Raw genomic sequence first — 57671 nt, 5'->3', positions numbered from 1 at the left:
ACCTCATAAAGACCGATATTTTACGGGCAAAATTATCGGTGAAATGGCATTACTAGGGGAAGAGCTATGGTTTAACCATAGCTCTTATTGTTTATAAAAAAATAAGCTAGATAAATCTAGCTTATTTTAAAGGATTTGTTTTGTTGAATATAATTGATTATATAAATGTTTAGTTTTTTAAATTACCAAATTTTATAAAATCTATTTCGTTAGAAATTGCTATGTTATATATATAAGAATTAGCAACTTCATTTATGAATTTTTCTTTCATTTGATCATCTAATTCAATATTGTTAAGTGTATTATGATAATTCATAACAAAATTTTTCATTTCTGGGCCATCATTAAGCTTATCATATTTATAATAATTTAATCTTGCTTCATCTACGTTATATAGAGTTTTCATGATTCCATACATTGTTCTTCCACCAAATAAATCAGCAAGATATCTAGTGTAAGCATGAGCAACTAAAAGTTCAGGAGAAGTTTCACCTAATTCATTTATTTTATCTACATAAGCTTTTGTAGAAGCTATAGGTTTAATAGTATTTAATCTTTCTCCTAAGAAGTATGATATGTCTTTATGTATTGCGCTAGCACGATAAATTTCAGGAATTACAAAGTTTTTAACAACTTTATTTTCTTTGTTTTTTTCTAAATTAGCTTCAAGTGCTTTATATACCTCGTAAAGATTATAAAGATATTCACCATAGCTTTCTGTAGAAGCCTTACCTTCTAATAATCTTTTTAAGAAACCTGTTTTTTCAGCTACAGTATGTAAATCGTTACTATTAGTTTTTATATCCATCATGAATGAATTCATAAATATCACCTCGTAAATTTTATTAAAGGCTCCTATAAGATATTAGGTAAAACTTAATAGGTTATAGCAACCTTCTTTATGCTTTTAATATACTCTTTAGGGGTAGTGGTATCAAATATATTGTTTTGCGAATTATGTTCATAAGATAATAATTTTTATAAAATTTAATAATAAAATATATATTTCTTTGAAATTTATACTAACAATTATTTAAAAATAATTGTTATTAACAAAAATGATATGATTTTAATAAAAAATATAAAGATTAAAATGATAATACTAAATTATTAAAGTATAAGTTTTTATAAAAAGTTTATTAAATGTAAATTAGGTTTAGTATAATATTTATAATAAATAAAATAGTAACAAATTTTTAAGTTTAGACTTTGTTTTAGGTAAATACTGATTTAAAACATAGTCAAGATTAAATAATATAAAAATTAAGAGTGTTAGGAGAGAGTCGGTATGAGAATACTTCACACTGCTGATTGGCATTTAGGAAAGAACTTAGAAGGATTAAGTCGTATGGATGAACAAGAACAATTTCTAGAGGACTTTGTCCATATAGTAAAAGATAATAATATAGATTTAGTTATTATAGCGGGAGATGTATATGATTCTAGTAATCCACCTGCTAGAGCAGAAAAAATGTTTTATGATACTTTAAAGAAAATTTCAGCTAATGGAGAAAGAATGACCTTAGTTATATCAGGAAATCATGATAATCCAGAGAGATTAGTTGCTGCAGGACCATTAGCTAGAGAACATGGAATTATAATGGTTGGTACTCCTAAAAGTGTAGTTGAAGTTGGTGAATACGGAAATAATAAAATTTTAAGTTCTGGGGAAGGTTTTATTGAATTTGATATAGCTGGAGAGAAAGCTGTAGTATTAACTGTTCCATATCCAAGCGAAAAAAGATTAAATGAAGTTTTATATGGAGCAATGGATGAAACTGAGGAAAGAGTAAAGAGCTATAGTGATAGAATAAGAACTTTATTTGACTCTCTTAAGGGAAATTTTAAGGAGGATACAATAAATTTAGTAGTATCCCACCTTTTTGCAACAGGAGCGGAAAATACTGGTTCAGAGAGGAATATAGAGCTTGGTGGAAGTTTCATAGTTGATAAGGAATGTTTTCCAAAGGAAGCTCAGTATGTGGCTTTAGGACATATACACAAGCCTATGGTTTTACCAGGAACTGATAAAAAAATAAGATATGCAGGCTCTCCACTTCAGTATAACAAGAAAGAAATAAGCTTTGAAAAAAAGTGTTTTGTTGTGGATGTTAAAGCTGGCGAAGATGCTAAAATAGATGAAATAAAGTTTAAAGTGTATAAGCCTATAGAGGTTTGGAAATGTAATAGTATTGATGAAGCTATTGAAAAATGTGAGGAGAATAAAGAGAGAGAATGTTGGGTTTACTTAGAAATAAAGACAGATAGATATATACGAGAAGACGAAATAAAAATTATGAAGAAGCTTAAGTCTGACATTATTGAGATAATTCCTAAAATAACATTAGATGAAGAGGAAGTAGATGAAATAAACTTCTCAGAAAAGTCTTTTGAGGAACTATTTACTGATTTTTATGAAAAAGAAAGAGGGGTCAAGCCTCAGAATGATTTATTAGAACTATTACTTAATATAGTTAAAGAGGAAGGGGATGAAGAGAGTGAAACCAATTAAGCTTCAGGTTAAGGGATTAAACAGTTTTATAGATAAGCAGGTTGTTGATTTTCAAAAGCTAACAGAGAGAGGGCTTTTTGGTATTTTTGGACCAACTGGAAGTGGTAAATCTACTATTTTAGATGGTATAACCCTTGCTTTATATGGCGATATTTCTAGAAAAAGTTCAAATTATATAAACACTAACTGTGATAGTGTTTATGTAAGTTATGAATTTCAAATAACAGGTAAAGAAATAAAAAGATATAGGGTAGATAGAGAGTTTAAAAGAGATAATAAAAGTGGAGGAATAAGAAATAAAAGTTCCAAAATAATAGATATAACAGGTGAAGAGGAAGAAGTCTTAGAGGACAAGGCAAAAGCTGTTACTTCTAAATGTGAGGAAATCATAGGATTAAAGCTAGATGACTTTATGAGAACTGTAGTTTTACCTCAAGGAAAGTTTAGTGAATTCCTTAAATTAGAGGGAAAAGAAAGAAGAAATATGCTTGAGAGATTATTTAATCTTAGAAAATATGGAGATGATCTTTCTAGCAAGCTTAGTTTAGAAATAAGAAAAGAAAAGGATAAGATGAATGTCTTAGAAGGACAACTAAAAGGATATGAAGGAATTAGTGAAGAAGCTTTAAAGGAAAAAGAAGAAGAAATAAATGAGATTAACTTAAGTATTAAAAGTAAAGAAGAATTACTAAATAAGATAAAAAAAGAATTTGAGGAGTTAGAAAAAGTTTGGAATACTCAAAAAGAACTTTATGATAAGAAAATTGAGGAAGAAAATTTAGTAAGTAGAAGTGATGAAATAAAAATTTCCAAAGAAAAAGTTGAGGTTGCAAATAAAGCTGAGAAGGTAATAGTATTTATAGATAATTTTGAAGAGATTCTAAAGGAAATAAGTAAAGGTGAATTAAAATTTAGTGAGTTAAATAAGAAATTAGAGGAACTTGCAAAATTAAGAGAAGAAAACAATTTGAAATTTGAAGAGGTATCTAAAAGGAAGGAAGAGAAGTTACCTAATTTAAGATTAAAAAAAGAAAAGTTATTAGAGAGTGAAAGAGAAAGAGGTATTCTTTTTCAAATAAAATCTGATGGAGTTAAGTTAAAAGAAGCTTGTAAGAAAATTTTTGATGAGAGAAATAAGTGTGATCTTAAATTAAATGATATAGAAGAAAATGAAAAGAGATTAAATCAAGAATTAAAAGCAAAAGAAGAAAGAAAAGAAGAGCTTTTTGTTGATGAAGAAGTTAAAAATAAAATAAATGGTGGACTATTTATTTTAAATTCTTATGAAAACTTATCTAAACAATTTAGAGAAGTAAAAAATGAAGAGAATGAATTAAAGAAATATATAAAAGAACTTACAGAAGAGAAAAAAAAGGCAGAGTATGATTTAAAGGAGAAACTAGAGGTTTTAAATAAGACAAGTGATGATTTAGATAAACTTTTAAAGGAATCTCCAGGAGATAGTAATTATATTTTGGAAAAACAAATAAGGCTTGGAGAATATAGAGAAAAACTTAATAAATATAGAGAAATGAAAAAGTCTCTAGAAGAGTCCTTAAAGATAAAAAATAATTTTGAAGATAAACTTAAAGAATTTGAAAATCAAAAATCATTATTAGAAAAGGAAGTAAAAGAACTTAGAGATTATATAAATAAGGTTGAGATTGAAGAATTAGCTCATAAACTTAGAGAAAGTTTAGTAGATGGAGAATGTTGTCCAGTGTGTGGATCAACACATCATGAACTTAATAATGTTGAAAAAATCAATCTAGGGTTATCAAATGAAAAAAGAACCTTATTAGAAAGTAAGGAAGAAGTACTAAAAGAACTTACTTTGGAATTCTCTAAAATAGAAGCTACTTTAGAATATGAAAATAAGAAAATTAATGAATTAAATAACACCATTAAAGAAATAGGAGAACTTAAAGAAGAAACCTTAAAAGAGTTAGAAGAAGAGTTTAATACTTTAAAAATAGAAGTAGATGATTTTAAGGTTAAGAAAGAAAGCTTAGAAAAAGATTTAGAAAAATTAAAAGAAGAAAAAAATAATTTAGAAAATATCTTTAATAAAGCAGAAGTTCTTTTATGTGAAAAAATAGTTAGAGAGAAGGAATTAGCTTCAAAGGTAAAAGAATTAGATAAGGAATTAAAGCTAAAAATTTCTGAATTAGATGTTATAAAAGATGAACTTAAAATTGAAGATATTAAGCTAGAAAATGAGTTAATATCTAAAAAAGATAAAGAAAAAAGTTTATTAGAGAAAGAGATTAAGAATATAAGAACTCAATTAGATGAATCAAATAAGCTAAAGGATGAATTAAGAGAAAAAAGAGATAAATTAAAAGATGATTATTTAGAGCAAAAATCCTTGTTAGATGGTAAGGTACAAGTTTATAGAGAAAAAGAAAGAATGATTAAAGAAGCTTTAAATGATTTAATTGATGACTCCATGTCTATTGAAAAAATAGATATTAAAGGCTTATTAAAGGGTGTACAGTTAGAAATTGAGGATATAGAAAAATCTTATTTAAGATTAAGTGAAGAAAAAGAAAAGTTAGAGAAATCATTTATTGATATGAGCCAAGAGGTAGCCGTTATCAAAGAAGGGTTGAACTCATTAAATCTAAGAAAAGAAAGTGAAGAGAAAAAAGTAAATAAATCTTTAGAAGAAGAAGGATTCAAAACAATATTAGAGGTTAAAGAAAGTATTTTATCTAAGGATGAAAAAGAAAAGTTAAAAGTGCTTATTGAAGACTACGATAAGAACTTAATTAAAGTAAGAGCAAATATAGAATTATTAATAAAAAAATTAGATGGAAAGAGTTTAACTGAAGAAGAGTGGATAAAAGTTCTTGAGGAAAAAAATAAGAATGAAAAAGAATTGAAAGAAGTACAAGAATTAAAAGTTAGACTTACTACTGAAATGGAATCCATAAAGAAAAAACTTGAGGAGCAGAAGGATATACTTGAAATTAAAGCTAAGCAAGAACATAAGCTAGCACTTTTAAGTGATTTAGAAAAATTATTTAAAGGAAAGAAATTTGTAGAGTTTATCGCAGCAAATCAGCTAAAGTATATATCAATAGAGGCATCTAAAAAGCTTAAGGATATAACTAATGGCGTTTATGGATTAGAGGTTGATGAAAATGGAAAATTCATAATAAGAGATTATAAAAATGGAGGAGCAGAAAGAGATTCCTCAACTCTATCAGGGGGAGAAACTTTCTTAGCTTCCTTAGCATTAGCATTATCACTTTCATCACAAATACAGTTAAAAGGAACAGCACCTTTAGAATTATTCTTCTTAGATGAGGGCTTTGGAACATTAGATGATAATCTTTTAGATGTGGTTATGAGTTCACTAGAAAGACTGCATAATGAAAGATTATCTGTAGGTATAATAAGCCACGTTGAATCCATAAAAAATAGAGTCCCAGTTAAGTTAATACTAACACCAGCAGAAGCAGGAATAGGTGGAAGTAAAGTTAAAATAGAAAGAAGTTAAAAGATAAAATTTATTGTTAATAATAAATATATAATTTTATATTATTTACTAATACACAGTTTAATATTGTTGGAAATTTATAATTTCTAACAATATTTTAATGTTAATGGAAACCACTTATTATAAAAGTATTTTCAAGTTAGTTTTAGTGGTTAAGTAAAAAATATTTTGGTAAGTTGGTAACAAAAAGATTTTTTAAAATATTTTTGTAAATTTTTTTTGTTTACGGTTGAAATCAATTTAATTAGAATATAAAATTTATTGTAAGATTGGTATTTAAACGTTTTAGATTAATTAAATTGAGGTTAGGAGAATGATATAAATGAAAATACTTATAATAAATTGCGGAAGTTCATCATTAAAATATAAATTAATTGATATGGTCAATGAAAAGGATATCATAAGCGGTATAGTTGAAAGAATAGGACTTGACCAAGCTAGGTTAGTTCAAAAAAATGAAATGGGCGAAAAATATATAGTAGAAAAAGAAATAAAAGATCATAAAGATGCTATAGATATAGTACTAAGTACTTTAACAGATTCAAAGGTCGGAGTTATTAAGTCTGTTGATGAAATTATGGCAGTAGGTCATAGAGTGGTTCATGGTGGAGAAAAATATTCTTCTTCAGTAATTGTAGATGAAGATGTTATAGAGTATTTAAATGAATGTAGCAAACTAGCACCACTACATAATCCAGCAAATATAATTGGAATAAGAGCATGTCAAAGTCTTATGCCAAATAAAAAAATGGTAGTTGTATTTGATACAGCCTTTCATGGAACATTACCAGAAAAAGCATATATCTATGCTATAGATTACAATTTATATAAAAAACATAAAATTAGAAAATATGGATTCCATGGAACTTCACATAAATATGTAGCTAATAAAGTTTCAGAAGCAATGGGAAAAGATATAAAAGATTTAAAAATAATCAGCTGTCACCTAGGAAATGGAGCTAGTATATCAGCAATTAAAGGTGGACAATGTATAGATACAACTATGGGATTTACTCCACTTGCAGGGATTCCAATGGGTACTAGATCAGGGAACATAGATCCATCAATAATCCCATTTTTAATCGAAGAGTGTGGATATATAATAGAAGAAGTTTCTGAATCTCTAAATAAAAAATCAGGAGTTCTAGGAATTTCAGGCGTTAGTTCAGATTTTAGAGATATAGAAAATGCAGCTTTAGAAGGAGATAAGAGAGCACAATTAGCACTAGATATATTCCACTATAGAATAAGAGCTGAAATAGGTTCATTTATAGTAAATATGGGTGGAGTAGATGTAATAGTATTTACTGCTGGTGTAGGTGAAAATTCTCCAGAAACTAGAGAAGAATGTTTGAAAAACTTAGAATTTTTAGGACTAGCTGTAGATAGAGAAAAAAATAAAGTTAGAGGAAAGCTTGCAGAAATATCAACTATTGATTCAAAAATTAAAGCCTATGTTGTTCCAACTAATGAGGAATTAATGATAGCTAAGGAAACTGTGGAGCTAATAAAGGAATAACTTCTATTGGTGAAAATAAAAAATTAATACAGAAGTTATGACTAATAAATTATTGCATATTAATTTAAAAGTGCATTATATATAAATATTTTAAAATGTCATATTGAGATTAAAAAGGTTTGTAAACTTGGGTAAGAGTTTACAAACCTTTTTTATATAATGAATCTCTATATTTTAAAGGGGTTTGATTAGTAAATTTTTTAAATACGGTACAATAGTAGCTTTGGTTACTGAATCCTACCTTATGTGCAATATCTAAAAGTGATAAATCAAAGTTTTTAAGTAATTCTTTACTTTTTTCAATTCTATAATTATTTAAAAAATTTATAAATGTTTGACCAGTTTCATTTTTAAATATACTACAGAAGTATCCCTTATTTATTTTGAATTCTGAGCAAAGAGAATCTATATTAAAATCTTTTGAATAGTTTTTTTCTATAAAATCTATAGCTCTACACACATAAGGAGAATATGAAACTGAGGAGTTAGCCTTAAGTTTTTCCTCTAAGATTATTTTTAACAAGGAATTATAGTACTTAAGACAATTTTTAGTCTTCAAAGGTATTTTATAGAGTTCTAAATCGTCATTAGAATTTTTTAAGTCTTCTTTTAGATATAAAGGTCCTATTATAAAGATTAAGTTTTTATCGATTAATTTATGATTAAATAATGAGTAAAAAGATATATTATTCTCAAATGTAATAAGTAAGGAGTCATTATGATTATGTTTTAAATAGGAACGATCAAATTTACTATTTAAATTTAGATCATTAAATATATAATCATAAAAAGATGAGTAGCCCACTTCAGAAATAATATTCATATTATTATCTACCACTCTTATTGGCACTTCACAGCAATTATAAAAATCTACAAGAGCTGATTTTATAAAAATCACAAAAAATCCTCCTTTTTAAAATTAATATATTAAAAAAAATCCTAATATAGAGAAAAACAATTATAAAAATCTATGATAATATAAGTATATTAACATTAATGATAATCATTTTCAATAGAAAAAGAAGATCAAAAGGGGGATTAACTTTGGGTAGAAAGAAAATTAACAAAATTTTAGGATATGCACTTGTAACATCTATGTTAGTTGGTGCAGGAGCGGATACAGTGTATGCAGCTACAAATATGAATGATAGAAATAATACTGCAATTGTTCAGTCAGAAGGACTTAGAGATGGAATATACGAAGCTAATAACATAACTTCATATGTTGAAGAAGGAAATTCAACTGGTGAAAATATGGCAAGAAATGCTGTGAAAGATAAAACAAAATTTAAAATTGAAAATGGGAAAACACTAATGACTGTGTATTTCAATAGCAATTTATATGGTTTTATGAATAACATTGAAGTTAGTGCTGGGGGAGAAAATTTAAAATTAGAAGAAAATAAAGATGATAAATCAATAACATTTGAAGTACCATCACCTGATACTAAGGTAAAAATAGGGGTGTTTATAACAATAATGGGGAGAAAGGTTGAACTGTTCCTAGTTAATGATATGAATACTGTTAGCTTATTAGATGAGGCACCTACTATAAATAATGCTAAGGATATTAATGTTACTCAAGGAGATGCTATTGATTTATTATCTGGAGTTATTGGAATAGATAAGGAAGATTCAAATCTAAAAGTTGAAATAAGTGGAGATACATCATTTATAAAAGATGGAAAAGCAGAAATTCCAGGGGTATATCCTATAACATATAGAGTTACAGATTCAGCTGGTCAATTTGATGAAAAAACAGTGAAAGTTACAGTAAATAAAAAAGCAATCTTAGAAGATGGTAGTTATACTCTTAAAAATACAGTTCAATATGTTGGACAAGGAAATGTAGATACAGGAAATTCTATGGCTAGAAAAGTGCTATCAGAAGATTCAAGAATTGATATATCAAAGGGAAAAAATACAGTTACATTAACTTTTAATAGCAATTTATATGATTTTCTAAAAAACTTTAATGTAACTGTTAATGGAGAAAAAGTAGAGACAGAGACAAATAAAGAAGATAGAACAATAAAATTTAATATACCTGATTTAAATTCAGATATTATTGTATCTACATTAGTCAGCATGATGGAAAAAGAAGTTAGTTTCAAAACTATTTTAAATTATGATACAGCTAAGAAGTTAGATGATAATTCAGAAGAAAATAACAAACCTGGTGCTGGAGAAAATGAAAATATTCCTGGTGGAAATGAGAATAGTGAAAATCAGGGTGGCTCAGGAAACAATGGAAATGTAAATGAAGATAAAGAAAATGGAAGTGAAGAAAATACAGGTGGCATAGTAGATGCAAATCAATTAAAGAATGGTATCTACAATATAAAAAATGATGTTTCATATATTGGAGATGGAAATCAAGAGATAGGAAATGATATGGCAAGAAAGGCCCTATCTAAGAATAGTAAATTAGAGGTGAAAGACGATAAAAAGATTCTTACATTAAAGTTTAATGAAGAACAGTTTGGATTCTTTAAGGATTTTAGAATAACTGTGAATGGTAAAGATGTGGTAGCAACACCAAATGAGGGTGATAGAACAATGACTTTTGAAATACCAAATCTTGATGCAGACATAATTGTTACAGCCTTTGTAAGCATAATGGGTAGAGATGTAAGTTTTAAAACAATACTTAATAAAGGAACTTTAGAGTTAGTTAGTGGGGAAGATAAACCTGCTATAGAAGAAGAGAATAAATTGGAAAATGATAGCACAAGCTCTTCTAACAATGCAAACTCAACTAACAAAGAAAATAGTATTACAGTTACAGAAAATAAAGTTAAGAAGGGTAAATTATACACAATAGAAAATAAAGTTGTTCATGAAAGTCAAACTGGAGTTGATATGGCAAGAAAATATTTAAATAAGATATCTGACTTAGAAGAAATTGATGGAAAGAACTACTTAACATTAACATTCACAGGCCAAGAGTTTATGAAAGATCATAAGATAACTGTTAATGGTAAAGATGCCAATTATAAAGTTGTATCTAAAAATGGAGATTCAATTAAGTTAAGATTTGAAATACCTAATTTAGATGCAGATATTAGAGTGAGTTTATATGTAATACCAATGGGTAGAAACGTTGATTTTAAAGTTGAACTTTTAAAAGATACTAAGAAGTTTGTAAAAGACTTTACTGTATCAACATTACCACAAACTGGTTCAGTAGTAGGGGGAAACTCAGTTGCATTATTAGGAATGGCAATGATGGGAGCTTCTATGTTTATTAAAAAAAGAGAAGAATAAGGGAAGTTTAGTTTGAGAGGATCTCCTCTCAAACTATTTTTAAGCGAATGGAGGAGAAATTAGATGAGGCTTTTAAAATCTGTTTTATTAGGAATGCTAACAGTGATTATTTCTTTAACAGGAGGTTGGGGAAATAGTAATGTTTTAGCAAATGGAGAATTAGAAAATGGAATTTATGAGGTTAAAAATGATGTTTACCATGATTCAGGTATAGGAATGTCAATGGCCAGAAGTTATTTGAATGAGAGTATGCAACTTAAAATTTTAGGGGATGAAACGGAATATACCATAGGTTTTTCAGGAACAGAATATATGGAAAACTTCAGAGTTTTAGTAGATGGTAATGAGGGGAATGCTGAAGTTGTTGAGGAAAACAAAGAGAATGGAACTATAAAGCTTAAAGTTAAGGTGCCTAATAAAGATTCAGAGCTAGAAGCAAAAATATATGTAGGACCTATGGAAAGAGATGTTCAGTTTAAGGTGATTCCAAAGTTTGATACCTTAACTCTTGTTGAAAAATTAGAAGCGCCTAAAGTAGAAAACAATGAAAGTAGTAATGAAAATGCTTCTGATAAGACCAATAAAGATGAAAAAACTATAAGTACAGCAACAAGTGTAGAAAAAAATAAAAATATTGGGATTTATATTGGAGGCGGAATAGTAGTAGTCGCTGTAGTAGCTGGCTTAGTCATAGCTAAAAGGAAGAAGTAATATGAGAAATAAACTAGCTAAAGGGTTATTTGTTTTAGGACTAGTTCTAGTTTCTACTGTTCTTATAGGAAAATTTTATAGAAGCAATGTTGAGAAAAAAACTTTAAAAGACTTTGAGGTAAAGTTTAATTATTCAGAAGAAGAGAAAAAAAATGCTTTAGAAGAAATAAAAAATGGAGAGGGAATGGCCTTAATAGATATAGAAAAAATAGATGTGCATACAGTTATTGCTGAAGGTAGTACTTTAGATGTTTTAGAAAACAACATAGGTCATTTTGAAAACACTGCTATGCCAGGGGAAGAAGGAAACTTCAGCATTGCAGGACACAGAAATACAATAAACAATGAGGTTTTTAGAAATATAGACAAGCTTAAAAATGGAGACAAAATAAAGATTACAACTTTAACTAATGTATTTCAGTATGAGGTTAATGATATTTTTATTACTTCTCCTAGTGATATTGATGTTTTAAATCAGGATCTAAATGAAAAAGTGATAACTATAGTTACATGTACAAATAGAGGAAAAGATAGATACATAGTTAAGGGAAAATTAATAGATTAGTGGAGGGAAAATAGTGTTTTTAAAAAAGGGGATAGCTTTAGGGTTAGTATGTTTTTTAGGATTTGGAATTATTGGGTGTTCAAATAATTCTGAAGAATTAAAAACAAGTTTAAATAAAGAAAATGGAGAAGAGGTTGTTGTAGCCACTTCCGTTGCGGTAACAGAAATATTAGATGAATTAGGAGTAAAGATTAGTGGAGTTCCAACTAGTTCCTATGAGTTACCTGAAAATACTAAGGGAGCTGTGCAAGTTGGTAATCCAATGAATCCAGATTTAGAAATAATAAAATCTTTAAATCCAGATGTTGTAGTATCTGTAGATACCTTAGGAGAAGATTATAAAAAACTATTTACTGATAACAATATACCTAGTGAATTTATAGATTTAACTACATTAGAAGGATTAAAAACAAGTATATCAACTTTAGGTGAAAGATTCAATAAAACAGAAAAAGCAAATGAAATATTAAATGAGCTTAAAGTTAAGGAAGATGAGTTTTCAAATTTATCTAAAGAAGAAAAAAAGGATGTTTTATTAGTATTTGCAGCACCAGGAAGTATGATGATTGCTACTCCTTCATCGTATATAGGAAACTTAGTTGAGAAGGTTGGCGGAAATAATATAGTTAAAGATGATAAAGGGCCATTTGTTTCATATAGCAATGAGGAAATAGTAAAGTTAAATCCAGATATGGTATTGGTTATGACTCATGGAATGCCTGAACAAGCTAAGAAAATGGCTGAGGAAAAATTTGCTTCAGATCCAGCATGGAGCAGAATTGAAGCTGTTAAAGAAGGAAAGGTCTATTACTTAGAAAATGGATACTTTGGTATGAGTGCAAACCTAAAGGTAATAGAAGCTTTAGATAAGTTAGGTGAAATAATATATGGTGAAAAATAATAAGTTAAAAAGCTTATATATAGGATTAGCAATAATAATAGTTTTCGGGTTAATGCTTATTTCTTTAAAGTTGGGAAGTATTGATATAAGTTTTAGTGAATTAATAACAGGTCTTTTAAGTGGAGAAACTCAAGGAAATATAGGAATAATAAAAGATTTAAGGATGCCTAGAGTAATTATAGCAGCTTTAGTTGGAGGAAATCTTGCCTTAGCAGGGGTATTGCTTCAAGCAGTAATAAGAAATCCGTTAGCAGATCCTCAAGTAACAGGAATATCTTCTGGAGCATGCTTAGTATCTTTAGTATTTATAATATTTATGCCAACTTCAGGAGCAATAAGACCAATAGTAGGTTTCTTTGGAGGACTTGTTTCATGCATAGTTGTGTATTTAATGGCTTATAAAAAAGAGTTAGATACTATGAGAATTGTACTTGCAGGGGCTGCTATAAATGCCCTTTTAGTAGGATTATCACAAATATTAACCATAGGGAGTGGGCCTAGTGCAGGAAATATACAATCTTGGATAAGTGGAAGTTTAGCTGCCACTTCATGGGATGAGGTTAAAATTTTATTTGTTTATTCAATAATAGGAATGGGATTTGCATTGGTTTTAGCTAAGTCATGTAATGTTATAGTTTTAGGAAATAAAAATGCAAAAAGTTTAGGGTTTAATTCAGATTTACAAATGATTTTAATAACAGTGGTAGCTGTATTTTTAGGAAGTGTGTCAACAGCCATTGTTGGTATTATTTCCTTTGTTGGATTAGTTGTACCACATATTTGTAGAATATTAATTGGCTCTGATCATAGATACTTGATTCCTTTTTCAATATTTGTTGGAGGAGCATTAGTCTTACTTGCAGATACAATAGGAAGAATGTTAGTAAAACCATATGAAATACCTGCAGGAATAATTATGGCAGTTATTGGAGCACCATTCTTCTTATACCTACTAAGAAGGAGTGATATGTAGATGATTAGAGGAGAGAAATTATCATTCAATTACAGGGGAGAAAAAAATATCATTAATGATTTAAATATATATATAAAAGAGGGAGAGATAACCACTATTATTGGGCCGAATGGAAGTGGAAAGTCAACTTTGTTAAGTTTATTATGTGCTTTAAATAAAAGTAAAACAGGGTATGTTTATTTAGACAATTTAAATATGAACAATCTTAAATATAAGGATATAGCAAAGGTATTAGCCACTGTTCATCAACAAAATAGTGTGCCTAAAGATATAAAGGTTGAGGAGCTTGTTGCTTATGGCAGATATCCTCACAAAGGATATTTTAAGAGTAGTAATAATGAAGATAAAAATATAATTCAATGGGCTTTAGAGTGTACAGGACTTAATGAATTAAAACATAAGGGAGTTATGAATTTATCAGGAGGAGAAAGGCAAAGAGCATTTATATCAATGGCTTTGGCTCAAAAACCTAAAATTTTATTTTTAGATGAGCCAACAACTTATTTAGATATTTTTCATCAAATAGAGATATTAGAGATTGTAAAAAAATTAAATAAGGAGAATGGTTTAACTGTGATTATGGTTTTACATGATATAAATCAAGCAATTAAATATAGTCATAATATTGTTGTCATGAAAGATGGAGAAATTGTAAAAGAGGGAAAAGCAGAGAATGTAATAGATGAAAATTTATTAAAAGAAGTTTATAAGGTTCATGGTGTTATTAACAAATGTAATGAAACTGGAGAGGTTTATTTTATACCAAAAACTATTTGTTAGGTGAATTTATAAACTTTAGAAAGATGGTGTAAGAATTATGATGATAGACAAGAGACTTTTAAACTTGTGTAAGGAATCTAAGAAATACATAGGTTTAACTGTTTTAATGAATTGGATTTCTGTAATTTGTAATCTGATGACAATAATAGTTATTGGATTTAGTATTCAGGAATTTTTTAGCTTAGGAAATATTGAAAATTTAAATAAAAAAATATTAATTTTAATTGGACTTTTAGGAATAAGATTTTGTGTGAACTTATTAAGTGGACACTTCTCATATAAATCTTCGGAGATGGTTAAGGTTACTCTTAGAGATAAGATATATGAGAAGCTTTTAAAGCTTGGAATGAGATATGATAAGGTAGATTCTACATCATCAATTGTTCAAATGGCTGTTGAAGGGGTAGAGGCTCTAGAGGTTTATTTTAGTAAATACTTACCTCAGTTAATATATTCTATTTTAGCTCCTTTGACTTTATTTTGTGCTTTAGCATTTATTTCATTTAAGGCAGCTTTAGTATTTATACTTTGCTTACCGTTAATACCAATCTCAATAATATTAATAATGAAAATAGCAAAGAAAATATTAAAGGATTATTGGGGACAGTATTCAGATTTAGGAAATACATTTTTAGAAAATCTTCAAGGGCTTACAACATTAAAGGTTTTTGATGTTGATAATGAAAGACATGAACTTATGAATGAAGAAGCTGAAAGCTTTAGAAAAATAACAATGAAAGTTTTAAGTATGCAGTTAAACTCAATTAATGTTATGGATTTAATAGCTTTTGGGGGAGCCGCTCTTGGAAGTATAGTAGCTTTATTACAATTTAGAGCTGGAACAGTAAGCCTTGGAGGAATGATAGTAATTTTATTAATATCAGCAGAGTTTTTCATACCTCTTAGATTATTAGGATCATATTTCCATATTGCTATGAATGGAATAGCGGCTGCAGATAGAATTTTTAGGGTTTTAGAAGCTGATGAAAGCAAGATTTCATCAAATAATAACCTTAATGAAATATCAAATATATCTCTTGAGAGTGTAAGTTTTTCTTATGATGGCAAAAGAGAGGTTTTAAAGGATATATCCTTATCAATAAGCAAAGGGGAATATGTAGCAATAATTGGTGAAAGTGGAAGTGGAAAAAGTACTATAGCTTCACTAATCTTAAATAACTATAAGGCATCAAAAGGAAAAATAACTTTAAATGGAGCTGATATAAATAATATAGATTTTGCTGGTCTTTATAATAGAGTATCAATAATATCAACTAATAGTTATATATTTAATGGAACAATAAAGGATAACTTATTAATAGCTAAGAATGATGCAACTTTAGAGGAAATAAATTATGCCTTAGAAAAAGCCAATCTTTTAGACTTTGTAAATTCTAAAAAGGAAAAATTAGATTTAGAAGTTGGTGAAGGTGGATCAAAGCTTTCAGGAGGACAAAAGCAAAGACTTGCTTTAGCTAGAACTATATTAGCTAATAGAGAAGTAATAATATTTGATGAAGCAACTTCAAATATTGATGTTGAAAGTGAAAATATGATTTGGAAATCTATAAATGAAATAGCAAAAGAGAAAACAGTAATAGTTATATCTCATAGATTAGCTAACGTTAAAAATGCAGATAGAATCTATATGTTAGATAAGGGAAGTTTAGTTGAAGAAGGAAGCCATAAAGATCTTATGGAAAGAAGAAATAAATATTATGGCATGGTAAATTATCAAAATGAATTAGAAATAGGAGGTGTTATATAAATGAGAAAATCAGGTTTTTCAATAATGAAAAGGCTTATAGTAGAGCTTAAACCTCTTGCTCCTGTAATGTTCATAACAGTATTTATGGGAGTTTTAGGATTTTTAGCAGCTATAGGAATAACTGTCTTTGGGAGTGTAGCAATATCAAGCTTAATAGATAGTACTATAAGTTTTTCATTTAAAACAGCTCTTATTTTAATGATAGTACTTGGAATATTAAGAGGACCTTTAAGATATGGAGAACAGCTAAGTGGTCATTATATAGCCTTTAAAATATTGGTTATATTAAGAGATAAAGTATTTTCTGCCCTTAGAAAACTGGCACCAGCTAAGCTGGAAAGTATGGAGAAGGGAAATCTAATCTCAATGATAACTTCTGACATTGAACTTTTAGAAGTATTTTATGCACATACTATAGCGCCAATAAGTATAGCAATTATAACTAACTCTATAATGGGATTAATATTATTAAGTATAAACGTAAAGGTAGGGATAGTTGGAATAATTGGTTATATATTAATAGGTTTTGGCGTTCCTTATATTAGTAGTAGCTTTGGAAAAGAAGCTGGTGTTCAATATAGAGAAGCATTTGGAAAAACAAATTCTTATATTCTAGATTCTCTTAGAGGTATTAAAGAAGTTTTAATTTTTAATAATGGTACTGAAAGAAGAGATAACATAAAAAAATTATCTGAAGGATTAAATGAAAAGCAAAAGGTTATAAAAAAGCATGAAGGAATAATAAGAGCTTTTAGTGATTTAATCATAATGTTAACGATACTTATAGCTTTATATGTTTCTTACTTAGAGGTTTTAAAAGGAACTATGACAATAGGTCAATTAATAATTATGGTTACCTTAATAGCATCTTCCTTTGGTCCTGTGGTTGCTTTAAGTAATTTATCTAACAATCTTCTTTTAACTTTTGCATCAGCTCAAAGAATTTTTAACATATTAGACGAAAAGCCTTCTGTAGAAGAAGTTTTAGGTGAAGGTATGAAAGTTAAAAACAAAATATGCTATAAGAATGTTTCTTTTGCATACATGGGAAAAGAAAATGTATTAAAAGATATAAATATAGATATAAACTTAGGAGACAAAATTGCTGTAATTGGAGAAAGTGGAACTGGAAAGAGTACCTTTGTAAAATTACTTATGAGATTTTGGGATGTTACAAAAGGAGAAATTAACCTAGGAAGCAAAAATGTAAAAGATATTCAGACAAAAGAGTTAAGAAAGAAAATGTCCTTAATGGGTCAAGAAACAAGCCTATTTAATATGAGTATTGAGGACAATATCAAAATAGGAAAGCTAAATGCAACTTTAGATGAGGTAAAAGAAGCAGCTAAGAAAGCAGGAATACATGAGTTTATAGAGACTTTAGAGGATGGATATAAAACAAAGGTAGGAGAATTAGGTGGCAACTTATCTTCAGGAGAAAAACAAAGAATTGGACTAGCTAGAGTTTTCCTAAGAGAAAGTGAAATTGTAATTTTAGATGAGCCTACAAGTAATTTAGATACTTTAAATGAGGGAATAATCCTTAAGTCTATAAGAACACACTTAAAAAATAAAACTCTTATCCTTATAACTCACAGAAAGTCTACAACTAGGGTATGTGAAAAAGTATTTAGAATTAACAAGGGTAATTTAATTCAATGTGAAGAGGTGAAACATGAGCTTGCTTAGAATATTTTATGTGGTTTTAGGGTTTCTTTCATTAGGATTAGGGATAGTAGGAATAATACTACCAATATTACCTACTACACCATTTTTATTATTAACAGCCTTTTGTTTTGTTAAAGGGTCAGATAAATTTGATAGATGGTTTAAGGGAACAAGTATATACAAAAAGCACTTAGAAAGCTTTGAAAAAAATAGAGCTATGACTTTAAAAACAAAGGTAAGTATATTACTTATGGCTGACATAATGCTTTTATTTCCACTAATATTATCAAATAGTATTCATTTAAAAATATTTATAGTAGTACTAATGATCTTTAAATTCTATTATTTTATATTTAGAATTAAAACAGTAAAAGTGGGTGAAGTTTTTGAACAGAATAGATAAAGAAAAAGAGATAATAACATTGATGATAAAACTTTATTGTAAGAAAAAACATGGTAGTCAAAATGGAGAACTGTGTGCTGAATGTAGAGAGTTAGAGGAATATGCTCATAAAAGGTTAAGTTATTGTAAGTTTGGAAATGAAAAAAGTTCTTGTAAAAAGTGTCCTATTCATTGTTACAAGAAAGATATGAGAGAAAAGGTTAAAGAGGTAATGAAGTTTTCAGGACCTAGAATACTCTTATATAACCCCAAGGAATATATAAGACACATATTTAAATAAATTTATAAAAAGCTATGCAAAGGTTAAAATATTTGCATAGCTTTTTTGTTAGGCTTTGTTTAAGGTGAATATTGATTATTAGCTAGCCTTTAAGAACTAGCTGATAATCAACACTATTTTAAAACACAGCCTTTTAGTATTACTAATTTATTTTAATAAGGGAAATTTATGTGGTAAGCTAAAAATAGATTTTTAAAGTCAAGGAGATGTTTAATTTGAGTAATATAGATAATGATAAAATTGTATGTAGATGTAAAAAAGTATCTGAGAGAACAATAATAGAAGCCATAAAAAATGGAGCAGACACTTATGAAAAAGTTAAAAAGGAGACAGGGGCTAATGTCTATGGTTGTTTTGCCTGTAGGTTAGAAATAAAAAGATTAATAGAAGAAAACAAATAATAACAGAGTCATTATTCTAAAAATAAGAGGTTGTATCAAAACTAAAATGTAAGGCTTATAAAGTTTATACTATTTAAAAGTCTTATTGGAGAATTATTTTGGCACAGCCTTTTTTTCGTTTGAGTAAAAGAGTTAAAAATATTTAATAAAACTGTAAAAATAGCCAATCTACATAAGTTAATGAAAAGGTTATAATATATTTAAATAGGTATAATGAAAAGGGAAATGGGGGAATTGAAGATGAGACCAAATGTTGTTTTAATGATGGTTGATCAGATGAGAGGAGATTGCCTTGGGGTTAATGGTAATGAGTTTATAGAAACTCCTAATCTAGATATGATGGCTACTCAAGGATATAACTTTGAAAATGCATACACAGCGGTTCCAAGTTGTATTGCAGCCAGAGCTGCTGTGCTAACAGGTATGAGCCAGAAATCACATGGAAGAGTAGGATATCAAGATGGAGTTGCATGGAATTATGAAAATACCATAGCTTCAGAATTTTCAAAGGCTGGTTATCATACTCAATGTATTGGAAAGATGCATGTTTATCCAGAAAGAAATCTTTGTGGATTTCATAATATTATGTTACATGATGGCTATTTACACTTTGCTAGAAATAAGGAGGGAAAGGCAGCTACTCAAATAGAGCAATGTGATGATTATTTAAAATGGTTTAGAGAAAGACAAGGACATAATGCAGATTTAATAGATATAGGTCTTGATTGTAATTCATGGGTAGCTAGACCATGGGGATATGAGGAAAATTTACATCCAACTAATTGGGTAGTTAATGAATCCATAGACTTCTTGAGAAGAAGGGACCCAAGTAAACCATTCTTTTTAAAAATGTCATTTGTTAGACCGCATTCACCATTAGATCCACCAAAGGTCTATTTCGATATGTATAAGGATGAAAATTTACCCGAACCTTTAATGGGAGATTGGGCAATTGGAACTGATGAGGATAATAGAGGAAAAGATATAAATTGTATAAAAGGAATAGTAAATAAAAAAGCATTAAAAAGAGCTAAAGCTGCTTATTATGGATCAATAACTCATATTGATCATCAAATAGGAAGATTTTTAATAGCTTTATCAGAATACAGGGAGTTAAATAATACGATATTCTTATTTGTTTCAGATCATGGTGATATGATGGGAGATCATAATTGGTTTAGAAAGGCTATTCCTTATGAGGGAAGCGCTAGAGTTCCATTTTTCATCTATGATCCAGGAAACTTATTAAAGGGAGAAAAGGGAAAAGTATTTGACGAAGTTCTAGAGTTAAGAGACATTATGCCAACTCTATTAGATTTTGCGGATATTGAGATACCAGACTCAGTAGAAGGTTTAAGTCTAAAAGATTTAGTTCAGGGGGAAGGCAAGACATGGAGAGAATATATTCATGGAGAGCATTCCTTTGGTGATGACTCTAACCATTATATTGTAACAAAGAAAGATAAATTTTTATGGTTTTCTCAAAGAGGTGAGGAACAGTATTTTGATTTAGAGAATGATCCTAATGAGCTTACTAATCTTATAAATTACAAGGAATATAAGGAGAGGATAGATTACTTAAGAAAAATATTAATTAAGGAATTAGAGGGAAGAGAAGAAGGATATAGTGATGGAGCTAAACTACTAGTTGGAAATCCAGTAAGTACTTTAAGCTATTTGTATAAAAGCAATCAGTTATAGAGATTACATTATAACTAATTTGAATTTTTTGAATTTAAAATGAGTTATAAATAAGGGGGAATGGTTGTGCTTAAAAAAATTATTGCTTCGTTTATTTTAATTTTAGTTTTAGTTTTAGTTATTGGGTTAGTTGGAATCAAATATTCTAAATATAATAAATCCTATGGATGGACTTATTTAAAATATAATGATACTTTATATGTTTTAAATCTTGACTCACCAGAGGATAATGAAGAAAAAATAAATAATTTGGAGTTTGTTGGTGTTGTTAAGAAAAAGATACCTAAATTATTTGAACCTATTGCCAATAATAGTTCAAATGGAATACCAAAAGGCGTTAAATTTTTCAAAGATAAAAATTCTGTAGATAATAATATTTATATATTAGTTAAAGGCAAATACTATCCACTGTCTAATATTGAAACTGCTGAGGGATGGGGAAATGGTATAAAAGCTAATTTTAAAGAATTAAGAGTATAGATTCACTTAAAAAGGAAACTGGAAGGGGGGAGCCTTCTAGTTTCCTTTATTTGATTTATATATGTATATATTTATTTATATCTAATTAATTATTAAGCTACTTTTTTTTCTTCTTTTACATTTGTTTTTATTTTTAAAGTTAAAGATAAAAGAATTAATGCTATGAATGCACCTATTATGATAAATATGAATGCACCGTTCCATCCAAAGTTATCAGCTATCATACCTAAAACGAAGTCAGCCATGAACTCACCAAGAAGGTATCCGCAAAGCCCTGAGAAACCAGTAGCAGATCCAACAGCGAAGTTAGGTACAACATCGATTAAGTTCATTCCTATTAATAATTGAGGTCCATATATGAAGCAACCTATGAATGCAACAGCAATCATTGTTACTAAAGTACTACTTGTTTGCCAATAAGCTACTGTAGCAAATATAACACCTATCATACATAGAATACTAAGTGGAGCACGTCTTCCTTTAAAAATAACGTCTGAAAGCCATCCAAGTAATATTGATGCTGGTATTGCAGCATATTCAAATAAGAACATTGCCCAGTTAGCATTAGCTGCTGAGAATCCTTTTGATTCTTGTAAGTATATAGGAATCCAGTTGACAACACCTTGTCTTATTAAATAAACAAAGATATTAGCCATTGCTAAGTACCAAACATATTTATTTTTAAGAACATATTTAACCATTATTTCTTTTGAAGATAAATTTGTTGGGTTAACATCGTCTTTAACTTCTGAATAATCATTTCTATATTCATCAATTGGAGGTAAACCAACAGATGCTGGAGTATCAGCTCCAATTACGTAACAGAATAAAGCTATTACTGTACATATTATTGCTGGAACAAAAAATATTGATTGGAAATGATTTTGTCCAAATACTAATAAACATAAAGTTGCAATAGGTGCTATTAAGCCCCCACCTATATTATGGGAAGTATTCCATATTCCCATTTTAAGTCCTCTTTCTTTTTGAGAGAACCATTTACCTAATACTATTGAACATGGTGGAGCTCCCATACCTTGGAATAATCCGTTAAGTATCATAAGTATTAAGAATATTGGAACTGTACGAGCGAATCCCATTAAAACACTCATTACAGATGATGCAATAAGTCCGAAACATATAAATTTTTTGACATTTGATTTGTCTGATAAATTACCTAAAACGAACTTGCTTAAACCATAAGATACAGCAAGTCCCATACTTATAAGTCCTATTTGTGTTTTTGAAAATCCATAGTTATTAATTAAATATGGTGATGCTACAGCAAAGTTTTTTCTAACTAAGTAGTAACCTGTATATCCAATAAATATCATAAGAAACATACGAATACGATAAGCTTTGTATGCTGATGGTATTTTATCTTTTGGAAGTCTAGGTATTGCTGGAGCTGGGCTAAAAAATCCAAACATTCTATAATCCTCCTACTATTTGTGTTAATGTTTTCAAGAAACAGTTTACTTATTAATAATAAGATAAGAATTAAACAAGAAAATCTCTTAAATGTTTCACAAATGTAACATTTAAGAGATTTTAATTAATTTTTATTGGTATAAAGTATTTTCATAATTTCATTTCTATCTTCAGCCGCTAGGTAGAAGTTATATTTATCATATATTTTAAATTGATTTGTGTCAAAGTTTTTAGTTGAAATAGCCTTAGAAAATTTAGAAAGATTTTTTGAGGTTTCATTTGATAATACAAAATCTATAAATTTTTTTGCTATTTTTTTATGTTTAGAATTCTTTATTAAGGCTATAGAATCCACATTCCATCCCGCATTTTCTGGAACTATGCTAATAATATTATCTGAAGATTTATCCGCTATAAGTTGATCGCTTAGAAAATTAACAGTTAATAAGTACTCTCCAGAGGCAACTCTTTGAATTGAATTAAATCCACTTATAGTTGAAGAGGCAACATTATTATTAAGTTTTTTTATGAAATCTTCAAATTTCTCTTTCCCCAGTTCTTGATAAAGTGATGCCATTAAGGTGTATCCGGTACCAGAAGTTTGAGGGTTAGGAAGTATTATTTTATTTTTAAATTCTGGATTCAGTAAGTCCTCAATTTTATTAGGATAAGGAACAGAATCTCCAAAAGTTTTTTTCCATAGTGATTCATTTATACCTATTGCAAGAGGAGTTATTTGAAAGCCAGTCCAATATCCATTTAAATCTTTATATTTCGTAGGAATATTATTAGCTGATGGTGAGTTATAATCTCCTAAGGCATTATTTTTCTTAAGAATTTCATAAGCATCACAGCTTCCACCTATAAAAATATCTCCTTGAGGATTATCCTTTGTATCTAATATTCTTTGTACTGCTTCTTCTGTTGGAAGCTTTATATATTCATAAGTACAATCATACTCACTTTTAAATTTCTCAAGAAGGTATTTTCCTTCCTCTTCTCTTAAAGAACCATAAACAACTATGTGGTTCATATTTGAAGTGCTTAGGGCTTTTTCCTTTTTTAAAATATGTAAATGTGCTAGTAAAATAATAATAATAATTATGAATAGTAAGGTAATTTTTTTATTTAAAAATTTCTTCATTTAAATTCCCCTTTAAATAAATAGTTTTACCATTTTCATCACCTAGATATTGTATAATTACGTAGTCTTTATAAACATCTATATAAAAAGTATTATTAGATACATCTCCTTCTTTAGCATATCTATATAGAGTTAAATGGTACTTTGGAAGTTCGCTTAAATCAGTTTTTAAGAAATCCTTATTATCATTCATAATTCTTAAAGTTTTAAAATCTTCTAACAAAAATTCCTTAGAATCATTTGAAAGATTTTTAACAACACCATCTTCTTTGTAGGTGATTAAGTTATCAGGACTTGATAATATAGACTCAAAGTTGCTAACTGTATAGAATGCATCTTTCAAATCATTTCTTAGCATATTTATTAAATAAGAGTTGTTTGAGAAACTTTCTCCATTTAATTTTAATGCGTTTGATATTTCAAAAGGTGTTGAATCACCATTTAAATAAAAAATTTCACCTGAGATAAATAATGTATTTTTTAAAGGAAGCGTATTTTCATTATTTGAATTAGTTACGCATATCTTATTGAAATAATGTAGTAATTCATTAAGTTCAGATTTATTTGAAATTACGGCAGTACCTAAATATGGGTTTGAAATTGTTATTTTATCAGGTATCTTAATATTTAAATCAACCTTATTTTCTTTAGAACTTTTAACTACAGTTAAAGAATCGTATATATCATTAGAATAATAAATGTATGTAGCAAGTATTATTATTATAAAAAATAAGTAAATGAAAAGAGTATTTTTAAAGTTCTTACTCATTATTTTCTGAAACCTCCTTATTCTCACTTTTTTTATGAATAAAGAAGGAGAGTGTAGCTTTAGTTCCAACATCTAATTCACTTTCTATATTGAAACCATAATTTTGGCTTTGCATTATATCTTTACAAATCTTTATTCCAAGTCCATTACCCTTAGGATTTGTGTACTCATCCTTAATTAAGAAACCTGTTCCATCATCTTCTATAATGACATCTATTTTATTAGTAGATTTCGTAGTAAAAATTTTGAGAGTTTCACATCCACTATATTTTATTGCATTATCTATTATATTTATAAAGACTTGCTTCGTTTTATCATGGTCTCCATATATAAAAAATGATTCATAATTTCTTTCAACTTTAATATCATAATTATCAAGTTTTATTTTTAGGATTTTTAAACAATCATCTATTAGAGACTTAACATCTATATACGTATATTCAATCTGAAAATTATCTTTATTACTTTTAGCAATCAAAAGTATTTCCTCAACTAAGTTTAAAAGTCTTTTACCTTCTTTTTCTATAAGAGAGGAGCTTTGAATAATTTTTTCTTTATCATTTAATTTTGGAATGATTTCTGAAAATCCAATTATTGCAGTTAATGGTGTTTTAAATTCATGAGATACATTATCAAAAAATTTCTTTTGATGAAGTTTAGAAGATTTTATTTCATTTATGTATTTATCAAGGTTTTCACTCATTATGTTAAAGGTATTTGCTAAATCTTCAACTTCATCACCACTTGTTATGTGGAGCTCTTCTTTAAAGTTACCTTCAGAAATATTTTTAGATTTTTGTTTTAAAACAACTAAAGGACTAACCAATTCCTTGGCAAAGGTGTTTATTAAAAATATTGCAATTACTATTGCAATTAATCCGCTAATAATAAATATTGTTAATGTATTTTTTAATATCTCATAAGCTTCTGTGTTTATTAAAATCAATCTTATGGCACCATATTCTTTCCCTTCATAAAATATTGGACTAGAAAGAAATATAGTAGGAGTATTATCTATTTTCTCTACTATATAGGCTGTTTGACCTTTTAAAGCTTCATTTATATCAGAACCAAATAAAGATACCTCATCTGATGATGAATCATATATTATTTGAGCTGAATTACTTATTATTTGAATTCTCACATTATATTTTTCACTAAGTGTTGAAGCTATAAATGGTGCATTATCTCTAATAATATCTTCCTTATTTTCAGAATCATTTGATGAAAGTAAATTAAGTATGTAAGATTCCGTTGTCCTACTTTTATCAAGTAGATATTCTATGGAGTTATTTATTAAGTTTTTATTCAAAGCATTATAAGTTATTATGAATATAAAAATTATTATAGGCGTTAATATCAATAAGTTCGTTAAAATAATTTTTTGCTTTAAATTTAATTTAAGTTTCATTTTATTGTTCTTCATCTAACTTATAACCAGCCTTATATAAGGTTTTTATGTAGTTTTGACATGGACCTAACTTCTTTCTAAGTCTTTGAATTAGGATGTCTACAGCTCTAGTTGTTCCTTCAAAATCATATCCCCAAACTTTATTTAGTAGTTCTTCTCTTGAAAAAACTCTATTTTTATTTTGACAAAGGCATCTTAAAACTTCAAATTCTTTAAAGGTTAGATTTATGTACTCAGAATTAATAAGAGCCTTTCTTTCATCTAATAATAGAATAAGCTCTCCAACTATTAAATCCTTTACTTTTTTTTCGCAAGAATTTGAAATATGTCTGCTAACTATGTTTATTCTTAACATTAATTCAGTACTATTAAAGGGTTTAGTTATATAATCTTCAGCACCTAATTGAAGACCTAAAAGTTTATCATTTATATCATTTTTAGCTGTTAACATAATTATAGGTATATCATCTATATTTTTTATTTTTGGTATTAGATTAAAGCCACTTATATCTGGTAACATAGCATCTAGAATTATTATGTCTGGCTTTTCTTTTATTACTAATTCTAATGCATCCAAGGCATTCTCAGCTGTTATAGGAATGTGACCTTCTATTTCTAAGTTCATTTTGATAAGTTGTAATATGCTCACTTCATCATCTACAACTAAAATTTTCATAAATATGGATCCCCCTTTATTAGAATATAGCGGCAACTTTAATTTTAGCATAAAATTTACTTCTTAATTGGACTATTTTAACTTTCATTCACAAAAGAAAGTTAATTATTTTTTTTAAAAATAGATTTTAGAAGAAATTAATATTTGATTTTATTTTAAATAGAAAATCATTAAAAAATTTTTAAACTATTAAATTAAATTTAATAAGAATATATATTGTTGTACACATTTTACAGTTAAAAACTAAAGTAGTTAATAAGTGAATAGTATAGATAAATAGACTGTTATTTAAATAAATTATTTCAATATGATGACATATATTGAAATAATTAGAAATAGAAATTATAATTGGTAGTAATGCATATTTTTAAATTAGGGAGGGGTTTATAGTGTTATCTTATGAATTTTTATTTGACTTGGCACTTATTCTTATTAGTACTAAGATCTTTGGGCTAATAACTAAAAGAGTTAAAATGCCTCAAGTTGTTGGGGCTTTGCTTGCAGGGATTATCTTAGGACCAGCAGTCTTAAATGTTTTATCAGAAACAGAATTTATACAGCAACTTGCAGAGCTTGGAGTAATAGTTTTAATGTTTACTGCAGGATTGGAAACAGATATTAATCAATTGAAGAAAACAGGTAAAGCATCATTTATAATAGCTGTACTTGGAGTAATAATCCCACTTATAGGTGGATTTTTTATTGCAAGTATATTTAATAAGGGAGTAGATTCTAATGCTGTTCTACAAAATGTCTTTATTGGAATAATATTAACAGCCACTTCAGTTAGTATTACAGTAGAAACATTAAAAGAGATGGGAAAATTAAGCACAAGAGCAGGGAATGCGATACTAGGAGCTGCTATAATTGATGATATTTTAGGTATTGTGGCTTTAACCATAACAACAAGTTTAGCAGATCCATCAGTTAATGTAGTATTAGTTTTAGGTAAAATAGTAATGTTCTTTATTTTCGCAGGATTAGCAGGATACTTATTCCACTGGGCATTCATAAAATTAGATGAAAGATATCAAAGGGATTTAAGAAGATTTGTAATTATAGCCTTTGTATTTTGTTTATTATTATCTTTCGTGGCGGAGGAGTTCTTTGGAGTAGCAGATATAACTGGAGCATTTATAGCAGGATTAGTAATATCTGATTCTAATAGAACAAAATATTTAAACTCCAGATTCGAAACATTATCATATATGTTATTATCACCTATATTCTTTGCTAGTATAGGAATAAAGGTAGAGTTGACAACTATGACTAAACCAATTTTTATATTTGCTATATTATTACTTTTAATAGCTATAATTAGTAAGATAGTAGGATGTGGTCTAGGAGCTAAGTTGTGTCATTATAGTAATAGTGAAGCCATTCAGATTGGAACAGGGATGATATCAAGGGGAGAGGTAGCACTTATAGTAGCTAATAAAGGAATTGCAATGGGGTTAATGTTACCAGAATTTTTAGCTCCAATAATAATCGTTGTTGTTGTTACAACAATAGTAACACCTATTTTATTAAAAATAGCCTTTAACACTAAATCTAAAAATGTAAGTGTTAATATGTAGAGTTTAAAAATGATTTAAAAAAATTGATTATTATTAAAATATTTTAAGCTTAGCTATTAAAAAATAGAAAAAATGATTTTTTTTTATAATTATAGTAAAAATATTAGCAACTAGTGATTGGAATCCTTTGAAAGGATAGAGCTTAGTATTAATATAATTAATAAATAATTATATAAATACTAAGGCTTGAGTGTAGATGAATTCTACATTGAAACTATAGTATTTGTATTTATCTTAGGAGGTAATACAAATGAATAAAGAAACAATAGATATTGAAGTAGAAGAACTTCTACCATTTAATGATGAAGCTGATGTGGAAGAATTTAAAAAATTTCTTAGACAATATGGAATAGAAGATGCTTTAGAAGATACTACATTAGAGTACACTAGAAAAAAATTAGAAAATCTAGTTGTTCTAGCTGAAGAAGGAGAAGATCCAGAACTTGCTGAACATAAGCATATTTTAAAAAAATTAGTAAATAATTTAAAAGGTAGAAAAGATAAAAGAGAAGCTATGAAAGCCTTTTTCGAAGTTTATAGAGATTATGAAGATTTATTAAGCGAACAGTGTGGAGAACTACTAAACACTAAAGAATTAGATAAAAAGATTAAAGACGCTTTAAGAGAATATAAAAAATACGAACACTTTAAAGCTCATGAAGAACAAATAGCTCAAAAATGGATTAGAGAATTAAATAAAGAAGCTATAGAATATAAAAAAGAATGTAAAGAGCTAAAAAGAGATATTAGAAGAGACGAAAAAAGATTAGAAAAATAGAAATATACAAGCTATATCAAGACAACTTGTTTTGATATAGCTATTTTTATTTTAAAATAAATATTGGATTCAAATAAAAAAAGGTTCTGTTTTACAGAACCTTTTTTGTGGTTGCGGGAGCAGGACTTGAACCTACGACCTTCGGGTTATGAGCCCGACGAGCTACCAGCTGCTCCATCCCGCGTCATTAAATTGTATTTACTACTCTTTAACTATACGTTAACATATCAATAAAGTCAAGTAATTTAAATATTTATTTTAAATTGTATAAAGGCTTAGAACTTTTACTTTTGTGATATATAATAAATATATAGGGGACGTATATAGTTTTAATTTGTAGTTCAGGAGGAGAAATGTTTACCAAAGGTTTTGATGAAGCATATAGTAGGGCTTTAGAACTTCAAGAATTATTTTCTAATGAAAAAGAAAAATATTATGAAGAATTAAAAAATGAAAACAGAGATATAAAGCATTTAGTTAACAAAATAAACGAAGAAAAAATATATATATTAGAAACACTAGTACCTAAATATGCTAAAAATATGAGTATTTTAGAAAGAAAAGCTATAAAAGCTACTTTAGGAGAAGAAGTTAGTAGTGAATATGTAATAAATGATTATGATATACGACCTATTAAAGAACTTTTAATGATAGATTGTAATGAAAAGTCTATTATAAAAAATATAAAGAGTCCTTTTATTAAGGTCTTTAAGATAAACAAAATAAATAAAAATTTAGATGAAGAAATGATGGAAATACAAGCCGCAAGAGATGAAATGAAGAAGATTTTAGAGCAAGCAAAAGATGATAAAAATAAATTAATAGGAATTTACAAGTTATTATGTTCTGCTACTAATTTAGGTGAGGCTATAGAACAAAGATTTAGAGATTTCATTCCTATGATACAGAGTAGTAGGCTTATATACGGAGATACTAACATAGAAAAGAGAAGCTATAGAATAGGAAATGTTCTAAAGTGCTATGAAGGAATAACAGTATTTTTAGTAAAAGTATGTGAAACTAGATATAGAAATACAGATGGAAAAAAGGTTAAGTATATAAAAGATTCTTTAATTGATGAACATTTAGAAGAATTAAAGTTCTGGAAGGAAAATTTTAATGAAATATAAATTATGTGTATAAGAAGTGGTTTGTATTTACAAAAATATATAAAATTGCCCAAGTAATCCGTGTTAAAATGTAATAAAGTGTAAATTAGGTTTTAATTTGTAAGTTTGTAAAGAAACACTTAATACGGTATAAAGGGTGGAGAAAAATGGCTATATTAGTAACAGGAGGGCTTGGTTATATAGGAAGCCATACATGCGTTGAATTAATAAATAAAGGGCTTGAGATTGTAGTTATAGACAACCTATCCAATAGTAAAGAGTTGGTTAAAGATAGAATAAAAGAAATCACAGGAAGTGATATAAAGTTTTATAAAATGGATTTGCTTGATAGTGATGGATTAGAGAGAGTATTTTCAGAAAATGAAATAGATTCAGTAATTCATTTTGCAGCATTAAAGGCTGTTGGAGAATCTACAGTAATACCACTAGAGTATTATAAAAATAACTTAGTTAGCACATTAGTTTTATTAGAAACTATGAAAAAATATAATGTTAAAAAATTGGTGTTTAGTTCATCGGCTACTGTTTATGGAGAGTGTAAGATTGTTCCGTGTCATGAAGAATGTCCTTTATCAGTTACTAATCCATATGGAAGAACTAAACTTATGATAGAAGAAATTTTAAGTGACTTATATAAATCAGATGATACTTGGGATATATGTATTTTAAGATATTTCAATCCTGTAGGCGCACATAAAAGTGGGTTAATAGGGGAAGAGCCAAATGGAATTCCAAATAATTTAATGCCATATATAACTAAGGTTGCTATTGGAGAACTTGAAGAGCTAAGTATTTTTGGAAGTGACTATGCTACACATGATGGCACTGGAGTTAGAGATTATATCCATGTAGTTGATTTAGCAATTGGACATCTTAAGGCACTAGAGAAATTAACAATGAAACCTGGTCTTGTTATTTATAACTTAGGAACAGGAAGAGGATATAGTGTTTTGGATTTGGTCAATGCTTTTTCAAAGATAAGTGGAAAAGATATTGCCTATAAAATAATAGAAAGAAGACCTGGGGATGTGGCAGAGTGTTATGCTGATCCAAGCAAAGCTAACAATGAGTTAGGATGGCAAGCTAAATATGAAATAGAAGAGATGTGTGAGGACTCTTGGAGATGGCAAACTCAAAGTTATAAAGTATATAATTCTTAGAGATATAAAATTGATTAATATGGCTATTTTTGTCGTTTAAAATAACAGTAAAGTAAATATATTCAATAAATTGATAAAAATTTTTAAAGAATAAAGAAAAATATGTAGATTTTATTGAATTTTTAACCAGAATGTGATACTGTCTACATATAGTAAATACTTATAGCGTGTTAGTATTTATTTTGGAATTGGTTGGAGAAATTTTTCTTCAGCCTTTATTCTTTATATAGATAATTTAGAAGTTCGGATATATTAATTATTAGTTAGATATCTAAAGAAGTTGGGAGCTGTATCATTGATATGGCTCCTTTTTTGTTTGAGCGTATTCTATAAAAGGAATACAATCTCACTAAAGTTCGATTGCATAAGTTCAAGATACCAAATTTTAAATTTGGACTTTCATCTAAGCCTTAGATATTATTCTGAAATAGACAATAGAAACTCTTTGCGAAATTAAGTTAGGTCTGAATATATATCTAGAAATCAACAATTACTTAAAACATAGCCTAATTTTATTATGGAAAGTCATTATAAAAATACTATTGCCATCATATATTTCATATTAAAGATTAATAATTTTAGGAGGAGTATTTTTATAATGGATATTATAAGCAATATCTTACAATCATTTTTAACTCAAAATATTTTGGGGTATATTGGTGTTGGATTAATTTTAATAGTTATATCTTTAGGGGTTATTTATAACATAAGAGTTAAAGGTAAATATGAAAGACTCTTAAAGGATTTTCAAGAAAGTGAATGGGTAAATGTACCTAATAAAGATAATCAAAAAGAACTTAAATTTTTTAATAGTGAATTGAAATCAATGGCAGATGAATTTAGAAAAAGTGCAAATAAAGGAACTAACAATATAAATACAGAGGTTATAATTCAAAAAAATATAGAAGGAAAAATATTAAAAGAAGAAAGTATTGCTAATATATTACCTGCTATTTCAATAGCTCTAGGTCTTATAGGAACTTTTTTGGGACTTACAATTGCTATTATGACCACAACAGGGATTTTATCTAGTGGAACTCAAAGCATGGCTGATTTTTCAAGAAGTATGAATATGCCTTTAGATAGTATGTCTAGTGCTTTTTGGACTAGTATTGTAGGGGTTATAGGTTCAGTTACATTAAACTGTCTTAATATTAATCTAAAGAGAGCCAAAGAAGATTTTTATGATGTTTTTGAAGATTACTTAGATAATATACTTTTTTCTATTTATATGAAATCAGAGAAAGATATGATTTCTGATTTTATGAAGGGGGTTTTAGGAGAACTTTCAGTAAAATTAGATGACTTATTTAATAGAGGAATAAACAATCTAGTTCAAGGAATAAATAGAAATACATTAGATATGACAAATACTTTTAATGGAATGAATAAGCATATGAAAGACTTAGATAATATTGTAGCCGACTTTAGAATATCTGTAATGGGAATAAAAACTCCTATAAAGAGTTTTGGAGAGAGCATGGAAAAGTTTAATAGAATAAGTACTGAATTCTGTAATTCAGTAAGTGCTACAAATACTAAGTTTGCAACTGAAACAATAAAACTTAAAGATAGTTTTATTGAACTATCTAAGTCTATAAATGATAACAAGAGGGAAATAAATAAACTTTGTATGAGGTTAGAAGTTCAAAGTAATGAGGTTAGGAGAGGGTACAATACTTTTAATGATGCATTTAAAGTCATAAAGGAAGAACAAAATAAGAATAATCAGGTTGTATCTAATCAAATTGCAAGATTAAATGATGGTTATAAAGAGTTTGAGAGAGGAATAAACAAGTTTTCAGATAATGTTTCAAATATGAAAAATGAAGTAGCAAATGGAATATACTATGCTCTTCAAAGAGAAACACAAGAACTTTCATCTAATATAGTTGATAAATTAAATGTTCCTTTAAGAGATATAAGCTTAGCTACTGAGGAATTAAGTAGAAGTACAAATAGAAAAAGGGAGATGGGAAAATCAAACTCAGATTGGCAAAAAGATGGCAAAGAGATTGGTAGGTGTTAAAAATGAAGGTTAGAAGAAGAAAATATAAAACTGAACAAGAAGTTCCTTCTTATTGGCCTTCCTTTGTTGATATAATGACCACTGTTACCTTAGTTTTTTTCTTCATATTACTTACATCTATTGGGGTTTCTAGTATTTTTGTAGACAATATAGCTGCGGAAAGAGAAACGGTTTATGATAAAATTCAAGGGGAATTAAATCAGTATGCTGTTGATGAGGAAGTAATGAATTTTAACAGAGAAGAAGGAAAAATTGATATAAAAACAGAAACCTTTTTTGATAGTGATAGTGCAGTTTTAAAAGAGGATGGAAAGAAATTAGCAGCTGAACTAGGAGAGATATTTTATAAGCTTTTATCTAAGGAAGAAATAAAGAGAAAAATAGATTATATAGAAATTGTTGGACATACTGATTTTGCTGGAGGAACAATCCACGGAAGAAAATTATCTACTGAAAGAGCAATTAGCTTTTTAAATGAAATGATGCCAGAAGATAGTAAACTTGAAGATCTTCATGGAGAGAAATTTAAAGCATCAGGTATGTCTGAGTTTGAAAACTATTCTTCTAAAGAGGAAAGAGATAGAGGGTATGACGAGTATGATATAAATGAGACTAAAAAAGATAGACGTATTGAAGTTCGTATGGTATTTAATAATGAAGATTTAGAAGAGGCAATAAGAGATAGAAATGAGTAAAAGAAAATTAGTTTTATAATAAAAAATATAGTTATAATCATGAATATATATATGTTGTATTAAAACTTTATTTAATAAAACTTATAAATATATTCCGAGAATTACTAGATTTCACTAAGAATTTATAGCTATTATTACGAAGAATTTGCTGAAGCTTCGAAACTCCCTTCGGTCAAACAGTCTCAGCTTCTTAACGCAAATTTTTCTACGTAATAGCTTAAATTCTAAAGCTCATCTAGATATTCTCTTCATACTATTTATAAGTTTTATTTTAAGTTACTTTTGATACAGCTCCTTTTTTGAATAAGTAATTATTAACTTATTTAGTAGGCTCCATATTTTTATCAATTTTAACAACAAGATTTAATTTTGTAGAATTTATATATTCCATAAATTCATTTTCATTTAAGGGTTTAGAAAAATAATATCCTTGAACAACATCAAATCCTAATCTACTAAATAATTTGAAATCTTCATAGGTCTCTACACCTTCTATAACTGAAGTAACATTTAATTTTTTTGCTAATATAGATATAAATTCAATAACAGCTATTTTATTAGGAGTTCTTGCATCAATAACAAACTCTCTAGGAACTTTTAATTCATCAAAATATAAACTTGATATTTGGCTAAGAGAAGAATAGCCTGTTCCAAAGTCATCTATTGAAATACAAATTCCATTTGATCTAAGCTGATTTATATAGGCTATTGTTCTAGTATTATTATTTAATGAAACATTTTCTAAAATTTCGGCTGTTATTAAATTGGGTGGAATACGGTGCTTTCTATAAATATGAAGTATATGGCAAATTTTATCGTAAGATTTTAATGTGTTTAAAGAAAGATTAACACTACACTTAAGTTTAATATTTTGTTTTAGTAAACTTCTTTGAAATTCACAAGCTTTTTTAAATACATACAAATCAAGGGATGATATTTCTCCTAAATTCTCTGCAATAGGAATAAATTTAGTAGGAGATATATATCCTAAGGTATCGTGTTTCCACCTTAGTAATGTTTCAAAACCAACAACTTTTAAGGTTTTTACAGAAATTTTAGGTTGAAAGACTAAATGGAATTTATTTGATAGAAGATCATCTTTAAAATCCTTCTTTAGTATGTTTGTATGCTCTAAATCTGTTTTAAGGTTATCATCATACATAAGTATTGCGTTATTAGATACTTTAAGTTTTTTAGCTCTCATTAAAGCATAATCTGCTTCTTGAATTAATAAATCTAAATTAACATTAGATTCATTTAGTGAATAACCAACATTAAAATTGATATGTATAATATCAGCATTATGTTTTACATTTATATCTTCAAAGTTATGAAGAAATTTTAAAATAGAATCAACTTGATCTATTCTAGACATTAGAGCGAAATCATTTCCACTATATCTACAATATAGGATGTCTTTTCCTAATAGAGACTTAAGTTCTTTAAGTTTGTTAGAAACTTCAACTAAAACTTTATCTCCAGCAATATGACCAAAAATATTATTTATATCTTTAAAGCTTTTTATATCTATAAAAAAGAGAGCATAGTTATTATGCTTAGATTCAAGTTGCTTTAAAAAATAGTTTCTACTATACATATTAGTTAAAAAATCAATTTCATTTGCTTTTTTAACGCTTTCAATCAATCTTAAATTATCTCTTCTTAAGATTACATCTCTAGATAGTAATAAAACCATAATAAGAAGTAGTATTATTAAACTTTCAAGTCCGTTTAAGTCTTTATTTATTATGGATGATGAAACTATATATATTGCAGCAAAGGTTACAGGAAAAATTCCTATGGTAACACTTATCCATGAATTATTTATATTCATATATGAATCATCTAGTAATCCTATATTAAAGCGGGTATCTTTTTCAATTGTTGAATAATAGATGCTAAGCAGTACTAGTATTGAGCTGAAGAAGTCTATAGCTACCCCTTGATATATATAATGAGAATAAAAAATTTCATTATTAAAATATGAGATTATATAACAATTAAGGATTGAAATATAAAAATATATAAGTAAAAGAAAACTACTTTTCTTATTATTTCTTAAATAAATTGTTTTTACAAAAATTAAGATTATAAGAAATCCTTCTAAGAAAATATATAAGCTATTAAGATTTAATAAAAATAAACTATAAATTGAATCATCTAAGAAGTATGTAGACGATAGGAAGTAATTAGAGTTCTCATAAATAATAAATGCAAAAGGTATAAATGTAAAAAATGAATCTCTAATTATGTAGTCTCTTAAAATCTTATATTGAAACATGTCCTTTATAAGAATATAAATCATGAAAATTAAAATTGCTGATAATAAAACTAACTTTATGTTCTTTAGTAAGAGTATTTTGTGAATTGGAAAATCTAAAATACCTAACAAATTCACAATTAAGTTCATTAAAAGTTGAATACTTTGAATAAGTATAAAGCTTAATTTTATTGTGTTAAGATGGCTTTTAGAGTGTCTGTATTTAAAAGAAAAAAATACTCCAATTACACATTGAAAAATCCAAAATGAAAATGCGATAGCCCATAATAAATAGTCAGGTAATATTTGGGGGTCGGTAAATACAGAAAATAATGTTATTCCTAGAACCACGAAACTAAAAATAATTTGGACTTTAAAAAAGAGTTTTATTTTATATAAAGGGTTTTCCGACATAGAAACCTCCAAAGACTTATTAAACTATATTTTTAGATTATTAATTAATCTTATTAAATAATTCATTAACATTTTATTAATAGAAATAATTTATGTCAAATAAGGAAAGTTTAAATAAAAGTGAAAATATAATCATAATCAATAGCATACTAAGTTTTATAAATAAATTAAGCTTACCAATGAATATTATTAAAGTTACTGAAATAAAGTTATGGTATACAGATATATTACTTATTTAATAAGGGTAGGAGGATATGTATGATCGATTATTTTAAAGAATTAAATGTTGAGATAGATGCCTCTGATAGTGAAGTGAAAAATGCCTATTTTAATATGACTAAAAAATACCCACCAGAAAAGTTCCCTAAGGAATATAGGGTTATAAGGGATGCTTATGAAACTTTAATAGATAAATCAAAGAGAGATGTTTATGTTTCTGAGGTATTTGATTCAGAGGTTAAAAAAATTCTTAATGAAGGAGTTGATTTAGCTAAGGATGAAAAATATGATTTAGCAATTTTAAACTTTGAAAAAGTTTTGCAGAAGTATCCTGATAATACAAAAGTTAAAAAGGATTTGGCATTGTGCTTAATGAAGGAAAGGAATTATAAAAAAAGCTCTAAGATTTTAAAAGAATTAGTTATAAGGGATCCTAACAATATAGAGTATTATAAGCTTTTGATAAATTCTTATTCAGAAAGTTACGATTTGAAAAATTTAGAAAGTGTTTTAAGGAAGAGTTTAAAATTAAAAAATGTAGAGGTGGATTTTTATTTAAAGCTATTTGAAATTTATAATGTAAGTGAATTAAGAGACTATACTAAGGCTATTAAAATTTTAAAAGAAGGCTTAGAAAATAAGAATATAGAATCTCAAAAATATAAATTATATCTAAAGCTTTTAGATTTATCTGATAGATTAGATTGTAAAAATGATTTCAATGAAACCTGCTCTTCATTAAGTGCTGTTACTTTAAAGGAAAATTATAAGGAAATAAAAACTTCAATTTTAGATTTATTATATAGGATTTTAAAAGAATTTCACTTCAAAAATGGAGTAAAACTTACATCTACAGCTTTAGTTTTAATAGATGAAAAAGAAGATATAGAAACCTTAGAAAAGATAATGAATTTTAGGAGATTATTCTTAGATCTTTGTAAAATCCATGATGATAGAGAAATAAATAGTGAATTTAAGAAACTTATTTATTATAAAGTTGTAAGTGAATTCTTAGGTGATGATCTTAAGTTTAATGAAGAATTTAAACAGATAAATAGTGATTTTTTCAATAAGTTTAATTTTGAAAATAATGAACTAATAAAGTCCATTGGAAGATTAAAGGAAGAGCATGAAAAAGTGTATTTAGGAACTAGAAATATTTGCAACGATGTTTTAAAGATATATAGTAAAATACAAAAAATAAATGGGAAAACTGAGGTGCCTAAAGAGCTTTATTCTAAAAGGAAAGAAGTTAGTAATGTGAAAAAGCTATTTAGAAAAGTAATAAATAGTTTTAAGGACAATTAGGATAAGGGGGTACTAATTTGAACTATGAAGAGGAATTAAAAAGTATTTGCGAAGAAAAAAGATATAATGAATTATTTATAGAAGATAAAGGGTTGAAAGAAATAAAAAACTCCATAAAAAAAATAGCAATACAAAATGAAAATATAAACCAGGATTATATTGAAGAAATTTATAGAATAGGAAATAGTCTTGAAGGAATTACAAGTTATATAAAACAAAAAAGTGAAGAAGAAGAGTTGCGGAGTAAAAAGATAAATAAAGAGTTAGAAATAAGGGAGAAAAGGTTCGTTAAAAGCTTAATTAACGTAATAGATAACATAAAATATATTTATGATTTTAGTTTGAAATCTGATAATGAGATGTTGGTTGAAGCTATGAGTAGTTTATTCAACATAGTAAAAAAAATAATGATAAATGTGGATATCCTTCTTATTGATGGAAAAGAAACTTTTTTTGATGAAAGCTTACATGAATGTGTTAGCACTATTTGGGATAACAATAGAAAAGACTATGAGATAACAGAAGTTTTAAAATTAGGATACATATATAAGGGAAAAGTTGAGAGAGTAGCTCAAGTAGTAGTAGTTAAAAATAAGGAGGATATATAATGGGAAAAATAATAGGAATTGATTTAGGGACAACCACTTCAGAAATAGCTTATGTTAAGGATGGTAAGCCATGTATTATAAGAAATGTTGAAGAGGGAGATGAACATGTTATTCCATCAGTAGTATCAATAGATGGAGATGAGATAAAGGTTGGTAAGAAAGCTAAGAATCAACTTTTATTAAAGCCCGAGTTAACAGTTTCAGAAGTAAAAAGAATTATGGGAACAGATGAAATTATAAGAATTCAAGATAAAGAATATAGACCAGAAGAGATTTCAGCTTTAATTTTAAAAAAGTTAAAAGAAGTAGCTGAATATTTTTTAGGGGAAGAGGTAGAGGAGGCTGTTATTACTGTTCCTGCTAACTTTAACGATATTCAAAGAAAAGCAACTAAAAATGCAGGAGAAATAGCTGGATTTAAGGTGGAAAGAATAATAAATGAACCTACTGCAGCAGCTATGGCTTATGGAGTAGATAATATAGATAAAAATGGAAATATATTAGTTTATGATTTTGGTGGCGGAACCTTTGATGTAACTATATTAGAAATGTTTGATGGAGTTTTAGATGTTAAGGTAAGTAGAGGTAATAATTACTTAGGCGGAAAAGACATTGATAATAAGTTAATAGATTATTTAGTAAGTGAATTTGAAAAATCAACAGGAATAAAGTTAGATGCATCAGATAGTAGAACCTTAGCTAGACTTAAAGAAGGAGTTGAAGAGGCTAAGAAAACTTTATCAAGCTCTAAAATGGCAGAAATAGTTTTACCTTATATTGGAGCAGATAAAGATAATAATCCAATAAATTTAGAAATGGTATTAACTAGAGAAGAGTTTGAAAATAATGTTAAAGAAATAATAGATTCAACTGAAGATATAGTAAATGAAGCCTTAGAGGATGCTAAGATTGTAGATGATGAAATAGATATAGTTTTATTAGTTGGCGGTTCAAGTAGAATACCTTATGTAAGAAATATGCTTGAAAAGAGATTTAAAGGAAAGATAGCAAGAGGGGTAAACCCAGATGAGGCAGTAGCTTTAGGAGCTTCAGTACAAGCTGCTATAAAGAATGATATTCCAGTTGGAGATTCAGGAACAATTATAGTTACAGATACTTGTAATTATACCTTGGGAGTAGCATTAAAAGGTGGAATATTCGATCCTATAATTGATAGAGACTCAAAATTACCTTCAAATGTAACAAAGAGATATTGCACAGTTATGGACGATCAAACAGAGGTGCTAGTAAGTGTTTATGAAGGAGAAAGTAGATACGTTAGCGACAACACATTAATAGATGAATTTATATTGTCAGGAATTCCTAAGGCTGATACTGGAAAGGAAAAGATTGATATAACTTTTGAGTATGATTTAAATGGAATTTTAAATGTTTCAGCAGAAATTCTTTCTACTGGAGATGAGATTTCAAAAATAATGTCTACAAGAGGCCTTTCAAAAGAAGAAGTTGAAGATCTTAGAGAAGTTGTTTCAAAAAATGATAATAAGGCAGACTTAGTTCCTTGGAAGTCAGATAACTTATTTAGATTAGTAGAACCTAATTTCAGGTTAGCAGAGAGAAAGATTCCAATGTTACCGAGTGCAGATAGAGAAAAACTTCAAGATATTATGAATGATATGAAGGAAGCTATCGTAGATAATGATAAAATGGCACTTATGAAGTTAGATGAAGAGCTTACAGATTTCTTATTTGATTTTGTTAATTAATATTGGGAGCATTTTATATGAATAATAGTGAAGAAGCTTTAGAAGTTATTTATAACAAGGCTTTAGATTTAGTAGCAAATAAAAGATTAAAAGATGGTGAAGAGTTATTAGAAAAAATTCATAAGACTGGAAATGTAAATATAGATACTCTAAATGTTTTGGGAATAATAAATTATCTATATTGTAATTTTAATGAGGCTAAAAAGTATTGGAGTGAAAGTTTAGAAATTTCATATGAGGATAATAGAGCGTTAGAATTTATTAATGATATAAATAGTGAAGAATTTAATTTAATAAAGGAAGAATATATAGAGTCTTTAAGTTTAGTAGAAAATAAAAATTATTTAGAAGCAATAAATTTATTAGAGGATATAGGAGATAAAAGAAAAGAGTTAATAGAAGTAAAAGAAATATTAGCTTTGCTCTATATGCTAATAAATGATAATGCTAAAGCTTTTAAAAATATAAGTAACGCCTTAGAATGTGATAATTCAAATTATAAGATAAAATCAATATACTATGAAATAAAAAATGATTTAGAAAAATTAAGTAATAACTATAAAGAAAATGATCCAGTAGTAGAATTTACTTTTTCTGAGGTAGTTTTAAATCTGATAATGATTTTGAATTATAAGATAAATTCTTTTTATGAAGAAGAGTTAGCTTATAAGAATGAAGAAATAAGTAAACTTCTTAAGGAAGTTGAACTTAACAGATTAGAGATTGAAAGCTTAAAAAAAGAAAATGTAGAGTATAATATTTAGCAAAAAAGCTGTATTAGATTCACTTTAAAATAAGGTTTATAATTTGAAACTTTATTTTATGGTGGAGTTTGATACAGCTTATTTATTTTATTTAACATAGAGTTTCCAATTTTGTAAAAATACGTTTAGAGATTTCTTATAAAATGTAATAATAAAGGAGTGAAGATATGAGTAAGGGAAAAATAATAAAGATAACTTTTATAACTATATTTTTTGTGTTTTTAGCTATTGTAGGTTTAGGAATGTGGGGTGTTTCTAACTTTATAGGAAAGATGGAAAAAATACAACTAGATGAAAAAAACTTAGGTGTAAATGAAGAGGTTAATAAAAATATAACTAATATAGCCTTATTTGGTATAGATGATGAAGATGGACAAGGTCGTTCTGACTCTATAATGATTTTAACAATAGATGAATTGCATAAAAAATTAAAGCTAACATCAATTATGAGAGATTCTTATGTTGAAATTCCAGGTAGAGAAGGTAAGGATAAGATAAATCACGCTTATGCTTTCGGAGGAGCAGAGTTAGCTATAAAGACATTAAATCAAAATTTTGGACTTAATATAAAGGATTTTATGGCTGTAAAAATGGAATCATTACCTGTGATAGTTGATAAATTAGGTGGAGTAGATATAAACATACAAGAAGATGAAGTAGATTTTATTAATGGAGTTGATTCTTCTGGTGTATATAATTTAAATGGAGAACAAGCTTTAGCCTATGCAAGAATAAGATATACAGATGGAGGGGACGCTAGAAGAACTGAGAGACAAAGGAATATACTAAATTCTATATTTGAGAAATTAAAGTTAACTCCTCTAGAAGAGTATCCAAGTATAATAGGTGAGTTTTTACCTTATATACAGACTAGTTTAGGTACTGGTGAAGTTCTTTCAACGGCAACCACTTTTGCAACACTTATACCTAATGGATTAGAGCAGGCTAGATTTCCACGGGATAAGGATATAGAAAACATAGAAGTTAATGGAATATATTATTTGGATTTTGATAATGAAGTTGTAAAGGATGAAATTAAAAACTATATTTTTGAGAATAAATTAGATTAAGTCGAATCTGTATCAAAATTTAAAACTAAATATAATAGAAATTAAGTATTTTAAGTTATTTATTCTGTAGACAAAAGGACTTTTTTAAAAAAGTCCTTTTAATATTTTATATAATTAATAAAAGTAAAAGATTTGAATAATAAAAGACATCTTTATAGAAACTTTTACATATTAATCATACAGTTATTAATTCTTGTTTCTTATTTAATTAAAATATGTATTATCAATATTTAATATGTAAAATACTGGGGTGACATAGAGGTGTTATTTGATTTTATATTATGGTAAAATATTCATGTAAAAATGAAGCTAAGGGTGAGTTTATTTAAGGAAGGATTATATTCCTTATTTAAGTTTTTAAAAGAAAAATAAGTTAATAAGAAAAACAATAGAAAAATTAAGGTGTTTCTTTTAAGGAGGAAAATCATGATAGACATACATTCACATATAATACCTAATATAGATGATGGATCTAAAAGTTATGAGATGTCTTTAGAAATGTTAAAAAGAGCTGAAGAATCAGGAACTAAAAAAATAATTGCAACTCCTCATTTTTTTAAAGGTTATTGGACAGAAAGCTATAGTAGTATAAAAAATAAAGTTAATGAGTTAAATAGATTAGCTAAAGAAAATAATTTAAATATTGAAATTTATCCTGGACAAGAGGTATTTTTCAATAATTATATATTAGAGGATTATAAACTTAATGAAATTGGAACATTAGCAGAATCAAGATATATGCTTATAGAGTTTCCTATGGATAAAATAAATTTTCAGAAGGCTATAGATACAATATATGAACTTAAGATAAAAGGAATAACACCAGTAATTGCTCATCCAGAGAGATATATGGATTTTATAAATGATCCAGAAAAGATAAATCAATTTATTGATGAAGGATATTTATTTCAATTAAATGGCGGGAGTATTACAGGTTTATTTGGAAAAGAAATAAAGAAAACAGCAGAGACTTTCTTGGAAAATAACATATATAGTTTTATAGGGTCTGATGCTCATAGTAATGGAAATAGAAATACTAGTTTAAGAGAAGCTTGTGAAGTGATTAATAGAATAAGTAGAGGAGCAAGCAAAAGATTTGAAGCTACTGGGCTTGCTTTGATGAATGACGAAAAAGTAGAGTTTCAAGGACAAAAAGTTAAGAAAAAGAAACGAGGACTTTTTTCTTTTTTTAAAAGATAGTTAGAAATAAAGAGTAACATCAATTAAGTTTTAAAATTTAATTGATGTTACTCTTTTATATTTGGCAATATTTTAGGTGGATGTTGATTTTAAGTGTATTTTTTTAGTTAGTCATGCTTATCATACAAGAACGTATTACTATCTTCCATAAGCATAGAAAATTGTGTCTTTTTAATCCAGCCATTACAATTTATTTTCGACTCTGTATTAAGTAAAGAGTAGTACCAGATTTCATTATTAATTTCAGCCTCATCTATAATTTTAACATGAGATTTTTCTTTTAATCTATTTATTACTAGAGAATCTGTAGATGGAGCTATAAAAATTGATGTATATGGAAGTGTAATACCATATTTAAATTCAGGTTGACTAAAATTTATTATTAAGTTTTTCTTGTTTCCATTATTTGTTTTGTTATAGGTAGTTGATTTATATTTTGAAATTTGATTGTTCAGGGTTAAAATTTGTCTTTTATACTCAGTAAATTTAATATTACATTGATATAATACAAATCCTAATGCACCTAGAGTTACTAGGATTATAAGAAAACAAAAAAAAGTAAGCATTAAAATCTCCTTAAAATAGTGTTTAATATAATATATTTTAAGTAGATAGGATTAATTACATAAATTTTTAAAAAACAAAAATACATTTATTGTAAAAAAATAAAATAATTAAAAGGAATAAAATTTAAAAAAGAGCTTAAAATAATAAGGAAAATTGACACGTTAGGAGGAATTATTATGGCTAATCTAAATGAATTAGAATTACAAAATCTTCGTCATTTAATTGGAGCTCATTGTACAATTGAAAAGAAACTTAGAGATTATTCACAACAATGTAATGATCAACAATTAAAAAACATGTTAAACAAAGATGCTGACGATGCAAAAGCAAGTAAAGAAAAGTTAATGACATTTTTAGGATAGGAGGAATTTAAGATGCAAGAAAAAGAAGTGATAAATGATTATCTCGCTGGAATAAATGCTAGTTTAGCAGGATATGGAAGCGTAATTGCTCAATGTGAGAATCAACAATTAAGAGAAACAATACAAAACATGAGAAATCAAGATGAAGTACGTCAATATGCTCTTTTCAAAGTTGCAAAAGAAAAAGGATATTATATTCCAGCTCAACCAGCAACTCCAGAAGAGATTTCAACTGTAAAACAACAAGTTTCTCAAGGATAGAAATAAAAAAACTATGTAACTGGAAATAGTACATAGAAGTTAATTGAATAGAATTTAAGTGGACTATTATTTTAATGATAGTCCGCTTTTTTATTAATAAGAATTAAACTTTAATACTTTTTTCTGACTTATAATTTTTTGAGTAATCATATGAAATTCTCAACTTCTAAAATATACTTAATAATATTTCTTTGAATTAAGACTATGTTTTAAGTATATCTTGATTTTAAAATAGTTTAAAACACAGTCTTAATTAAGTTCTAAATAATATTTGTAATTAAATATATATCAATATAAGTAAATTAAGAATTTATAAACCTAAAAGTTACATGTTTAAATATAACCAAGAAATTATTCTATAGTTTTAACGGCTTCATTTAAAACATTACCTATAGAGTCATTAATAACTAAACCTGCCTTAGAGTCTGCAGAAGTAGAACTTTTATTTATTAAAACTAAATTCTTTCCTCTAAAATAGTTAATAAGTCCTGCTGCAGGATAAACAACTAGGGAAGTTCCACCTATTATAAGCGTATCTGCCTTAGAAATAGCATCAACAGCACCTCTAATAACATTATCATATAAAGGCTCTTCATATAAAACCACATCAGGTTTAACTATTCCTCCACACTTAGTACAAGTAGGAACTCCTTTTGAATCTAGTATGAAATTTTCGTCATAGAAAGCATGGCAATCCATACAGTAGTTTCTAAGAACTGATCCGTGAAGTTCAAAAACATTTTTACTTCCAGCCCTTTGATGAAGACCATCTATGTTTTGAGTAACTATAGCCTTTAATTTTCCCATTTCTTCAAGCTTAGCTAAGGCAATATGAGCTCCATTAGGTTCAGCATCAGGATATATAAGTTTAGCCTTATAAAAATTAAAAAATTCTTCAGGATATCTTTTAAAAAAGCTATGTGAAACTAATTGTTCCGGAGTAAAAGTTATATTTAGCTTTTCATTGAATAATCCATTAGAGCTCCTAAAGTCGGGAATTCCAGATTCTGTACTTACACCAGCCCCACCAAAAAATACGATATTATCACTATTTTTTAGGATTTCAGCCAGCTGTTCTATCTTTGTCATATAAATCACCTTCCTTAATGATTTTATTTAATCTTATTATCTCATAAAAAAAGATTAAATCTAAGATAGAGATTTTTTTATTTATTATGGAGAAATCCAATTTCCTGTAGCAACTATCATAGCCATAAGTTTCAAAGTATTACCAAAGAAAGTTGAGGATTCAAGGGGTATAGATAATATATGGTTCCAAAGATTAGTTGTCCAATTAGGATTATCCTTTTGTAGGAGTGATAATACAAGAAATGGTGCTACAAATGATAAATCATTAGAGGTACCAAAAGGTTGGCCAGGAGGACCATTTCTTAAATAGTATCCTGAAACAATGTTTTCAGGAGTAGTATTTGTAGTTTTTATTATCCATTTGTTGAGGATAGATAATTGTTTTGAAATAGAGATTTTTTTATTTAAGATTGAATCCATAGAATACCTCCAAGGTATTCTAGCACTATTAAAATAATAATCCCCATCATGCATGGATTCTAATATTTTTGTATTAGGAGCTATAAAAACACCTTTTTCTTTAATAAAAAAATCTGGCATAAGTCCATTATCCTTGCTTTCTCTTTTCATTTGGCTGTTAATAATTTTTTGTATTCTAGTAATTACTAAATTCCATTTTTTTGAGTTTTTAGTATCAGCTTTAACAAATGATCTAAGGCTATAAAGCATAAAATCAGAGCTTCTGGTCACACCTTTAAATGTACTGTTAGTTAATCCAGTAACCCAATCACCTAAGTTTAAAATATAATCATCTTTATCAACGCAGCTATCCATTAAGGCTTGAATTCTTTTAACAGCCTCGTATTTATAATCAATTTTATCAAGTTTTCTCCATAATTTATCTGCAATTAATAATCCATAGCTTATATCCATATCTCCATCAGTAGCAGAGGAAGTTTCGGGTTCGCTATTTACTATATTGCCATTAGAGTCCATAATTTGTTGCCACGCCATTAAATTTTTATTATAAAAACTAGGATATGATTTTATGAAATTATAAATATTAGTGAAATGTTCTTTAGCGAATTTATCAAACTTGTACATAATAGGGAAAATGACCATTCCATATCCCATAGCTTCAGAGCAAGTAACTGCATTGTTAGTAGTAGGTTGATCAAGAGTATAAAAAAGATATTCTTTAGTAGGAGAAGAATCTTTAACAGTAATTAAATAACGATTTTTCCATTCTTCATAAAATTTTAATAGTTCAAAAGTCAATTGTTCCTTAGAATAATCATACATTATTGAATTTATATAAATATTAATCACCTCAAATAAGTTATAATATAAATATATTAATTTAGGTAAGAATAGTTAATTAAATTTTATTAACTAATATAATTGCTTATATATTTAGAAATTATATATAGTCTATAATTAATATTGGGAATTATATTATGCATTATCGAAAAAGGAGAATCATTATGAGGTTAAAAGAAATAAGGGAAAGAATGTACGGTCAAAAGCTTTATTATTGTAATGATGAGGAATTAATGAATGAACAGATGAAATGTTTAGAGTTACTTTATGATTTTAATCAAACACGTCCTTCTGAACAGGATAAAAGAAATAAAATGCTAAAGAAGATGTTTGCTGAGATAGGAGAAAACTGTTATATAGAACCTCCTTTTCATGCTAATTGGGGTGGTAAGAATGTACATTTTGGTAATGATGTTTATGCAAATTTCAATTTAACAATGGTTGATGATTGTGATATATTCGTTGGAAATAATGTTTTATTTGGTCCAAATGTTACTGTATCAGCAGGAACACATCCTATACACCCAGAATTAAGAAGTAAACAAGCTCAATATAATGTTTCTATTCACATAGGAAATAATGTTTGGATTGGTGCAGGTGCTGTAATACTTCCAGGAATTCATATTGGTGATAATTCGGTGATTGGAGCAGGGAGTGTGGTTACGAAAGATATTCCAGCCAATGTAGTTGCAGTTGGAAATCCATGTAGAGTCTTAAGAGAAATCAATGAAAATGATATGAAGTATTATTATAAATATATGAAAATTGACATTGAATAAGAGATTTTCCATATAAAAATTATTAAATAAAAATATTTACTTACACTAAAAATTTTTAATATGGTAAAATAGAATTATACAGTGTGTAGTTTTAATGACGTAATTCCAGTTGTTAAAACTACTTTTTTTATTTTAGAAAAGTATAATTGCTAACTACTTGAATTAAAAGTGCAATGTGTTAATGGTGCAATGAGAGCAAAATTTTAATTTAAAGAAGGTGAAATTTTATTGTTTAAAATTAATGATTATATAATGTATGGAACTGTTGGAGTTTGTAAAGTTATAGATATTACTAAAGAAGCTATTATTAATAATATAGAAAAAGAATATTACGTATTAAATCCTATTTATTCTAGTTATTCTAAAAATACAGTAATTAAGATTCCTGTTGATAATAAGAAGATTTCTATGAGAGAAATACTTTCCAAGGATGATGTAGATTCATTGATAAATGATATACCTAATAAGGAAACCTTATGGATAAAAGATGATAAGCAAAGGAATGAACAATTTAAATCAATGCTTAAAAGCGGGAATTGTGATGATTTAATTACCTTGATAAGAAGTATATATTTAGATAAAAAGAAGAGAAAATTAGATGGCAAAAAAGTATGTAAGGGCGATGAAGAGATTATGCAGACTGCAGAGAAATTATTAAATGAGGAATTTGCAACTATTCTTCATATTCGTCCAGAAGAGGTAAAATCATATATAAAAAGTCATGTACATCAATAGAATATAGGTAAAGATAATCAAGAAGTTAGTGAACACTTTACTGAAATAGTGAGAATAGACATTAATAGAAGCATATGAAATACTTAAATGGTATTTTATATGCTTTTATTTTAAGGAATAGAAAAGAAGCAAGAGAGTTTTTAGCAAGTTTTAATTAAGTTATCTATAAAGAAATTTCTAAAAATCAATCATAGTTTAAAACACAATCTACTATTTAGATAAGTTATTTAAAAGAGTAAAAATAAAATAGTTATTTAAGGAAAAGATAAAAAGTAGATAATATCTTTTTCAGAGGTGAACTATGAAAGAAATTGAGAGTCTTTTTGAAAGGTTAGCACTTATTAATATAAATGAAATTATTATAATTCTTGTTATTATGCTAATTGTTTTAATAACAAACAAAATATTGATAACTAATTTATTCAAATTGCTAAGGAAAGGCGCTAGAAAGACTAAAAATTACTTAGATAATAATATTGTTAGAGCATTGGAAAATCCACTGAAACTCTTTGTATCATTTATAGGCATATATTCAATCTTTAAGGTGATAAATGTTGATTTATTAGGGTTAGATTTTTTTTCTACATATAAGATTATAAGAGTTGGAATAATAGCATCGTTTATTTATTTTGCATATAACTTAACTTTGGAGAATTCATTGCTTTATTCTAAATTACATAAAAATGATAGCGGAAATACCATAGTGTTTCCTTTTTTATCTATAGTTATAAGGTTAGTGATTCTCTTAGTAGGAATAATTATAATTGCTAATGAATTTGGATTAACTGGTTTCATTGCAGGATTAGGAGTAAGTGGAGTTGCTTTTGCTTTAGCTGCACAGGACACATTTTCTAATTTATTTGGAGGGATGGTTATAGTTCTAGATAGGCCATTTTCTATTGGAGATTGGATACAAGCAGGCGATGTAGAAGGATTAGTAGAAGAGATTACATTTAGAAGTACGAAAATAAGAACATTTTCTATGGCCTTGGCTACTGTTCCAAATTCAAAGCTTGCCAATAGTAACATAATAAATTGGACTCAAAGAAAATTAAGAAGAATACATTTTAAATTTACTATGGATTGTAAAACATCTATAGAAAGTATAAAAAATTCTGTTAATAAAATAGAGAATATGCTAAGAGAACATGATAAAATAGATAAAAATCTAATAATAGTAAGCTTTAATGAACTTTCAACTTATGGCTTTAGAATTTTTATATATTTCTATACAGATCAATTTGAATATTTAAAATATGAGAAGCTTAAAGAAGAAATAAATATAAACATCTTAGAAATATTAAGGGAAGAAAGTGTGGATTTAATGTTTTTGAACTTTGATTTTAAAGGTTTTGATAGAAGAGGTGACACTTGTAATTTTGAAAGTACTGAGTTGGAATCAATAAAGAATATTACTGAGGAGGAGAGAGGCGTATGACAATGATATTGGAAGCATGTGTTGGGAATTATATAGAAGGAAAAAGAGCAGAGGAGTTAGGAGCAAATAGAATAGAACTTTGCGATAACTTATCTCAAGGGGGAACAACTCCAAGTTATGGAACAATACTTCAATGTAAGAATGATATGAAAATAGACATTAATGTAATAATTCGTCCAAGAGGAGGAAATTTTGTTTATTCTAAAGCAGAATTAAATATAATGAAAAATGATATAGAGCTTTGCAAAAAGATAGGAGTAACTGGAGTTGTATTTGGTTTTTTAAATGAAGATAATATATTAGATTTTGAAACTACTAAAGAGTTTGTTCAGTTAGCGAGACCATTAGGTATAACATTCCATATGGCCTTTGATGATATTGAAGACAAATTTGATGCAATAGACAAACTTGCATCATTAGGAGTAGATAGGATTCTAACAAAAGGTGGAGATGATAATGCCTTTAAAAATAAAGATACCTTAAAAAAGTTAGTTGAATATGCTGGAGAAAGAATAATAATACTTCCAGGTGGAGGAGTTACTAAAGAAAATTTTTTGGAGCTTAAAAAATACACTAATGCAAAGGAGTTCCATGGAAGTAAGATTGTAGGGAATTTATAGAAATAATTAAAGTGATTGAAGCAATTAGAAATAACTCATTATATATATTGTTAATCTTTTAAAACGGTAAAAAATAACTCTTTACAAAGTAAAGTAAATGTCTTAATATATTATATATAGTAACACTAAATTCTAACAAAAGATATAAATTTGATTCTTAAAAGTAACTAATGCTTAAGTGCAATGTAAATAATTTGTAATAAGTAATTTGTATAATTAAATTAAAGGATTATTTGTTAGGAGTGATAAAAGTGTTAGAGAAAATGATATTAAGTGATAAAGAATGTGAATATCTTACTAAAAGTATAGCTGGTGGAGTTGGAATTGGTTTAGCTTTAGGAGCTATAATGAATAATCCTGAGTTTGGATTTGCTTTAGGCGGAGTAGTAGGAATAGTATCTTCACTTATTTATACTTTAGTAAAGAGAAGTAAAAGCAAAATAGGTAAAAAGGTTATAAACTAACATAAATATTGTTTGTTCGGGTTTATAGTACAAAATTAACATAGTGTTAATTCCCCCCTACTTAAACTATAAATCCCTTTTAATATAAAATTTATATATGTAAAAAAGAAGCAGATTAATCTGCTTCTTTTTTTATTCCTAAACTAATAGGTGGATTTTTAAAAGAACTTTTTATAGTATTTTTTGTATTAGTAATTTGAAGGGATTCTATAACAGGAACAATAATTGCAGCAACAAAACCACCTGCTAAACCATTATTATATAAATTCAATCCTCCATGTAATTCTCCAATATTGAAAACTATGAATATATGCAAAAATCCAGCTATTATTCCATAAGGCCAACCATAGTATCCTGAAATAGGAGCTAAGCCTGTACTAAATAAAATACAAACCACTGTAACTGGAGAATTTATATCAGAGATACTAATAAGAGAGGCTAGTGATGCACCTATAATAAGTGGAATAGAATTAGCTAAGTTTTTTCCATAACATCCAAAACCAGCCATTGCAAAAATTGCTCCAATTGTAGGTCCATTTAAATCTCCATTTATAAGTAATACAAAAAGTGTTGAGAATATACAAAGAACACCCATATTAAAATAACAACTACTTCCATAGATTGAAAAGAAGTCACTAGGAAATATACCATGTTCCTTATTGATTCCTATTTGATCTTTTAATACTCTTTTTTTAGATTTATCTAAAATTAGACTACAAATTATGAAATATGCACTTATTACCAATAAGAACACTATATATAAATTGTTATTACCTTTATGCCAAATTGAATTTGTTTCAAAGTTATGACCGACAGCTTTCATTAAAGACATTACTGCTATTGCAATAATACCTCCCGCAAATCCTACATTATAAAGAGAAAATCCAGAATGAATCCTTGAAGCGTTTTGTGCAATTGGAGGAAGAATAAATCCTATTATCATACCAACTAATGTTCCCATAATTGTTCCAGATATAGGATGGATTCCTGGGAAAAATGAAAATTGGCTAACTGTAGGGGCTAGTGCAGTTCCTAAGGAAGCTACAACTAAATAATCTTTGAAAGGTTTTTTTTTCACTTTAGAATATATCCAAGTTCCTAAAATTATGGGCCATATATTTACTATGTTTTTTCCAAACATACCGAAACCAGTTAAAAACCACAAAGACATGATACTTCTTCCGGTAGATTTAATATCGTTTATATAAAACAAAAATATAAATATTATGCCTAGTAGTGCACTGTTAATTAAGGTTGCTCCAAAACCACCTATACTTATATAATCTGTTATTAATATGTCTGAATTTAAAATTATTTTGTGAAGTCCAGTTACTATTTCTTTTGGGCTTTCTAAAAAAAAGGCAAGTATAATAAAAGAAATATATAAAATTAAATGTATAAGGTATTCTTGTGGTAACCTTTTCAACAAAAACAACACTCCTTTATTAAAATATATTTAAGATTAATCAATATTAAGGGTTAAATTAATACTAATTTAAGTAGATTATATAATAGAAGTTTTTAAAAGAATAGATAATTACCATAATCGTAATAAAATAGAAACAAATAAAGCTACTATTAGTATATAAGTCCTAAAAATATACTAATAGTAGCTTGTTATATATAGTATTTAAATACTACATATAGATTAATCTAATAACTCTGATCTCTTTTTTGTTGTCATTGGGGTTTTTACCATCATATCATGATCACACATCATACTAGGATTATGCATCATCATGGGATTACACATCATCATAGGATTACACATTATCATCATAGGATTATGCATCATATGAGACTTATGCATCATACCATCCTTATGCTTCATATGATGCTTACCCATCATACAATGCTTACCCATCATATCAGGACTATGCATCATATGATGCTTACCCATCATCATAGGGTTACACATCATCATAGGATTACACATCATCATAGGGTTATACATCATCATAGGATTACACATCATCATCATAGGATTACCCATCATACTAGGGTTATGCATCATACTAGGATTATGCATCATACTAGGATTATGCATCATGTAATGATCACACATCATATCAGATTTATGCATCATGTGAGGCTTACCCATCATACCATCCTTATGCATCATACCAGGCTTACACATCATATCATGATCATGCATTTTATGTTTTGCTTTATTTTCTTTAGACTTATGATCCATAGGCATAAAAGCACAGTCTTGATTGCTCTTCATATTCATAGTAACAAATTTTAAATCATCGTCATCATCTCTATAATTTATCATAAAAATAACTCCTAATTAAATTAATCTTATAATAGAGTATATTAAATTAGGGGCATAAAGTTTCCTTAAATAATTTAATTTATAATTAATTTAAATATTAGGTATTTGCCAGTCTATAGGAGTTTTGTTTATTGAAACTAGAAAATCATTTGTTTTAGAAAATGGTTTTGAACCGAAAAATCCACGGTTTGCAGATAGTGGGCTTGGATGTACTGACTTAATTATTTTATGTATTGGATTAGTTATTATAGTTTCCTTTGAAATTGCATTTTTTCCCCAAAGAATAAAAACTATAGGTTCATCTCTTTTATTTAATAATTCGATTACTTTGTCAGTGAATATTTCCCAACCTTTACCCTTATGAGAATTAGCTTGCCCTTCTCTAACAGTTAAAACTGTATTTAATAAAAGAATACCTTGCTTTGCCCAAGATTCTAAGAAACCATTATTAGGTATATAACAACCAAGATCAGAGTTTAATTCCTTAAATATATTTCTTAGTGAAGGCGGGGTTTGCACTCCAGGCTTTACAGAAAAACTAAAGCCATGAGCTTGGTTTGGGCCATGATATGGATCCTGTCCTAAAATAACAACTTTAACTTCATTATAAGGTGTAAATTTTAATGCATTAAATAGATCATACATACTTGGATGGATTATTTGTGTTTTATATTCATTTATCAAAAACTTTCTAAGTTTTAAATAATATTCTTTTTCAAACTCATCTTTTAATAGATTATCCCAATCATTGTTAAATTCAGCAGACATTAAATTACCTCCGTTTATTAAAATAGATTTTACTAAAGTATAATTAAATTCTATACTTAATAATTTTTTATAACAAGGGTGTTAAATATAATCAGGTTTTAACATAATAACATTAATAGTTTCAACATATATGAAAGCTATTAGACTTATCTAGCTAAAAAGATTTGGTGAATATGAATTTTCATATATTTTATAAATTTAAGATGAATGTATCTATAGGAAAGAATATTAAAATGCATATTACTTTAAAATAAGCTTTATTAGAGTAATTTAAAGAAAGCTTAACAGTTTTATTTGAGTGAATAACTTTGATAAAGAATCTTTTATCTTTTATTAATAATTATATTAAAAGATTAGTATACATATACTAGGAAATAATGTTTACAAATGGGTATGATTGTTAATTTAGGGGGAGAGGGTTATGTTATTAAAGAAGATAGCTGCAATACTAATGGCAGCTTCAATAGTTACGACTACTTTTTTCATTAATAATAAAAATGTTATGGCAGTAGATTCAAATGCTAGAGCTAAGGAGATAGTTTCTAATATGACTTTAGAAGAAAAGCTTGGTCAGATGATAATGCCTGACTTTAGAATGTGGCAAGAAGAAGGTTCTACATCACAATCTGATTTAACGGAAATTAATAATGAGATTGCTGAGATAATAGATAAATATGATTTAGGTGGTGTAATACTTTTTGCTGAAAATGTTAAGGAGGTAGTTCAAACAACTACTTTAATACATGATTTACAAGAGGTAGCTATAAATGATAAGGATGGTAATTTGCCATTGCTTATAACCTTAGATCAAGAAGGTGGAATAGTAACTAGACTTGGTGAAGGAACTAACTTACCAGGAAATATGGCATTGGGGGCTACTAGGAGCGAAAAGGCTTCATATGATGCAGGATATGTAATTGGAAGAGAATTAAATGCTTTAGGAGTAAATGTAAATTTTGCTCCTGTTTTAGATACAAATAATAATCCTCAAAATCCAGTTATAGGCGTAAGGTCTATTTCTAGCAATCCAGATCTTGTAGGTAATTTAGGTGCGAATATTGCAAAAGGTATCCAAGACCAAGGTGTTGCTGCAACGGCAAAACACTTCCCAGGACATGGAGATACTGCAACTGACTCACATTATGGATTACCTGTAGTAGATAAGCCTATTGAAGAGTTGAGAAAAATAGAGCTTAAGCCCTTTAAAATGGCTATAGAAAATGGAATAGATATGATAATGACAGCTCACATACAGTTTCCTCAAGTAGAGAAGGATACTGTTACATCTAAAAAAGATGGAAGTCAAATAGGAATTCCGGCTACCTTATCAGATGATATTATAACTGGTGTTTTAAGAGAAGAAATGGGATATGACGGAGTTGTAATAACTGATGCTATGAATATGAAGGCCATAGCAGATAATTTTGGAGAATTAGAATCAACAAAGATGGCTATAAACGCAGGTATAGATATTGTTCTTATGCCTACTATATTAAGAAATAAAACTGATGTTGAAAAGTTAGATTATATAATAAGTGGAGTTTTAGATGCTGTTAACAGTGGAGAAATCAAAGAAGAGGAAATAACGGATTCTGCAGAAAGAATAGTTAAACTTAAAATAGATAGAGGGATAATTGATTTAAAAGAGGATGATATGTCTTTAGAAGAAAAGCTCGAAAAAGCTAAGAAGGTTGTTGGCTCTATTGAAAATAGAGATATAGAAAGAAGAATTTCAGAAGAGGCTATTACTGTTACTAAGAATGAAAATAATATACTTCCATTAAATCCTAAAGAGGGAGAAAAAGTTTTATTAATAGCACCAAATGAAAGTCAGCTTCATAGCATGAAATTTGGAATAAACAGACTTATATATGAAAATAGTTTGAAAAATGTGCACTTAGATGCCTATGCATATAATAATATAGGTTCTATAGATGAAAAGTTAAAAGAGAAAATTGAGGAGGCTGATTATATAATAGTAGCCTCCCTAGCAAGTAATGCTAGCCATTTAAAACCTGGCAATTGGAGTAGAGACTTACCTAGAGCTGTAATAGATTATGGAAATGGGTTAGATAAAGATACCGTACTTATAAGTTTAAGAAATCCCTATGATGTAGCAGCTTATGATAATGCAAGGGCGCAGGTTATTGCATATGGATTCAAGGGTATGGATCCAACTGAAGGTGATACATTATTTCCAACTAAATCTTCAGGACCTAACATACCAGCAGCTATTGGAGTTATTTTCGGAGATGCAGAGGCAAAAGGAAAATTACCTGTAGATATTCCAAATTTGAATGATGATGGAACTATGAATACAGAGGTTAATTATTATAATTATGATCATGGAATTACTAATTTATATGATTTAGGAAAGATTGAGATAGACATTGATGAGGAAATAAAATCAAAGGAAAATTTTGAAGTGAAATTTGAATTAGATGATTTTAATGAAATAATAGCAAAAGAATATAGGGTTAAGATTAGATTTAATGGAGATGATTTAGAATTTATTTCAGGTAAGCTTAATAAAGAGGGAGAATTACAGACTAATATTATAGATAGTAATACTTTAGAGTTAATAATAAATATGGGAAATAATAATTTAAAAGCTAATGATTTAAATTTCCAATTAGAATTTAAAGCAGTTGATGAAATAGAGTCAACTAATATAGAAGTTATAAGTTCAGAGTTGATTGATATAAAGGATAGGAAGTTTCATCAAAAAGGAGTTAGTATAGAGTTTGGGATAAAAGAGAATGAAAATGAAGAAGATAAACCTATAAATCCAGATGAAGATGAAGACAAAGAAGATAATAATGAAGAAGAAGCAGATAAAAATGAAGATGAATTACCACAAACTGGATATGGAGTTGGTAGAGGATTTATTTTGGGATTAGGTTCAATTTCACTTTTAGCAGGATTAGGCTTAAAAAGCAAAAGATTTAGAAGAAAAGAGTAAGTTAAATAGCATAAATTAAAAATAAAGGAATACTTGTTTTTACAGTATTCCTTTATTTTTACATATAAATACATTCTTTATCATGAAAACTTATCCAAGTGTATCAATATATGAATCATGTTGAATAAGGAAGAAAAATTAAGGATTATAGGAATAATATTTGAAAGACTACATATTACAAACATAGATATAATGCTATACATGTTAAGATAAATCTCGTCGCTGAGAGACACACAAACAACTCAACAAAACAAATTAAAAGTTTTGAAAAAAGTTGTTGACAG

At 27.6% G+C, this 57671-nt stretch carries 50 protein-coding genes and 1 tRNA gene; 36 read left to right on the top strand and 15 right to left on the bottom strand.

Annotated elements, in window-relative coordinates:
* Positions 1 to 169: 169 nt before the first annotated feature.
* Complete coding sequence (locus OIF33_RS16480; RefSeq protein ID WP_322505329.1) at positions 170 to 823, bottom strand: biliverdin-producing heme oxygenase; 654 nt, start codon at positions 821 to 823, stop codon at positions 170 to 172.
* A gap of 465 nt (positions 824 to 1288) precedes the next feature.
* Here OIF33_RS16480 and OIF33_RS16475 point away from each other — a divergent pair, with 465 nt between their 5' ends.
* The 3 genes from OIF33_RS16475 to OIF33_RS16465 all read left to right on the top strand — a co-directional run bounded on the left by OIF33_RS16475 (position 1289) and on the right by OIF33_RS16465 (position 7536).
* The gene (locus OIF33_RS16475; RefSeq protein ID WP_322505328.1) at positions 1289 to 2512 is read left to right on the top strand and encodes an exonuclease SbcCD subunit D; all 1224 of its coding nucleotides are present in this window, start codon (positions 1289 to 1291) and stop codon (positions 2510 to 2512) included.
* Entirely contained in the window at positions 2499 to 6017 is a 3519-nt protein-coding gene (locus OIF33_RS16470; protein WP_322505327.1) for an AAA family ATPase, read from the top strand. The genes OIF33_RS16475 and OIF33_RS16470 overlap by 14 nt, the downstream gene beginning before the upstream one ends.
* A gap of 322 nt (positions 6018 to 6339) precedes the next feature.
* A complete protein-coding gene (locus OIF33_RS16465; RefSeq protein ID WP_322505326.1) occupies positions 6340 to 7536 on the top strand; it encodes an acetate kinase in 1197 nt (398 codons plus the stop codon).
* 139 nt (positions 7537 to 7675) lie between these two features.
* Here OIF33_RS16465 and OIF33_RS16460 read toward each other — a convergent pair whose 3' ends face one another.
* On the bottom strand, positions 7676 to 8434 hold the full coding sequence (locus OIF33_RS16460) for an AraC family transcriptional regulator (protein ID WP_322505325.1): 759 nt from the start codon (positions 8432 to 8434) through the stop codon (positions 7676 to 7678).
* 146 nt (positions 8435 to 8580) lie between these two features.
* On the opposite strand from OIF33_RS16460, the gene OIF33_RS16455 reads away from it, so the two are divergent.
* The 13 genes from OIF33_RS16455 to OIF33_RS16395 all read left to right on the top strand — a co-directional run bounded on the left by OIF33_RS16455 (position 8581) and on the right by OIF33_RS16395 (position 21434).
* Complete coding sequence (locus OIF33_RS16455; RefSeq protein ID WP_322505324.1) at positions 8581 to 10803, top strand: NEAT domain-containing protein; 2223 nt, start codon at positions 8581 to 8583, stop codon at positions 10801 to 10803.
* Between the two features lie 63 nt (positions 10804 to 10866).
* Positions 10867 to 11514 carry an NEAT domain-containing protein gene (locus OIF33_RS16450; RefSeq protein WP_322505323.1) on the top strand — a complete coding sequence of 216 codons (648 nt, stop codon included), beginning with the start codon at positions 10867 to 10869 and terminating at the stop codon, positions 11512 to 11514.
* Position 11515: 1 nt separating this feature from the next.
* Positions 11516 to 12079, top strand: coding sequence for a class D sortase (locus OIF33_RS16445; protein ID WP_322505322.1), 564 nt, complete (start codon positions 11516 to 11518; stop codon positions 12077 to 12079).
* 13 nt (positions 12080 to 12092) lie between these two features.
* Positions 12093 to 12980, top strand: coding sequence for a heme ABC transporter substrate-binding protein IsdE (gene isdE / locus OIF33_RS16440; RefSeq protein WP_322505321.1), 888 nt, complete (start codon positions 12093 to 12095; stop codon positions 12978 to 12980).
* Entirely contained in the window at positions 12967 to 13953 is a 987-nt protein-coding gene (locus OIF33_RS16435) for an iron ABC transporter permease (RefSeq protein WP_322505320.1), read from the top strand. Before isdE ends, OIF33_RS16435 begins: the two co-directional genes overlap by 14 nt.
* Positions 13954 to 14733 (top strand): ABC transporter ATP-binding protein, encoded by a 780-nt coding sequence (locus OIF33_RS16430; protein ID WP_322505319.1) that lies wholly within the window; start codon positions 13954 to 13956, stop codon positions 14731 to 14733.
* Between the two features lie 40 nt (positions 14734 to 14773).
* The gene (locus OIF33_RS16425) at positions 14774 to 16501 is read left to right on the top strand and encodes an ABC transporter ATP-binding protein/permease (protein WP_322505347.1); all 1728 of its coding nucleotides are present in this window, start codon (positions 14774 to 14776) and stop codon (positions 16499 to 16501) included.
* Positions 16502 to 18190, top strand: a complete 1689-nt coding sequence (locus tag OIF33_RS16420) for an ABC transporter ATP-binding protein (protein ID WP_322505318.1) — start codon at positions 16502 to 16504, stop codon at positions 18188 to 18190.
* Entirely contained in the window at positions 18177 to 18572 is a 396-nt protein-coding gene (locus tag OIF33_RS16415) for a YbaN family protein (protein ID WP_322505317.1), read from the top strand. The genes OIF33_RS16420 and OIF33_RS16415 overlap by 14 nt, the downstream gene beginning before the upstream one ends.
* On the top strand, positions 18556 to 18852 hold the full coding sequence (locus OIF33_RS16410) for a nitrous oxide-stimulated promoter family protein (protein ID WP_322505316.1): 297 nt from the start codon (positions 18556 to 18558) through the stop codon (positions 18850 to 18852). Before OIF33_RS16415 ends, OIF33_RS16410 begins: the two co-directional genes overlap by 17 nt.
* Positions 18853 to 19067: 215 nt before the next feature.
* The gene (locus tag OIF33_RS16405; RefSeq protein ID WP_322505315.1) at positions 19068 to 19253 is read left to right on the top strand and encodes a (2Fe-2S)-binding protein; all 186 of its coding nucleotides are present in this window, start codon (positions 19068 to 19070) and stop codon (positions 19251 to 19253) included.
* Positions 19254 to 19493: 240 nt separating this feature from the next.
* Complete coding sequence (locus OIF33_RS16400; RefSeq protein WP_322505314.1) at positions 19494 to 20954, top strand: arylsulfatase; 1461 nt, start codon at positions 19494 to 19496, stop codon at positions 20952 to 20954.
* Positions 20955 to 21020: 66 nt separating this feature from the next.
* Positions 21021 to 21434, top strand: a complete 414-nt coding sequence (locus tag OIF33_RS16395; protein ID WP_322505313.1) for a hypothetical protein — start codon at positions 21021 to 21023, stop codon at positions 21432 to 21434.
* A gap of 92 nt (positions 21435 to 21526) precedes the next feature.
* On the opposite strand, the gene OIF33_RS16390 is transcribed toward OIF33_RS16395, so the two are convergent.
* From OIF33_RS16390 to OIF33_RS16370, 5 genes are all read right to left on the bottom strand, one after another.
* Complete coding sequence (locus OIF33_RS16390) at positions 21527 to 22864, bottom strand: MFS transporter (RefSeq protein ID WP_322505312.1); 1338 nt, start codon at positions 22862 to 22864, stop codon at positions 21527 to 21529.
* 125 nt (positions 22865 to 22989) lie between these two features.
* Positions 22990 to 24009, bottom strand: a complete 1020-nt coding sequence (locus OIF33_RS16385; RefSeq protein WP_322505311.1) for an ABC transporter substrate-binding protein — start codon at positions 24007 to 24009, stop codon at positions 22990 to 22992.
* The gene (locus OIF33_RS16380) at positions 23990 to 24778 is read right to left on the bottom strand and encodes a DUF3919 family protein (protein ID WP_322505310.1); all 789 of its coding nucleotides are present in this window, start codon (positions 24776 to 24778) and stop codon (positions 23990 to 23992) included. The genes OIF33_RS16385 and OIF33_RS16380 overlap by 20 nt, the downstream gene beginning before the upstream one ends.
* Entirely contained in the window at positions 24771 to 26204 is a 1434-nt protein-coding gene (locus tag OIF33_RS16375) for a HAMP domain-containing sensor histidine kinase (RefSeq protein WP_322505309.1), read from the bottom strand. Before OIF33_RS16375 ends, OIF33_RS16380 begins: the two co-directional genes overlap by 8 nt.
* The gene (locus OIF33_RS16370; RefSeq protein ID WP_322505308.1) at positions 26191 to 26865 is read right to left on the bottom strand and encodes a response regulator transcription factor; all 675 of its coding nucleotides are present in this window, start codon (positions 26863 to 26865) and stop codon (positions 26191 to 26193) included. Before OIF33_RS16370 ends, OIF33_RS16375 begins: the two co-directional genes overlap by 14 nt.
* A gap of 389 nt (positions 26866 to 27254) precedes the next feature.
* Between OIF33_RS16370 and OIF33_RS16365 the strand changes: the two genes are divergently transcribed.
* Together OIF33_RS16365 and OIF33_RS16360 are read left to right on the top strand one after the other, a co-directional pair.
* Positions 27255 to 28442: a cation:proton antiporter gene (locus tag OIF33_RS16365; RefSeq protein WP_322505307.1), complete on the top strand. Its 1188-nt coding sequence runs from the start codon at positions 27255 to 27257 to the stop codon at positions 28440 to 28442.
* Between the two features lie 250 nt (positions 28443 to 28692).
* Positions 28693 to 29220 carry a hypothetical protein gene (locus tag OIF33_RS16360; protein ID WP_322505306.1) on the top strand — a complete coding sequence of 176 codons (528 nt, stop codon included), beginning with the start codon at positions 28693 to 28695 and terminating at the stop codon, positions 29218 to 29220.
* Between the two features lie 108 nt (positions 29221 to 29328).
* Here OIF33_RS16360 and OIF33_RS16355 read toward each other — a convergent pair.
* Positions 29329 to 29404 (bottom strand) — tRNA-Met (locus tag OIF33_RS16355).
* Positions 29405 to 29573: 169 nt separating this feature from the next.
* On the opposite strand from OIF33_RS16355, the gene OIF33_RS16350 reads away from it, so the two are divergent.
* From OIF33_RS16350 to OIF33_RS16335, 4 genes are all read left to right on the top strand, one after another.
* Complete coding sequence (locus OIF33_RS16350; protein ID WP_322505305.1) at positions 29574 to 30350, top strand: hypothetical protein; 777 nt, start codon at positions 29574 to 29576, stop codon at positions 30348 to 30350.
* Between the two features lie 146 nt (positions 30351 to 30496).
* Positions 30497 to 31510: a UDP-glucose 4-epimerase GalE gene (gene galE, locus OIF33_RS16345; protein ID WP_322505304.1), complete on the top strand. Its 1014-nt coding sequence runs from the start codon at positions 30497 to 30499 to the stop codon at positions 31508 to 31510.
* 598 nt (positions 31511 to 32108) lie between these two features.
* Positions 32109 to 33539: a hypothetical protein gene (locus OIF33_RS16340; RefSeq protein ID WP_322505303.1), complete on the top strand. Its 1431-nt coding sequence runs from the start codon at positions 32109 to 32111 to the stop codon at positions 33537 to 33539.
* Positions 33540 to 33541: 2 nt separating this feature from the next.
* Positions 33542 to 34234: a hypothetical protein gene (locus OIF33_RS16335; RefSeq protein WP_322505302.1), complete on the top strand. Its 693-nt coding sequence runs from the start codon at positions 33542 to 33544 to the stop codon at positions 34232 to 34234.
* A 319-nt stretch (positions 34235 to 34553) separates the two neighbouring features.
* On the opposite strand, the gene OIF33_RS16330 is transcribed toward OIF33_RS16335, so the two are convergent.
* Entirely contained in the window at positions 34554 to 36068 is a 1515-nt protein-coding gene (locus OIF33_RS16330) for a bifunctional diguanylate cyclase/phosphodiesterase (RefSeq protein WP_322505301.1), read from the bottom strand.
* A 1098-nt stretch (positions 36069 to 37166) separates the two neighbouring features.
* Between OIF33_RS16330 and OIF33_RS16325 the strand changes: the two genes are divergently transcribed.
* The 6 genes from OIF33_RS16325 to OIF33_RS16300 all read left to right on the top strand — a co-directional run bounded on the left by OIF33_RS16325 (position 37167) and on the right by OIF33_RS16300 (position 43804).
* Entirely contained in the window at positions 37167 to 38435 is a 1269-nt protein-coding gene (locus tag OIF33_RS16325; protein WP_322505300.1) for a tetratricopeptide repeat protein, read from the top strand.
* 17 nt (positions 38436 to 38452) lie between these two features.
* Complete coding sequence (grpE, locus tag OIF33_RS16320) at positions 38453 to 39043, top strand: nucleotide exchange factor GrpE (protein WP_322505299.1); 591 nt, start codon at positions 38453 to 38455, stop codon at positions 39041 to 39043.
* Positions 39043 to 40770, top strand: a complete 1728-nt coding sequence (locus OIF33_RS16315) for an Hsp70 family protein (RefSeq protein ID WP_322505298.1) — start codon at positions 39043 to 39045, stop codon at positions 40768 to 40770. Before grpE ends, OIF33_RS16315 begins: the two co-directional genes overlap by 1 nt.
* A 17-nt stretch (positions 40771 to 40787) precedes the next feature.
* Positions 40788 to 41534 carry a hypothetical protein gene (locus tag OIF33_RS16310; RefSeq protein ID WP_322505297.1) on the top strand — a complete coding sequence of 249 codons (747 nt, stop codon included), beginning with the start codon at positions 40788 to 40790 and terminating at the stop codon, positions 41532 to 41534.
* A gap of 167 nt (positions 41535 to 41701) precedes the next feature.
* On the top strand, positions 41702 to 42604 hold the full coding sequence (locus OIF33_RS16305; RefSeq protein WP_322505296.1) for an LCP family protein: 903 nt from the start codon (positions 41702 to 41704) through the stop codon (positions 42602 to 42604).
* A 426-nt stretch (positions 42605 to 43030) separates the two neighbouring features.
* Positions 43031 to 43804: a tyrosine-protein phosphatase gene (locus OIF33_RS16300; protein WP_322505295.1), complete on the top strand. Its 774-nt coding sequence runs from the start codon at positions 43031 to 43033 to the stop codon at positions 43802 to 43804.
* Positions 43805 to 43911: 107 nt separating this feature from the next.
* On the opposite strand, the gene OIF33_RS16295 is transcribed toward OIF33_RS16300, so the two are convergent.
* The gene (locus tag OIF33_RS16295; RefSeq protein ID WP_322505294.1) at positions 43912 to 44370 is read right to left on the bottom strand and encodes a hypothetical protein; all 459 of its coding nucleotides are present in this window, start codon (positions 44368 to 44370) and stop codon (positions 43912 to 43914) included.
* A gap of 177 nt (positions 44371 to 44547) precedes the next feature.
* Here OIF33_RS16295 and OIF33_RS16290 point away from each other — a divergent pair, with 177 nt between their 5' ends.
* Together OIF33_RS16290 and OIF33_RS16285 are read left to right on the top strand one after the other, a co-directional pair.
* Positions 44548 to 44733 carry a hypothetical protein gene (locus tag OIF33_RS16290; RefSeq protein WP_322505293.1) on the top strand — a complete coding sequence of 62 codons (186 nt, stop codon included), beginning with the start codon at positions 44548 to 44550 and terminating at the stop codon, positions 44731 to 44733.
* A 12-nt stretch (positions 44734 to 44745) separates the two neighbouring features.
* Positions 44746 to 44994: a spore coat protein gene (locus OIF33_RS16285; RefSeq protein ID WP_322505292.1), complete on the top strand. Its 249-nt coding sequence runs from the start codon at positions 44746 to 44748 to the stop codon at positions 44992 to 44994.
* Positions 44995 to 45345: 351 nt separating this feature from the next.
* Here OIF33_RS16285 and OIF33_RS16280 read toward each other — a convergent pair whose 3' ends face one another.
* Both OIF33_RS16280 and OIF33_RS16275 read right to left on the bottom strand, forming a co-directional pair.
* On the bottom strand, positions 45346 to 46083 hold the full coding sequence (locus tag OIF33_RS16280) for an NAD-dependent protein deacylase (RefSeq protein ID WP_322505291.1): 738 nt from the start codon (positions 46081 to 46083) through the stop codon (positions 45346 to 45348).
* Between the two features lie 84 nt (positions 46084 to 46167).
* Positions 46168 to 47301, bottom strand: coding sequence for a glycosyl hydrolase family 8 (locus tag OIF33_RS16275; protein ID WP_322505290.1), 1134 nt, complete (start codon positions 47299 to 47301; stop codon positions 46168 to 46170).
* Between the two features lie 206 nt (positions 47302 to 47507).
* Between OIF33_RS16275 and OIF33_RS16270 the strand changes: the two genes are divergently transcribed.
* The 5 genes from OIF33_RS16270 to OIF33_RS16250 all read left to right on the top strand — a co-directional run bounded on the left by OIF33_RS16270 (position 47508) and on the right by OIF33_RS16250 (position 51379).
* On the top strand, positions 47508 to 48122 hold the full coding sequence (locus tag OIF33_RS16270) for a sugar O-acetyltransferase (protein ID WP_322505289.1): 615 nt from the start codon (positions 47508 to 47510) through the stop codon (positions 48120 to 48122).
* A 228-nt stretch (positions 48123 to 48350) separates the two neighbouring features.
* A complete protein-coding gene (locus tag OIF33_RS16265) occupies positions 48351 to 48857 on the top strand; it encodes a CarD family transcriptional regulator (protein ID WP_322505288.1) in 507 nt (168 codons plus the stop codon).
* A gap of 301 nt (positions 48858 to 49158) precedes the next feature.
* Positions 49159 to 50295, top strand: a complete 1137-nt coding sequence (locus tag OIF33_RS16260; RefSeq protein ID WP_322505287.1) for a mechanosensitive ion channel family protein — start codon at positions 49159 to 49161, stop codon at positions 50293 to 50295.
* On the top strand, positions 50292 to 50915 hold the full coding sequence (locus OIF33_RS16255; protein ID WP_322505286.1) for a copper homeostasis protein CutC: 624 nt from the start codon (positions 50292 to 50294) through the stop codon (positions 50913 to 50915). Before OIF33_RS16260 ends, OIF33_RS16255 begins: the two co-directional genes overlap by 4 nt.
* 251 nt (positions 50916 to 51166) lie before the next feature.
* Complete coding sequence (locus OIF33_RS16250) at positions 51167 to 51379, top strand: hypothetical protein (protein ID WP_322505285.1); 213 nt, start codon at positions 51167 to 51169, stop codon at positions 51377 to 51379.
* A 115-nt stretch (positions 51380 to 51494) separates the two neighbouring features.
* Here the strand turns inward: OIF33_RS16250 and OIF33_RS16245 are convergent, their stop codons facing one another.
* The 3 genes from OIF33_RS16245 to OIF33_RS16235 form a co-directional block, all read right to left on the bottom strand.
* The gene (locus OIF33_RS16245) at positions 51495 to 52805 is read right to left on the bottom strand and encodes a DUF1576 domain-containing protein (RefSeq protein WP_322505346.1); all 1311 of its coding nucleotides are present in this window, start codon (positions 52803 to 52805) and stop codon (positions 51495 to 51497) included.
* Between the two features lie 222 nt (positions 52806 to 53027).
* Complete coding sequence (locus OIF33_RS16240; RefSeq protein WP_322505284.1) at positions 53028 to 53657, bottom strand: hypothetical protein; 630 nt, start codon at positions 53655 to 53657, stop codon at positions 53028 to 53030.
* A 90-nt stretch (positions 53658 to 53747) separates the two neighbouring features.
* The gene (locus OIF33_RS16235; protein WP_322505283.1) at positions 53748 to 54425 is read right to left on the bottom strand and encodes a uracil-DNA glycosylase; all 678 of its coding nucleotides are present in this window, start codon (positions 54423 to 54425) and stop codon (positions 53748 to 53750) included.
* Between the two features lie 421 nt (positions 54426 to 54846).
* On the opposite strand from OIF33_RS16235, the gene OIF33_RS16230 reads away from it, so the two are divergent.
* Entirely contained in the window at positions 54847 to 57387 is a 2541-nt protein-coding gene (locus OIF33_RS16230; RefSeq protein ID WP_322505282.1) for a glycoside hydrolase family 3 protein, read from the top strand.
* The last annotated feature ends 284 nt before the right edge of the window (positions 57388 to 57671 follow it).

This window comes from Clostridium sp. LIBA-8841 (genome assembly GCF_034439435.1).
Taxonomy (GTDB): domain Bacteria; phylum Bacillota; class Clostridia; order Clostridiales; family Clostridiaceae; genus Sarcina.
This window is presented reverse-complemented; position numbering and strand designations above follow the sequence as displayed.

Bases quoted from the DNA above. Each gene is read 5' to 3' on its own strand.
- OIF33_RS16480 (WP_322505329.1), bottom strand. From the start codon at position 823: ATGAATTCATTCATGATGGATATAAAAACTAATAGTAACGATTTACAT.
- OIF33_RS16475 (WP_322505328.1), top strand. From the start codon at position 1,289: ATGAGAATACTTCACACTGCTGATTGGCATTTAGGAAAGAACTTAGAA.
- OIF33_RS16465 (WP_322505326.1), top strand. From the start codon at position 6,340: ATGAAAATACTTATAATAAATTGCGGAAGTTCATCATTAAAATATAAA.
- OIF33_RS16450 (WP_322505323.1), top strand. From the start codon at position 10,867: ATGAGGCTTTTAAAATCTGTTTTATTAGGAATGCTAACAGTGATTATT.
- OIF33_RS16445 (WP_322505322.1), top strand. From the start codon at position 11,516: ATGAGAAATAAACTAGCTAAAGGGTTATTTGTTTTAGGACTAGTTCTA.
- OIF33_RS16435 (WP_322505320.1), top strand. From the start codon at position 12,967: ATGGTGAAAAATAATAAGTTAAAAAGCTTATATATAGGATTAGCAATA.
- OIF33_RS16430 (WP_322505319.1), top strand. From the start codon at position 13,954: ATGATTAGAGGAGAGAAATTATCATTCAATTACAGGGGAGAAAAAAAT.
- OIF33_RS16425 (WP_322505347.1), top strand. From the start codon at position 14,774: ATGATAGACAAGAGACTTTTAAACTTGTGTAAGGAATCTAAGAAATAC.
- OIF33_RS16420 (WP_322505318.1), top strand. From the start codon at position 16,502: ATGAGAAAATCAGGTTTTTCAATAATGAAAAGGCTTATAGTAGAGCTT.
- OIF33_RS16415 (WP_322505317.1), top strand. From the start codon at position 18,177: ATGAGCTTGCTTAGAATATTTTATGTGGTTTTAGGGTTTCTTTCATTA.
- OIF33_RS16400 (WP_322505314.1), top strand. From the start codon at position 19,494: ATGAGACCAAATGTTGTTTTAATGATGGTTGATCAGATGAGAGGAGAT.
- OIF33_RS16390 (WP_322505312.1), bottom strand. From the start codon at position 22,864: ATGTTTGGATTTTTTAGCCCAGCTCCAGCAATACCTAGACTTCCAAAA.
- OIF33_RS16385 (WP_322505311.1), bottom strand. From the start codon at position 24,009: ATGAAGAAATTTTTAAATAAAAAAATTACCTTACTATTCATAATTATT.
- OIF33_RS16380 (WP_322505310.1), bottom strand. From the start codon at position 24,778: ATGAGTAAGAACTTTAAAAATACTCTTTTCATTTACTTATTTTTTATA.
- OIF33_RS16375 (WP_322505309.1), bottom strand. From the start codon at position 26,204: ATGAAGAACAATAAAATGAAACTTAAATTAAATTTAAAGCAAAAAATT.
- OIF33_RS16370 (WP_322505308.1), bottom strand. From the start codon at position 26,865: ATGAAAATTTTAGTTGTAGATGATGAAGTGAGCATATTACAACTTATC.
- OIF33_RS16360 (WP_322505306.1), top strand. From the start codon at position 28,693: ATGAATAAAGAAACAATAGATATTGAAGTAGAAGAACTTCTACCATTT.
- OIF33_RS16350 (WP_322505305.1), top strand. From the start codon at position 29,574: ATGTTTACCAAAGGTTTTGATGAAGCATATAGTAGGGCTTTAGAACTT.
- galE (WP_322505304.1), top strand. From the start codon at position 30,497: ATGGCTATATTAGTAACAGGAGGGCTTGGTTATATAGGAAGCCATACA.
- OIF33_RS16340 (WP_322505303.1), top strand. From the start codon at position 32,109: ATGGATATTATAAGCAATATCTTACAATCATTTTTAACTCAAAATATT.
- OIF33_RS16335 (WP_322505302.1), top strand. From the start codon at position 33,542: ATGAAGGTTAGAAGAAGAAAATATAAAACTGAACAAGAAGTTCCTTCT.
- OIF33_RS16330 (WP_322505301.1), bottom strand. From the start codon at position 36,068: ATGAATATAAATAATTCATGGATAAGTGTTACCATAGGAATTTTTCCT.
- OIF33_RS16325 (WP_322505300.1), top strand. From the start codon at position 37,167: ATGATCGATTATTTTAAAGAATTAAATGTTGAGATAGATGCCTCTGAT.
- OIF33_RS16315 (WP_322505298.1), top strand. From the start codon at position 39,043: ATGGGAAAAATAATAGGAATTGATTTAGGGACAACCACTTCAGAAATA.
- OIF33_RS16310 (WP_322505297.1), top strand. From the start codon at position 40,788: ATGAATAATAGTGAAGAAGCTTTAGAAGTTATTTATAACAAGGCTTTA.
- OIF33_RS16305 (WP_322505296.1), top strand. From the start codon at position 41,702: ATGAGTAAGGGAAAAATAATAAAGATAACTTTTATAACTATATTTTTT.
- OIF33_RS16300 (WP_322505295.1), top strand. From the start codon at position 43,031: ATGATAGACATACATTCACATATAATACCTAATATAGATGATGGATCT.
- OIF33_RS16295 (WP_322505294.1), bottom strand. From the start codon at position 44,370: ATGCTTACTTTTTTTTGTTTTCTTATAATCCTAGTAACTCTAGGTGCA.
- OIF33_RS16290 (WP_322505293.1), top strand. From the start codon at position 44,548: ATGGCTAATCTAAATGAATTAGAATTACAAAATCTTCGTCATTTAATT.
- OIF33_RS16285 (WP_322505292.1), top strand. From the start codon at position 44,746: ATGCAAGAAAAAGAAGTGATAAATGATTATCTCGCTGGAATAAATGCT.
- OIF33_RS16280 (WP_322505291.1), bottom strand. From the start codon at position 46,083: ATGACAAAGATAGAACAGCTGGCTGAAATCCTAAAAAATAGTGATAAT.
- OIF33_RS16270 (WP_322505289.1), top strand. From the start codon at position 47,508: ATGAGGTTAAAAGAAATAAGGGAAAGAATGTACGGTCAAAAGCTTTAT.
- OIF33_RS16260 (WP_322505287.1), top strand. From the start codon at position 49,159: ATGAAAGAAATTGAGAGTCTTTTTGAAAGGTTAGCACTTATTAATATA.
- OIF33_RS16255 (WP_322505286.1), top strand. From the start codon at position 50,292: ATGACAATGATATTGGAAGCATGTGTTGGGAATTATATAGAAGGAAAA.
- OIF33_RS16240 (WP_322505284.1), bottom strand. From the start codon at position 53,657: ATGATAAATTATAGAGATGATGACGATGATTTAAAATTTGTTACTATG.
- OIF33_RS16235 (WP_322505283.1), bottom strand. From the start codon at position 54,425: ATGTCTGCTGAATTTAACAATGATTGGGATAATCTATTAAAAGATGAG.
- OIF33_RS16230 (WP_322505282.1), top strand. From the start codon at position 54,847: ATGTTATTAAAGAAGATAGCTGCAATACTAATGGCAGCTTCAATAGTT.